This window comes from Microbacterium maritypicum (assembly GCF_041529975.1).
In the GTDB taxonomy this organism is placed as follows: Bacteria; Actinomycetota; Actinomycetes; order Actinomycetales; family Microbacteriaceae; genus Microbacterium.
The window spans coordinates 3,830,111-3,885,272 of sequence record NZ_CP168030.1; the positions used below are offsets into that span (position 1 = coordinate 3,830,111).

Here is a 55,162-nt window from a genome sequence, read left to right on the forward strand (position 1 = left end):
CGGCGGCGCTCCGACCGAAGGACTGATCGCACTCGCCGCTGCCCTGCTCCTCCTCGGCGGGGCCGGACTCTTGCGCCGTCGTCGGATGACGGCGTAGCGAAGACGCCGGCGGTGCGGTCGTCCTCGGGGGAGGAGACCCCGCATCGCCGGTGCGCACGGCGTCCATCCCCATGCCGACGAGTCCCCCGCTCGTCGCTCGACGCCGGCGCGACAAGGGCGGATGCCCCGTGGACCCCACCCCGGGGCATCCGTCGCGCCCTACCCACCGCAGTTCGCTCGGAGAACAGCGCTTCATGCCGCAAAGATGCGGAATCCCCGGCCGCCTGTCGGGAGTTCGGACGGATGTCGGGAGAACACGCCGTCCCGACTCCTCACACGGAGGAAACTCCCGACAGGTGTAGCGCCGCGAACTCAGTCGACGACGGGCAGGCCCTCGCCATCGAAGGCGACGCCCTCAGCGCTCAGGCGCTCACGGGCGGCATGATGCACCACGCCGCGCTTGCGCGGGTCGGCCTCGAGCAGGCCGAGCACGAGCTCACGGGTGGCATTGGAGTGATGGGCCACCTCGATCCGCACACCCCAGAACCGGTCGGCGGCGAAGCGGGCGAGTGCCTGCGCATCGGCATCCGGGTTGTGGGCGGCGGCGGCACGGATCGCCTGATTCGGGTCGTCGACGAGCTGTGCGAAGTCCTCCGGGGTGTGCGCGCCCCGAGCCAGCCGGTAGCGGCGTTCCTCGTCCGCGAGCTGCTCCGGCGTCTTGCGCTTCCCCATGGCGTCCCCTTCTGCCAGCGCCGCTACGCGCCGGGAGCGTCAGTCTATTCGGGGCACCCGACCTGTTCGCGGTCCGACGAGGAGGCGACGGCATCACCGACGGGCGTCGGACGTCCGGGAGAAGAGCAGCTAGGCGTGCGCCAGACTCGGTGCGCGGACGAACGCGCTCAGGCGCAGCGCGAGCTCCTCGGCCTCGGCTTCGGCCTCGGCTTCGGCTTCGGAGATCTCGGAAGAAGCAGCTCCCGGCCCGCCCCCGGCTCCGACCAGAGCGCAGGATCGGGCCGGGGTACGCAGCTGGTCGAAGGTCATCGGCAGGGTCTCGCAGCGCAAATGCCCGCAGAGCACGTGCGCGAGCTCATGGGTCACGGTGTGCAATCGGAACCATCGCGGATCGGAACCGCGGACCGGTATCCGCACGCGATCACCCTCGACGAGGACGAACGGCGCGACGGCCGTCCATTCCGATTCCTCGAGGACATCGATCTCGATGTCCATACCGGTCAGCGCCGACACGCGGTCGGCGAGGCACTCCACGCTGGTGCCGCACTCGGCCTCCAGCTCTTCGAACAGCCGCTCCACGCGACGTCTATCCTTCACGATTCACTCACCCTCCTGCAGCCCGGCCCCCTTTCGGCCGAACATTCCCTCACTGGGAGAGACGGCGGGAGGGGTGCACTCATTACGCTGAAAGGCTGAGAACCTTCGAACAGACTTGTGCGGTGTGGGTACGACCTTTGTCCAGCGGTCCCCGATGAAGGCGGCACGATGGGTACCCCCGATTCCGTCCCGCGGTGCAAGATGTCGGGAGTTCGCACACCTGTCGGGAGGAAGTGCGGCGTTTCGTCCGACATCCGTGCATCCTCCCGACATCCGCACCCCGGCCGACAGACAGACGGACGGCGACCGCGGAAGCACACGCCACACACACACACACAGAACGCCCCCTGTCCCGAAGGACAGGGGGCGTTCCGGGAAGTGCCTTACTTGGCGGCGACGACCTGCAGCGTGATGACTGCAGTGACGTCTTCGTGCAGACGCACGGTCGCCTCGTGGTCACCGGTCACCTTGATGGGCGACGGGATGTGCACCTTGCGCTTGTCGATCGAACCCAGGCCGGCGGCTGCGACAGCATCCGCGACGTGGTCGGTCTTGACGGAGCCGAAGAGACGACCCTCCTTGCCGGCCTTGACCGCGAGACGCACCTTGGTGCCCTCGAGAGCGTTCTTCAGCGCGACAGCGTCGTCACGATCGTGGATCGCGCGTGCCTGACGCGCGGCCTGGATCGAAGCGACCTGCTTTTCGCCACCGCGGGTCCACGCCGTAGCGAAGCCCTGCGGGATGAGGAAGTTCCGGGCGTACCCGTTCTTGACCTCGACAACGTCACCGGCGCTACCCAGCCCGGCGACCTCGTTCGTGAGAATCAGCTTTGCCATCTCGATACCCCTTACCGGCCGGCGCCAGCGTAGGGCAGGAGCGCCATTTCGCGCGCGTTCTTGATCGCCGTGGCGATCAGACGCTGCTCCTGCACCGAGACACCGGTGATACGACGGGCACGGATCTTGCCGCGCTCCGAGACGAACTTGCGAAGGGTGGCGACATCCTTGTAATCGATGACACCGACCCGGATGGACTTCGCGGGAGCGGTGGGCTTGCCACCCTTCCGCGGCTTGCGGCGGTCGCCGCTCGACTTTCCAGCCATTGTTTTTCCTTAGTGATGAGCGGATGCCGGTTTCCGAGACGAGCTCGGCGGCCGGATCCAGAAGTTGTTCAGAACGGGGTGTCGTCGCCGAAGCTGCCCGGAGTGCTCCAGGCGTCTGCGCTCGTCGAGGAACCGGGGGTCGACCACGGCTCTTCCGACACCTGCTGCTGCGCGGGACGAGCCTGTCCGCCGCCACCGGCACCGCCGGCACCGCCGGTCGAGGCCGCACGGGTGACCTGCGCGGTCGCGTACCGGAGCGAGGGGCCGATCTCATCGACCTCCAGCTCGATAGCGGTGCGCTGGTTGCCCTCGCGGTCCTGGTAGGAGCGCTGACGCAGACGGCCCTGCGCGATGACGCGCATGCCCTTCGTCAGCGAACCCGCCACGTGCTCGGCGAACTCGCGCCAGACGGATGCACGGAGGAACAGCGCATCGCCGTCCTTCCACTCATTCGCGGCACGGTCGAAGTTCCGAGGCGTCGAAGCGATGGTGAAGTTCGCCACCGGCAGCCCGTTCTGCGTGTAGCGCAGCTCGGGGTCGGCCGTGAGGTTTCCCACAACGGTGATGACGGTTTCGCCGGCCATGGACGTCAGGCCTTCGCAGCCTTGGCGGCCTTGCGAGCAGCCTTCTCTTCGGAGCGCTTGGCCTCCGAAGCGACCATCGCCTGAGCCTCTTCCGAGCGGAGGACCTTGGTGCGCATGATCTGCTCGTTCAGCTTCAGCTGACGGTCGAGCTCCTGCGTGGCCTCGCTGCTAGCGGTGAAGTTGACGACGGCGTAGATGCCTTCGTTCTTCTTCTGGATCTCGTAGGCCAGACGGCGCTTACCCCAGATGTCGACCTTGTCAATCGAGCCACCATCGTTGGTGATGACCTTCAGGAACTTGTCGAGCGTAGGTGCGACCTGGCGCTCGTCGATCTCGGGAGTCAGAATGACCATGAGTTCGTACTGGTGCGTCACTTACCCACCTCCTTCGGACTAGAACGGCTCTCGGGACTTTCCCGGGAGCAGGAGGGTGTGTGCACGTGCCCGCCCCAGGAATCCCGAATGGACGCCGGAAAGCAGACAACCTCGACAGTCTAGCGGAGATTCCTCCGTGTCGCCCGCACGGGTCGGCGCCCGCCCTTGGCATGCTGGAGGGCGTGCCCGGTGACGGTCATCGGGCACTCGACCAGAGGGGGGACGCCATGCGCGTCAACAAATGGGGGGTCGGCGTGATTCTCGCCGCCGCCGTGCTGCTCACCGGATGCTCGGCGGGCGGATCGGACAAGCCGGCCGAGTCGAAGCCCAGCAGCGGTGCCTCGCAGGAAGCCGAGGCTCCGGCGACGGACTGCCCTGAGCTGAAGGTGGACGCGACCGTCGACGGCAAGGCGCTGGGCGCCTGCATCGCCGACGCCATGTCGGACACCGCCGGATACGCGGCGAAGACCACCGTCATGGGCATCGAGTCGACGGCGAAGTTCAACCCGTCGGAGAAGGCCCTCGAGTCGATCTCTCCGGCCGGCTCGCTGGTCGCCATCGGCGACGACGTCTGGGTGAAGTCCGCGACGAGCGAGTGGCAGGTCGCAGATCCGAAGTCGAGCGACCCGGTCATCGCCGCGCTGAGCGTCGCCGCCGCCGACGTCACGTCGCTCGACCCGGCTGCCGCCGCCGAGGCCATGACCGGCGAGTTCACGGTGACCGGCACCGGCGAGCGCCTGGGCGAGGAGGTTTTCCTCCTGACCGGCACGATCGACCAGCAGGGCACCACGGTCGACGTCGTCTTCGAGGTCACGGCGGACTACGTCAACCTCGCGTCGACCAGCACCGCCTCGCTCGACGGCCAGTCGGTCGAGGTCGCGATGGAGATCACCGAGTGGGACGTGAAGCAGGACATCGTCGCACCGCTCTGATGCGGAGCTGAAGCTGCGGGCCGGGGCTGCTGCCTCGGCCCGCAGTGCGTTCGGGGATCTCCGCGGGACTCCGGGTCACGCGGAACTCCGGGTCACGCGGAATGAAGGAGATCGCGCGATTTGAAGGAGCTCGTGCCCGATCCGGTCCTTCAGGTCGGGAGATCTCCTTCGTGTCAGGCGTTTCAGTACAGGGCCGCTCAGTACATGACCGGCGGAATCTCGGCCCACACCGTGCGGTCATCGACCGAAGGCGCGGCGGGGATGCGGCCGGCACCGTCGGGTTCCGGGATCGCCGCCAGCAGAGCCTGCGTGTACGGATGCTGCGGCGCCGCCCAGAGCTGATCCGTCGGGCCGGACTCGAGCACGCGCCCGCCGAACATCACGAACGTGCGGTCGGCGATGCGGCGGACCACGGCGAGGTCGTGCGAGATGAACAGCATCCCGGCTCCCGACTCCGCGACCAGGTCACGCATCAGGCCTGCCACACTCGTCTGCGTCGAGGCGTCGAGTGCCGAGATCGGCTCATCGGCGACGAGGAGCGATGGCCGCGCGGCCAGCGCCCTGGCGATCGCGATGCGCTGCTTCTGCCCACCCGAGAACTGGTGCGGGAAGCGGGTGCTCACGGTCGTCGGCAGGCCGACGCGCTCGAGCCACTCATCCACGGTCGATCCCTCGGCGCCGCGCGCACGGGCGGTCGCGATGCCGTCGGCGATCTGGTCGCCCACACGGCGGCGGGGGTTCAGCGACGTCGCCGGATCCTGGAACACCATCTGGATGCCGGTCATCGCGGCGGGCCGACGGCGGATGCCGAGCGGTGCCACGGGCTCATCGCGGAAGAGCACCGTTCCGCCGGCGGTCTTCTCGATGCCGACGACGGCGCGAGCGAGGCTCGACTTGCCGCTGCCGGACTCGCCGACGAGCGCGACCGTCTCGCCGGCGGCGACACGGATCGACACCCCATTCACGGCGATCACGGGCGGGTTGCCCGGGTAGCGCACGACCACGTCCTGCGCGTCGAGGACTGCGACCTCACTCATCTGCGGCCTCCTGCTCCGGTGCCTCATCGATGCGCGAACCCGGCAGGGCCGCAAGCAGCATCCGCGTGTAGTCGTGCTGCGGGTCGAGGAACAGCGTCTCGCGGTCGGCGAGCTCGACCACCCGGCCGTCCTTCATGACGGCCACCCGGTCGGCGATCGCGCTCATCACACCCAGGTCGTGCGTCACGAGCAGCACCGCGAGGTTCCGTTCCACCGCGAGGTCGCGCAGCAGCTGCAGGATGCCGGCCTGCACCGTGACGTCGAGGGCCGTTGTCGGCTCATCGGCCAGCAGCACCTCGGGGTCGCAGGCGAGCGCGCACGCGATGGCGATGCGCTGGCGCTGTCCGCCGGAGAACTGGTGCGGGTAGCGCTTGAGGGCTTCGGCGGGGTTCGGCACCTGCACGGTCTCGAGCAGGTCGATCGCCCGCTCTCGTGCCGCCGCACCCTTGAGGCCGAGGTGCACGCGCATGTGGTCGGTGAGCTGGCGGCCGACCGGCAGCTGCGGGTGCAGCGACGCCGACGGGTCCTGGAACACCATCGCGATGCGCTTGCCGCGGACCCGGTTGAGGGAACGGCGCTTGAGCCCGACGAGTTCCTCGCCGCCGAGGAGGATCGATCCGCCGGTCTTCGCCTGCCGGGGCAGCAACCCCAGCACGGCGAGCGAGGTCAGCGTCTTGCCCGATCCGGATTCGCCGGCGAGGCCATGGATGCGACCGGCCTCGAGCTCGAGCGAGACGCCCTTCACGAGCGGACGGCCGATGTCGATGGTCAGGTCGCGGATGCTGAGCACGCTGGATCCCTGCACGGAGGTCATGCCGCCACCCCCGTCGCCGATGCCTTGTGCTCCGCGGCCTTCTCGTGCGTGATCTCGGCCGTCGGGTCGAGCACATCGCGCATCGCGTCTCCGAGGAAGTTGAACGCCAGCACGACCGTGAGGATCGCGAGGCCGGGGAAGACTCCGAGCCACCAGGCGTCGAAGTTCTGCATCGCACCCGAGATCATGGACCCCCACTCGGCGGTCGGCGGCTGTGCGCCGAGGCCGAGGAAGGAGAGTCCGGAGAGGAGCAGGATCGCCGCACCGATGTCGAGCGTCGCGAGCACCAGCACGGGCCCGGCGATGTTCGGGAGGATGTCGACGAACAGGGTGCGGGCCGGCGAGTGCCCGAGCAGCCGTCCGGCGATCACGTAGTTCTGTCCACGCAGACCCAGCACGATGCTGCGGGTGACGCGGGAGTACTGGGGCCACGACACCACGATCGCCGCGATCACCGCGTTGAACAGCGACGGGCCGAGCGAGGCCGCGACCACCATCGCGAGGATCACGGTCGGGAACGCCATGAACAGGTCGGTGATGCGCATCAGGGTCTCATCGACCCAGCCGCCGAAGTATCCGGCGACGGCGCCGATGACGGTGCCGATGATCATCGCGGCGATCACGAGCATGAGCGCGAGCGGCAGGCTCACGGTCGCACCCGTCATCAGACGCGAGAAGATGTCGCGGCCGTTGCCGTCGGTGCCCAGCAGCGTGTCGATGCCGGGCGCCTGCAGGCGAGGCAGCACCTGGGCGTTCGGCGGATACGGCACCCACCACTGCGCGGTGAAGGCCACGATCACCCAGGCGCCCGCGATGACGGTGCCGATGATGCCGAGCGGGGTTCGCCAGGCGCGGGGCCAACGGAAGCGGAAGCGGCCGGCGGGCGTGGCGGCGGCGATGCGGCTCATGCGATCCTCACTCTCGGGTCGAGCACGCCGTAGAGGATGTCGACGATGAAGTTGATGAGGAGGTAGATCATGCCGACCACGAGACCGACGCCCATGATGCCGGGCAGGTCGAGGTTGGCGGCGGAGTTGTAGGCGTAGGTGCCGAGGCCGGGCCAGGCGAACACCGACTCGACGAGCACCGTGCCCGAGAGCAGAGCCCCGAACGCGACACCCACCACGGTGAGGATCGGCAGCGAGGCTCCGCGGAGCACGTAGTCGAGGATCACGCGCATGGCGGGGAGCCCCTTGGCCCGGGCGGCGCGCACGTAGTCGCTGCCGAGGACTTCGAGCACCGAGGTGCGGATGAAGCGGGTGAGCAGTCCGATCGTCACGAGCGAGAGCACCATGATCGGCAGCGCGAGGTGCGCGAGGGCGTCGAAGAAGCCGACAGCGTCGCCGTTCAGGAGGTAGTCGACCGTGTAGAGGCCCGTCACGCGCGGCGGCGGCGTGATCGACGGCGAGATGCGGCCGGATCCCGGCGCGATGCGCAGCTCGAGGAAGAAGACGTAGAAGCTGACGAGCGCCAGCCAGAAGGTCGGCACGCTCAGCCCGACCAGGGTCACGACCCGGATGACCTGGTCGGTGACGAGGCCGCGACGGTAGGCGGCGAGGGTGCCGAGCACGATGCTGACCGCGAGGCTGACGATGATCGCGCCGATCGCGATCTCGATGGTCGCGGGCACGGCGGTGGCGAGGTCGCTGGTGACCGGGCGTCCGGTCACCAGCGACGTGCCGAGGTCCCCGCGCAGCAGGTTCCCCATGTAGATGAAGTACTGCACGAACAGTGGCTGGTCGAGTCCGTTCGCCTTGATGAACGCCTCGCGCGTCGCCGGGTTCTGCGAGGCGCCCTCACCGAGCGCCGCCGAGACCGGGTCTCCCGGCACCAGGTTGGTGAGCGCGAACGTCACGATCGTCACGCCCACCAGCAGGAGCAGGGAGGTGCCCGCCCGCCGCAGCAGGTATCCGACCAGAGGCGATCGGCGCCGCTGCGCCTGCCTCTGCACCGCCACTGTCGTCATGGGATTTCCGTTCAGCCGGCGGGCGTGATCTCGGCGATGTCCATCTCCCAGACGGAGTTGTACACCGCACCGCTCACGCTGTCGGCCGACGAGATGTTGCGACCCGGGACGATCAGCGGGACGAACGGGCCCTCGGCCTGCATCGCCTCGGCGAACTCGGTGAACGCGGCCGTGCGCTGCTCGGGGTCGGTCGCCGCGGCAGCACCGGCGGCGATTCCGGCGATCTCGGGGTTGGCCTCAGCAGCCCAACCGGCACGGAGTCCGACCTTCAGGCCGGGCGCGAAGGGCAGGAAGTTCGCGGAGTCCGCGTAGTCCGGACCCCAGAACCACAGGCCGAAGCCCTCGGTGCCGTTGACGTAGGAGTCGAGCTCGGTCGCGAAGGGCGCGGGGGCCAGCTCCACCGTGATGCCGGCATCCTCGAGCTGCGCCTGGATGCGCTCGGCGAGCGGGGTGAACTCCACGCCGCCGACCGGGTAGTCGTTCGGGAACTTCAGCTGGAGGGTCTGACCCGTGTAACCGGCCTCGGCGAGTGCCGCCTCGGCCTTGTCCAGGTCCTGATCCACGCCGGACTCCAGGGCGCCTTCGAATCCGGGCGGGATGACGCCGGTCGCCTGCACGGAGCCGGCGCCGGCCAGTTCGAGCAGCGCGTCGTAGTCGAGCGCGTAGCGGATCGCCTCGGACATCTTGACGTTCGCCAGCTCACCGGCGACGGCCTCGGACTGGTTCAGCAGCAGGAAGATGGTCTGCCCGGAGGGGACCGAGTCGACCGTGACGCCGTCGCCGAGGCCGGCGACCTGGTCGCCGTTGAGGTCCATGGCGACCATCGAGTCGCCGCCCTTGAGGTTCGCGAGCTGCGTGGCGCTCTCGGAGACGTTGCGGACGACGACGCGCGTGAACGCCGCCTCCTCGTCGCCGTTGTACTCGTCGCTCTTCGTCAGCACGACCTGCGAGCTGAGGTCGAGGGTGTCGAGGACGAAGGGACCGGAACCCGCGGACTCGCCGTCGAGGAACTTCTGCGCCGAGTCGGTGCCGTCGGTCGTGCCGCCGTTCTCGATCACCACGTCGGAGTTGACGATGCCGAGCGCCGGGTTCGCGAGGATCGCGGGCAGCTGGAGCAGCGGGGTCTCGGACGTGATCTGGATCGTCTTGTCGTCGACCTCGGTGATGGTGAGGCCGCCGAGCAGGAAGTTCGGCTTGGCGTCGGCCATGCCCTGGATGCGCTGCAGCGAGAAGACGACGTCCTTCGCCTCGATCGGCGAGCCGTCGGAGAAGACGCGGTCACCCTCGAGCGTGAACGTGAACTCGGTCGCTTCGTCGTTCTGCTCCCACGAGGCGAGTCCGGGCACCGGGGTCGAGACGTCGGACCCCTCGAAGTCGACGAGGGTCTCGTACAGCGCCTTCGCGATCATGTTGCCGGTCGGGTCGTAGGTGTGCCCCGGGTCGGCCGTCTCGATCGAGAACGCGGTGTCGATGACGAGCGAGTCGGAGCCGGCGGAGTCGCCGTTGCCGGCCGAGTTCCCTCCCGAGCATCCGGCGAGCGCGAAGATCGCGACCGCTCCGAGCGCGATGACCGGCGTGATACGGCGTGACGACATGAGGACCTCCAGGGGCGAGGAGTACATTCGGGTGAGTCGCCACCGATGTGGACGACCGGGGTTCAGATTCGCATCATATGCGACGATGTGTCCAGCGAGTGGGCGTGGTCCCCGCACGCTCTGTCCAGAACGTCGGTCGTGAGGAGCAATATGTCCAGCAAGGATGCGGATCAGTCGAAGCATTCTGGACGAAGTGCCGCCCCATTGGACGAGACGGCATACAGAATCCTCGATGTGCTGCGTGATAACGGTCGCGTCTCGATCGCCGCTCTCGCCGACAAGGTCGGCATCTCCCGCGCGAGTGCGTACACACGGGTCGAGTCGCTGGTGCACGACGGCGTCATCACGGGCTTCAGCGCCCGGGTCGATCAGGCCAAGGCCGGACTCTCGATCGGCGCACTCGTGTTCGTCACGGTGATGCCGCAGGCCTGGGCGTCGTTCCGCGAGCGCGTGCTCGAGATGCCCGATGTCGAGTGGTGCGCCATCACCACCGGAGAGCACGACGCGATGCTGCTGATCCGCGCTGTCGATGTGAGCGGTGTGCACGAGTTCTCCACGGGGGTGATCGCCCAGCTCCCCGAGGTGCGGACCGTGGTCAGCGTGGTCGTGCTCGACGAGGTGATCCGCCGCCCCTACCTGCTGCCGGCCGATCTGCCCGAGCGCAGCACCGAGATCCCGCTCGGGATGACGCGCTGGACGCCGGCCACCGCCGGACGGGACGCGCTGCCCCCGCGGTGAGCCCCGCGACCCGCGACCCGCTGAGGCGTCAGGCCGCGATCTCCTCGCACACGCTGAGCTGCGGGAGTCCGTGCATCTCGTAGTGCTCGACCAGGCGGATGCCGCCGTCGTCGGTGAGCTCGAGCTCGCTCTCGCCGTCCCCCGTCACCACGGTGCCGTCGGCCTTGAGCACGTGCACGAAAGACACCCAGATCGTGTCAGCGGTGCGCGTGCCGACGAACTTGCCGAACGTGACCGTGTCGCCCTCGTATCCGCCCCAGATCGCGCCGTCGCGCTCGAAGTACGCGAAGATGCTCGGCGATTCGGGGTCGACCGCAGAGGTCGTGGACGAGACCATCCGGAAGCGGCGGCCGTCGAGGGAAGGAAGGGTTGCTGTCGCAGTCACACCCTCGATTATGCGGGATGCACCTGGCACCATCACCCGCGCCGGGTGAGCCGGCCGCCGGGCTCCTCGCTACCGTCCTTAGGCTGTGCGGCAAGAGGCGACGTGTGCCCTGTCGCCGAGAGCCGTAGGAGTGTCATGCCCGATCTGCAGCGTTCCAGCCTTCCGATCCCCGACCTCGCCTACACCGGCACGGTCACCTACGACGCGACCGATCCGGACACCTCATTCCCGCCCATCACGCCGGTGCGCCCGCCCGAGGGAGCGCCGAACGTCCTCGTCGTGCTCATCGACGACACCGGCTTCGGCGCGTCCAGCGCGTTCGGCGGCCCCGTGCACACGCCGAACTTCGAGCGCGTCGCGGCCGCGGGCCTGAAGTACACGCGCTTCCACACGACCGCCCTGTGCTCGCCGACTCGGGCGGCCCTGCTCAGCGGCCGCAACCACCACACCGTCGGGATGGGCGGCATCACCGAGATCGCCACTTCGGCGCCGGGCTACAACTCGCTGCGGCCCAACAGCTGCGCGCCGCTGGCGGAGACGCTCAAGCTCAACGGCTACAACACCTCGCAGTTCGGCAAGTGCCACGAGGTCCCGGTCTGGCAGGCGAGCGCGATCGGACCGTTCGACGGCTGGCCGACGCCCGGCAACGGCTTCGAGTACTTCTACGGCTTCCTCGGCGGCGAGACGAACCAGTGGTACCCGGCCATCTACGAGAACACGACCCCCATCGAACCCTGGGGGACGCCGGAGGACGGCTACCACTTCATGGGCGACATGACCGACAAGGCGATCGCCTGGGTGCGGGAGCAGAAGTCGCTCGCCCCCGAGGTGCCGTTCTTCACCTACTTCGCTCCCGGCGCCACGCACGCTCCGCACCACGTGCCCGCCGAATGGGCCGACAAGTACAAGGGCCAGTTCGATCAGGGCTGGGACGAGATCCGCAAGGAGACTTTCGCCCGCCAACTCGAACTCGGCGTCATCCCGCCCGACGCGGTGCTCACCGAGCGCAGCCCCGGCATCCCCGCCTGGGACGAGATGAGCGACCTGATCAAGCCGGCCCTGGCTCGACAGATGGAGGTCTACGCCGGGTTCCTCGCCTACGCCGACCACCATGTCGGACGCCTGCTCGACGCGTACGAAGAGCTCGGCATCCTCGACGACACGCTGGTCTACGTGATCATCGGCGACAACGGCGCGAGCGCCGAGGGATCGATGCACGGCACCACGAACGAGGGCTTCACGATCAATCACATGAACGAGATCGAGACCGAGCAGTACGTCGCAGACCACATCGACGACATCGGCACGCCGAGCTCGTACAACCACTACGCGGTCGGCTGGGCGCACGCCATGGACACTCCGTATCAGTGGACGAAGCAGGTCGCCAGCCACTGGGGCGGCACCCGCAACGGCACGATCGTCAGCTGGCCGAACGGCGGCGTGGAGAAGGGCGGCATCCGCAACCAGTTCAGTCACGTGATCGACGTCGCCCCGACCGTGCTCGCCGCGGCCGGCATCCCGGAGCCGACCACCGTCAACGGAGTGACCCAGCGTCCCTACGAGGGCACGCCGATGAACTACACGTTCGCGGATGCCGACGCCGCCGAGCAGCACGAGACGCAGTACTTCGAGATGCTCGGCAACCGCGCGATCTACCACAAGGGGTGGACGGCCGTGGCGAAGCACAAGGATCCCTGGACGGGTTCCTCGCACGGCCTCGACGACGACGTGTGGGAGCTGTACAACGTCGAGGAGGACTGGACCCAGTCGAACGATCTCGCGGCAGCCGAGCCCGAGCGCCTCGCGCACCTGCAGCGTCTCTTCCTCATCCAGGCGGCCCGCTTCAACGTCCTCCCGCTCGACATCCGGTCCGCCGAGCGGATGAATCCCGACATCGCCGGGCGCCCGCAGCTCATCACCGGCGACTCGCAGAAGTTCTACCCGGGCATGAAGCGCATGAGCGAGAACTCGACGATCAACATCAAGAACAAGTCGTGGACCGTCACCGCGCAGGTCTCGGTGCCGGATGCGGGTGCCGACGGCGTGCTCATCGCCCAGGGCGGCGCCTACGGCGGCTGGTCGTTCTATGCGAAGGACGGCAATCTCGCCTTCGCGTACAACCTGCTCGGTATCGATGTCGACATCGTGCGCTCCGACTCCCCGGTCCCGACCGGCGAACAAGAGGTGCGCGCCCACTTCGCGTACGACGGCGGCGGGCTCGCCAAGGGCGGCACCGTCACCCTCTACGCCGGCGACGAGAAGATCGGTGAGGGTCGTGTCGAGAAGACGATCCCGTTCCAGTTCACGTTCGACGAGACGGTCGACGTCGGCAGCGACCTGGCCTCCCCGGTGTCGCCCGACTACGGCGCGACCGGCAATGGATTCACGGGCACGATCGAGTGGGTGCGCATCGACCTCGGGGATGACGACCATTCCCACCTGATCGACGACGAGCACAAGCTCAAGGTCGCCATGCTCAAGCAGTAGCCGAAGGCGGCCCGAGACGGCGTGCGATCACCGATCGCACGCCGTCTCGTCGTTTACCGCCGTCACGACCGCGCCATTCGTCTTCGAGGAGCGCGTAGACGAGCAGGGTCGCCCACTCGTCCTTGAACCACTCACTCTCCACGAACCGCGCTTCGCGCCGGAAGCCGAGCCGTTCGACGACCCGCGCGGATGCCGTGTTGCGGTCGTCGATCCGTGCCGCGATGCGGTGCAGGCCGAGTCCGTCGAAGCCGAGCGCGAGCAGTGCGGCGACGGCCTCGGTCGCGTAGCCGCGGCCGGCGACGCGAGGGTCGAAGATGTAGCCGACCTCGCCTGCACGGTCCTTCTCACTGCGCCAGAACAGCACCACGTCACCCACGAGTTCGCCGGTCTCACGCTCCTCGACGGCGAGACTCACGGCGTCGCCCTCGTTGTCGAAGCGCGTGTTCGACCAGATCGTGGCGATGCGCCGCTCGATGTCGACGAATTCCAGCGGTCCGTAAGGCACGTAGCGCACGGAATCCGGGTCGGACTTGTAGGTGTGCATGGCGGCGGCGTCATCGGGGGTGATCGGACGCAGGATCAGGCGTTCGGTGCGGATCGGATACTCCGGGGCGAACGCACGGGACGAAGGCGCGGCTGTCGGGGACACGGGTCTCACCTTACGGCCGGGTAGCGTGGTCGCATGGAGTGGATGTCTGATCCCTCGGCGGGAGCCTGGGTGCGCGAGCGACTCGACACGGACCTCGAGACGATGCATTCGGTGGTCCCGCGCGGTTTCGCCGCCTATGCGCGGATCCTGCATCCGGCGATCGTCCGCTCGCTCCCGGACCGTGCGGTGCCGACCTCGGACGAGTGGGACCGGCTGCCCGAAGCCGAGCAGCAGGCGCTCGTCGGACGGTTCGTGGACGAGCCGGCCACCTGGGCGCAGACGGCCGCCACCTTCGACACGACCCTGCACCCGCTGGCGCAGTGGCACCGGATCGTGCGGACCCCGACGGATGGGGACTGGCGGACTCGGATCGCTCCGGACGGTCGCGAGTTCTCGGCCCCGCTGGAGGGCGAGCTCGCCCCGGAGCACCTGGCGGCCATCGCGACGCACCTCGTGGACCACACGCAGACTCCGGATGCCGGCTACGCCGCGCTCTGGGAGGGACGCGGCGATCTGTTCGGCTTCTACGGCATCACCCCGTCCGGCGGTTCCCTGGCCTTCACGGACGACCCGAACCATCAGGCGATGCTCGATCGCAGCACGCACGATCCGTTCAACAACGTCTTCCGCAAGCCCACCTGGCAGGAGGGCATCCTCTCGCGCGAGATCTCCGAGGGGCCGCGCCTCCGGCTCCCGATGCGCGATCACGTGCTGTTCTCGGCGCCGCCGCGCGCCTTCGCCGACCCGGAGTGGGCCCGGCAGGTTCCGTGGCGCGACCGCATCGCGGAAGAGCGCGGGTTCCCCCGGCCGCCCCAGAGCCCGAGCCTGCTGTGGCCCGAGGATCACGCCTGGGTGATGGTGAGCGAGGTCGACTTCGACTCGACGATCGTGGCCGGCTCCCCCGCGCTGATCGACGCGCTCTGCGCCGACGAGCGGCTCGAGGCCTTCGCGATCCCGGAGGGCGCCGACCTCACCTGGGACGCCGACACGGTGAACCGATGACCTCGCCGCAGGCGACCTTCGACGCGCGACCGCTCACCGACCCGGTCGATGCGGCCGCCGTGCGGGCCTTCGCCGCGGAGCTGCGTTCGCGTCCGTCGTCGCGGACGTCGGCATCCACCGTCATCGGCATCGTCGCCGTGGCGATCGCCGCGGTCGTACTGATCCCGGTCATGGTCAGCGTGATCGTGAGCATCGCGTCGCTCGGCGGAAGCCCGTCGGCGATGGCGATCCCGCTGGTGCTGATCGTCCTGCTGCTGGCGGCCGCGGGCGTCATGATCTGGATGGGCGTGCGCAACGCGCAGGCCACGCGGTACCGGCTGCATCGGTTCGCGCAGGCGAACGGCATGTCGTACGAGCCGAAGGTGGCCGACCCTCCCCTGCCCGGCATGATCTTCAGCCTCGGCCGGTCGCGGCAGTCGACCGACCTGCTCCGGGGCACGAGGCCGCGCTTCGTGGAGTTCGGCAACTACCAGTACACGGTGCAGTCGGGCAAGAACTCGACCACCTACCGCTGGGGCTATGTCGCGGTGAAGCTCGACGTGCCGCTGCCGAACATCGTGCTCGACGCGAAGGGCAACAACGGATTCGGCTCGAACCTGCCCGCCTCGTTCCAGAAGGAGCAGCGCCTGTCGCTCGAGGGCGACTTCGACCAGCACTTCACCCTGTACTGCCCGGCCGGCTACGAACGCGATGCGCTCTACCTGTTCACGCCCGACATCATGGCGCGGTTCATCGACAACGCGGCGCAGCTCGACGTCGAGATCGTCGACGACTGGCTCTTCCTGTACACGCAGCGCAAGGTGTCGACGCTCGATCCCGCGACCTGGGCCTGGCTGTTCGGCACGGTCGGCGCGCTGCTGACGAAGTTCGATCAGTGGGCGCGGTGGCGCGACGAGCGCCTGGTCGCCGAGAACCCGGGCGCCACGGCATCCGCTGCGGTTCCGGGCCGGGCGCTGCCGTTCGCTGCGCCGGCGGGCCTGCTCACGCCGCCGCCGGGCGTCGCACCGCAGGGACGACGACTGAAGCGCGGCGGCACGTGGCTGCCGCTGATCATCGTGATCGTGTTCGCGGCGTTCTGGTTCATGAGTCGCATGAACTGAGGCGGAGTCCGAGTGTGGGGGTGGGTGTCGGCTGGGGACCGAACTCCCACCCCATCCCCCCTCGGGATCGAAAGAAGATCGACTCTCCCTCCGCATGGCGGCTGAGCCGCCCCGCCCACCGTCAGCTGGGGACTGACACTGCTGGGCGTATACCCGAATGGTATACCGGATGGGGTTGCAACGCGTTGCATCCATGCGCCGGAATGCGCTTTCTAGCGCGGGGTCAGCTCCGGGCGCCGCCCCGGACCCGCGCCCACCGACCCGCGAGCTCGTCGAGGGACCGGTCGAGCGACAGCCACGCGTCGGCGTCGCGCATGGCCGCCCCGATCCGCTCCGCGTTCGCGCGATACGAGGGGTCCGACCGGACGCGGTCCACAGCGCGCGCGACCTGTGTGGGCGTCGCCGTGCTGGTGCGCAGATTCACCCCGGCACCCGACCAGCCCACTCGCGCACAGACCTCGACCTTGTCCTCGGTCTGCCCGGCGACCACGAGCGGAACCCCGTGCGCGAGCGCCTGCTGCACGCCGCCGTAGCCGCCGTTGGTGACCAGCACATCGACGAGGGGCAGCAGACGGTCGTACGGAAGGTACTCGGCGACGCGCACGTTGTCGGGCAGCTTTCCGGCCAGTGCATCGACCGGGCGCCCACCCGTCGACACCACGACCAGGGCATCCGATCCGGCGAGCGCGGCGATGGTCGGCTGCACGAGCTGCCCGAAGTCGGAGTTGGCGATGGTCCCCTGCGTGACGTGCACGATCGGCCGTGAACCGTCGAGGTCGGACCACCACTCCGGCAGGACGGGGTCCGACGGCGACGGAGGCAGCGGGCCCGCGAAGTGCACGGTGGCGGGAAGGTCTGGGCGCGGGTACTCGAACTCGGGCACGGTGAACTGCACGTAGGCGTCGGCGCGGCCCGCCCAGTCGAGCACGAAGCCGCCCAGGTCGCGGCCGACCTCACGACGCGCCATCGCGTCAGCCTCCTTCTGCACTCCACCGAAGATCGCGCGCTCGGCGACCGTGCGCAGTGCGGCATTGCGCAGGCGACCGAGAGGGCCGGGCAACGGGGTGACACCGAGTCCGAACGGCGCCGTGTCGGCACTGCGCGCCCCGAGCGGGAAGATGCCGAGCACCACGACGGGCGGCCTCTCGTGTGCGGGCAGCAGCTGCAGGAGCGCCCCGCCGACGAAGAGCGGCTCGGTGAGGACGGCGTCGACGGGGCGGGCTTCGAGTTCGGCGCGGACCGCCGCCAGTTGAGCAGCGCCGGGACGGACGAAGAGGTTGCTCATGTCGAACCGCAGGGCTGCGGGACCGGTGAGCCCCCGACGCTCGGGGAACGCGCCGTCGGCGTCGTCGAGGTCGACATCGGCGTCGACGGGCAGCGGGAGGAAGCGCGCACCGGCGGCCTGCACGCGTTCGGCATAGCGGCTGCTCGTGAGGAAGCTCACGTCGTGGCCGCGGGAGAGGAGGTGGCGAGCGATCTGCAGCAAGGGCACGACATGGCCGTGCGCGGGCGTGCAGGTGATGAGGTAGCGGGACATGGCGGATTCTTTCCCTAAGATCGGATGTACCGTCGTAGTATTCATCACCCTGTTAGGAAAGTCAATGGTTGAGGCCACTCCCCGCGCCTATCGATCGGAACTGCGCGCCCGCCAGGCGCAGGAGACCCGCTCGCGCATCGTCGCCGCATCCGCCCGCCTGTTCGCGACGCAGGGGTATCAGGCGACCACGATCGCCGCGATCGCCCGCGAGGCGGGGGTGTCCGCCGAGACCGTGAAGACCACGGCCGCGAAGGCCGAGCTGCTGATCGCCGCATTCGAGACCACGTTCTCGGGATCGGAGGGCGCGGATTCCCTCGCCGACACCGAGGTCGCCGCGGGTCTCCTCGAACTTCCCGACGAGGTCTTCCTCGATGTGGCGCTGACCCAGATCACCACTGCGAACGCGCGAGGTCACGGGCTGTGGACGGTGCTGCTCGGTGCCGCGCTCTCCGACCCGGTCGTCGACGCCGCCCTGCACCGCATCCTGGAGCGACGCGGCGCGGACTACCGCATGCTGGTCTCGGAACTGCGGCGGCGCGGCATCGCCGCCCCCGGCATCGATGAGGCGACGACAGCCGACGCCCTGTCGTTCCTGCTCTCCCCCGAGAGCTACCAGCAGCTCGTCGCGCAGTCCGGGTGGACCACCGACCGCTACGCCGCCTGGCTGCGCGCGGCGGTCGATGCCGAGATCACGGCGACGAGGCTGTCTCCCGCTGACTAGAGGACCCCGACCACCCGTGACGTCTGCCTTCGCTGCCTCTCGCCCTACAACTGGCCCAACGCGGCGCTCAGCGCCATGTTGGCGACGACGAACGCGATCAGCGTGAGGGCGACGCCACCCGTCGGGATGATCCAGAACCTTCGGATTCGAGACCTGAAGTAACCGTAGGAGCCTGCGGCGACGATGAAGAGCGAGAGATCCGTCCACCAGAACGCGTGAGTGGACGAGCCTATTGCGGGATAGTCGCAGCGAGCCGTGCACCCAGCGATCTCGAGAATCCTCATGAAGATGAACAGCGCAGCCACCACCGACACGAAGACGTGGATCCACATGACGTGGTCGCCCGGCAGGCTCCGGTTGCGGCGTTGGTCGTCCATTCTCTCCTCACGGTTCGTGTCAGAGTACGAGACTCCCGTTCGCGTGAGCATCCGAGTGCGTCACTCCGGGGAACGCGACGGCCCCGTCACAGCGCGAGGGTCGCGCGTGCGTCCTTCACGAGGAGGAAGAGGGTGCGACGCGCATCCGGGAAGGCGGTGAAGCCGAACCGCTCGCAGAACGGGACGATCTCGTCGTTGATCGCGTGCACCAGGATGGCGCGGACGCCGATGGCGTCTGCGGCTTCGAGCGCCCGCATCGTCGCGTGCTGCAGAAGCGAGAAACCCAGGCCGCAGCCCGAGTACTCCTGATCCACGGCCAGTCGCCCCAACAACACGATAGGAACGGACGCTGGCATGCCGGCGGCGAGCGGTGGCGGTCCGTCTCCTCGGTCGATGGCGCTGGAGGCCAGGCAGTAGTACCCCGCAACCCTCCCCTCGCGCGTGACCGAGACCATCGTGCGCGAGGCGCCGCTCTTCTCATTCGAGCGGGCCCGGCCGCGCAGCCAGATATCGAGGCTCTCCTCGCCGCAGCGGAAGTCGGACAGCTTGTCGCCGGACGCAAGGGGCCGCGGCGTCAGGAACTCAGTCAACGAAGACGGATTCACGTCTCAGCAGCTCGCGGAGGCCCTCGACGGTGCGTGGCGGGCGTTCCATCACCTCGATGAAGGCGTCGAACCGCACGGCATCGACGAGCAATCGGCGTTCGCGCTCGATGACCTCCTGTGCTCGCTCCACGAGGACGGAAGCCGAGAAGTCGGTCACGGTACGACCTTCGATCGCGGCCGCCTCTTCGATCGTCTCCTTCTGATCCGCCGTGACGCGGAACTCCAGACGGGCGCTCTTCAGCGGAGAAGTCGAGGTGCTCATGAAGTCGAGTGTACGGCAGATCGCCGTACACATGGGAGCCTCCGTGCGGCTGAGCGACGGAACTCGTTATCCCGGGTGACGGGTTCGGCCCCGATGGGGATGCGTCGCGCAGCGCGACGCATCCCCATCGGTCCTCACATCAGACCTACCCCGGCATCTCCCGATAAAAGGCGGAGGCGCCCCCCTGTGTCGGGCGAGCCGCCTACTGGGCGGGCCCAGAGGGCGTTACGCCTGCGCTACCGCGCGACGTCGGCGAAGGATCCACATCGACATGAGAACGACAAGTCCCAAAACCAGTACGACGCCATCGATGAACAAGAAGATCCGCCATCCCTCATCGACTGCGGTAGCGGCTGCACCAAACGCCATGCACGCGGCGAGGAAAACGAAGATCCAGCCGGCCAACGCACGACCAAGCGACTGCGCCCGAATGGGCTTACGTTCTGCACTCACGGCTTCATTCCTCTCCATCGTCAGCATGTGAAGTACCCATCAGACATTCCGGATATGCATGGTGCTCTTCCGTTGTCCAGCAGACTCCAGGACAAAGAGTCATGAGCTATAACGCTACGCGATAATCCGACCGCACTGACGAACCCGTGGCTGAGCACGGACCTCGTTACCCCGAGTGACGAGCCCGGCCCCACCCCGTTCTGCATGCCGGAGAATTGAGAGTGATGTCTGAACGCGAAGAGCACACCCAGTGGCAGGCCGAGCGCCGCGCCTCCGTCACGTCTGCCACCGGCAACCTCGCCCTGGTCGAGACGCGCTGGACCGGCGAGCTCCCCGACCTGGATGCGGCGCAGCGCGCCGCGTCCCCCACCGAGACCGTGACGCCGATCCAGCGCACGAACATCGAGACCGGCCAGGCGGAGCACGGCCTGCGCGTCTGGGATGCCGATGCCCCCGCGATCCGCGCGTTCGACCGCATCGACACGTACGAGTACGACCCGGCGTGGGTGCTCGAGGGCCACTTCACCCCCGTGTCCGGAGAGCGCCGGGTCTCGTTCGAACACATCCGCGACAACGGCGGCACCCGCGACCTCGTCGTCCCGGGCGACATCCGCCTCGAGCTGAACGGCCGCGAGTACGACCTCGCCGCCTTCGACGACGGCGGCACGCTGCTGCTCGTCTTCGGCGACGAGACCAACGGCTCGGAGACCTACGGATCCGGTCGCTTCCTGTTCGTCCAGCTGCGCGACGACGAGGGCTCCGTCACCCTCGACTTCAACCGCGCGTTCGTGCCGCCCTGCGGCTTCAGCGCGCAGTACAACTGCCCGCTGCCGCCGGCATCCAACCGCTTCCCCCTGCCTATCCGAGCAGGCGAGAAGAACGTCGTCTTCCGCGACGGCTTCGACATCTACGCGGTCTGACACCGCGCACTCTCACCCTGGAGTAGTCATGAGAAGAACTCGCATCCTCGGCGCGCTCGGCGCCGTCGCCACGCTCGCCCTCGTGGCCGGCTGCGCGTCGGGCACGACCGACGACGCCTCGAGCGAAGACGCCACCGTCTTCATCGGCTCGCTGTACGAGCCCACCAACCTCAGCAACACCCAGGGTGGCGGCCAGGGCGTGACCGAGGCCCTCACCGGCAACGTCTACGAGGGCCTGTACCGGCTGACGGACGACGGTGAGGTCGAACCCTTGCTCGCCGAAGACGCCCAGGTGTCCGACGACGGTCTGACCTACACGATCACGCTGCGCGACGACGTGACCTTCCACTCGGGCGACCCACTCACCTCCGCCGACGTGAAGTCGAGCGTCGAGGCCGTCACCGCCGAAGACTCCGTGTCGGCGCGCAAGTCGAGCTTCGGCGTGATCGCCGACATCGCCACCCCCGACGACTCGACCGTCGTGTTCACGCTGTCGCAGCGGTCGATCTCGTTCCTCTACAACCTCAGCTACGTCTGGATCGTGAACGACGAGGCCGGCGACATCACCAGCGCCGAAGACGGCACCGGTCCGTACACGCTCGACGAGTGGAAGAAGGGCTCGACCCTCACCCTCGATCGCTGGGACGACTACTGGGGCGAGCCCGCCAAGAACGGCGAGGTCGTCTACACGTACTTCACCGACGCGACGGCCGAGAACAACGCGCTGCTCACGGGTGAGATCGACGTGATCACCAGCGTGCAGAGCCCCGACTCGCTCGCGCAGTTCGACAACGACGAGTACGTGATCAGCGAGGGCACTTCGACCACGAAGGAGCTGCTCGCGTTCAACGACCGCGTCGCCCCCTTCGACGACGCCCTCGTGCGCAAGGCGATCTACTCCGCGATCGACACGAAGAAGCTGCTCGAATCGATCTGGGGCGACTACGGCACCCTGATCGGCTCGATGGTTCCCCCGACCGACCCCTGGTACGAAGACCTCACCTCGGTTAACCCTTACGACGTGGAGCTCTCGAAGGACCTGCTCGCGCAGGCCGGCTACGCCGACGGCTTCACGTTCACCCTCGACACCCCGAGCTACGACCCGCACCCCGCCGTCGCGGAGTTCCTGCAGTCGCAGCTCGCCGAGGTCGGCATCACGGTCGAGATCAACACGATCAGCGCCGACGAGTGGTACACGAAGGTCTTCAAAGAGCAGGACTTCGAGGCCACCCTCCAGGAGCACGTGAACGACCGCGATGTGGTCTGGTACGGCAACCCCGACTTCTACTGGGGCTACAACGACGCCGAGGTGCAGAAGTGGGTCGCCGACGCCGAACAGGCCACCACGACCGACGAGCAGACGGCCCTGCTGAAGCAGGTCAACGAGAAGATCGCCGCGGATGCCGCGAGCGTATGGTTGTACCTGTACCCGCAGATCGTGGTCGCCTCGAGTGACCTCAGCGGGTACCCGGTCAACGGCCTGAACTCGCAGTTCTTCGCCTACGACATCGTCAAGTCCTGACGTGCGAGGGGATGCCGCGCGTCGGCATCCCCTCGTCATCCTGAGAACACATGCTCGCCTACCTGCTGCGCCGCCTCGCGTTCCTCGTGGTGTCGCTCGTCGTCGCGATGGTCGCGATCTTCGTGCTGCTGCGCCTGCTTCCCGGCGACCCGGCCAACGCGCTGCTCTCGGTGAACGCGACCCCCGAGCAGATCGCCGCGGCCCGCGAGCAGGTCGGCTCCGACCAGCCCCTGCTGCAGCAGTTCACGACGTGGGCGGGGCAGCTGCTCCGCTTCGACCTCGGTGAATCGTTCCTGAGCTCGCGTCCCGTCGGACCCGACATCGCCGACCGCCTCGCCGTGACCATTCCGCTCACGCTCATCGCCTTCACGATCGCCCTGCTGGTCTCGCTCGTGATCGGCATCACCGCGGCCGTGAAGTCCGACCGCTGGTACGGCATCGTGCTCTCGGGGTTCGCGCAGCTCGGTGTTGCCGTCCCGGTGTTCTGGGTCGGCGTCGTGCTCGTCTGGGTGTTCGCGCTCGGACTCGGCGCGCTGCCCTCCGGCGGCTTCCCCCGCGACGACTGGGAGGACCCCGCCGACGCGCTGCGATCGCTCGCCCTGCCGATCACCACGATCGTGATCGTGATGAGCGCCTCCCTCAGCCGATATGTGCGCTCAGCCACTCTCGACGTATTGGGCAGCGACTACCTGCGCACCGCTCGCGCCGGAGGCTCCGGCATGGGTGAGGCGCTGCTGCGTCATGGTGTGCGCAACGGCGCGGTGCCGGTCGTCGCGATCCTCGGCATCGAGCTGTCGACGACTCTGCTCGGCGCGGTCGTCGTCGAGAGCGTGTTCACCCTTCCCGGTCTCGGCAGCCTGCTGCTGTCGGCCATCGAGCAGCACGACTTCCAGGTCATCCAGGGCGTTCTCGTCGTCAGCACCCTCTTCGTGCTGCTCGTCGGATTCGCCGCCGACATCGTGCAGCGCCTGATCGACCCGCGCCTGCGCACCAGCGTCTCGGGGAACCGATGAGCCGCGTCGCCGAACAGCTGATCACCGGATCCGTGCCCGTGCGCCGGCGTCCGAAGGCGACCCTCGTCATCGGGATCGTGCTCACGGGCCTCATCGTGCTGATGGCGCTGGTCTCCCTGTTCTGGCTTCCGTATCCGCTCGCCGACACCAGCGGCGGCCGTCTCGAAGGACCGAGCACGCTGCACCTGCTCGGAACCGACCGACTCGGTCGCGACCTGCTCTCGCAGCTGATGTGGGGCGCGCGGATCGCCCTCATCGTCGGAACCTGCTCGGTCGCGATCGCGGCTGTCCTCGGCACGATCATCGGCCTCCTCGCCGCCTTCGCCCGACCCTGGGTCGATGACACGCTCTCGGCCGGACTCGACGTGGTGATCGCCTTCCCCGTGCTGCTGCTCGCGATGCTGGTGGTCGCCGTCCAGGGTGCGTCCCTGTGGTCGGCGGTGCTCGCGATCGGGCTCGCGATGTCGGCGGTGGTCGCGCGTCTCACCCGCATCCTCGCGCGTCGCGTGCTGCAGGAGCAGTTCGTCACGGCGGCCCGCACGAGCGGCACGAGCGTGATCGGAATCGTGTTCCAGCACGTGCTGCCGAACATCGCGCCGACGCTCGCCGTGAGCCTCGCGCTGCAGTTCGGCGCTGCCGTGCTCGCGGAGGCGAGCCTGTCGTATCTGGGCCTCGGCGCGCCGCCGCCCAACGCCTCGTGGGGGCGGATGCTGCAGGAGGCGCAGGGCACCGTGCTCACGGCTCCGGTCGGTGCGATCGCTCCCGGTGTCGCGATCATCGCGCTCGTGCTCGGTGTGAACTTCCTTGCCGACGGTCTGCGCGACCTCGCCGACCCGACCCGCAGGAGGAGCCGATGAGCCTTCTCGATGTCACCGGTCTCACGGTCCGCTCGGCGTCCGGCGTGCTCGTGCGCGACGTGTCGTTCTCGCTCGGGGCCGGCGAGCGCCTGGGGCTGATCGGCGAGTCCGGTTCGGGCAAGTCTCTGACCTCGTTGGCGGTCACCGGGCTGCTGCCGGATGCCCTCGTCGCATCGGGTTCCGTGCTGCTCGACGGGCATCAGGTCGTCGACGCTCGGGATGCCGATCTCCGGCCATTGCGCGGACCGGTGGCGCAGATCGTTTTCCAGGAGCCGCTCACCGCTCTCGATCCGCTGATGCGGGTCGGCCAGCAGGTCGCCGAACCGCTGCGCCGCCATCTCGGGCTGCGTGGCGCCGAGCTGCATGCGGCTGTCGCGGCGGCCCTCGACGAGGTCGCCCTGTCGGAACCGCGGTTCGCGCGCGCCTACCCGCACGAGCTGTCGGGTGGTCAGCGTCAGCGCGTGGCGATCGCCATCGCCCTCGCCGCCAAACCGCAGCTGCTCATCGCCGACGAGCCGACGACCGCGCTCGACGTCACGGTGCAGGACGGCGTGCTCGCGCTGCTGGAGCGGCTGGTCGCCGAGCGGGGCATGGCGCTGCTGTTCATCAGCCACGACCTGGCCGTGGTCTCGCGCATGGTCGATCGCATCGTGGTGCTGCGCGACGGAAGTGTCGTCGAGGCGGGGCCGGTGGCCCAGGTGCTGCAGGAGCCGGCGGAGCCGTACACGCGGATGCTGGTCGACAGCGCCCGCGCCCTCGACGCGTACCTCGACGCCGGGGAGGGCACGCGATGACGATCCTCGAACTGCAAGGCGCCGGATTCGCGTACGGTTCCCGCCGGGTGCTGGACGACATCTCGGTGAGCCTCTCCGAGGGCGACTCGCTCGGTCTCGTGGGCGAATCGGGTGCGGGCAAGTCCACGATCCTGCGGCTGATGCTTGGCCTCGCCGCTCCGCGCGATGGCCAGGTGCTGTTCGACGGCGCACCCCTGTCGTTGCGTGACCGCGCCCAGATGCGGCGGTTCCGCGCGAGCGTGCAGCCCGTCTTCCAGGATCCGTATTCGTCGCTCGACCCTCGCCAGCGCATCGACCGGATCATCGGCGAGCCGCTCCGGTCATTGGGCCTGGCATCGGGTGCCGACGCCCAGCGCCGCATCGCCGAGGCGCTCGATTCGGTCGGGCTTCCCGCCGACACCGCACGCCGGTACCCGCACGAGTTCTCCGGCGGTCAGCGTCAGCGCATCGCGATCGCGCGGGCCGTGGTGTCGCGCCCGCGGTTGCTGCTGGCTGACGAGCCGGTGAGTGCGCTCGACGTCACGACCCGGGTGCAGGTGCTCGAACTGCTCGACCGGCTGCGCCGCGAGAACGGCCTATCGCTCGTGATGGTGTCGCACGACCTGACCGCGATCGCGGCGGCCTGCGACCGCACGGTCGTGCTGCAGAACGGTCGCGTCGTCGAGCAGGGTGCGACGGCGACGGTGCTGCACGATCCGCAGGACCCGTACACCCGGGCGCTGGTCGACGCGGTTCCGCGACTGCCGCGCTGACGCAGTTCAGCGTCAGGTCAGACAGAGAAGTCCCCCGCAGTCAGCCGATAGGAATGAGGAATGCGGGAGCGTGTCTGACCCACTCCCGCATTCATCGTCGTCAGGGAAGTCGGATCACTCTCTACGGAAGAGAACGCTGCCGAATCCCAGGAGCGCGAGACATGCGCCGAGAAGGAACGTGAGCGCGGCTGGCGCGAGGTTACCGGTCCCGTGTGTGTCGTCGGAGACGTACCCGTCGACAACCGCCATGACGATGGCGAGAACGATGACAGCGACGCCGAGCAGGCCGATGCCGACCATCACCCGACGGAGCTTCTGCTTCACGATCACTCCTATGGGTTGCATGACCTCGCCACGACGTTGCTGTAGCTTACGTCGTGCCGCCAAATAGCCGAAATGCCGCACCGCGCCCCTCAGGTCCCCGACGCCGCCAGCCCGAAGTACTCAAGTTCCGCGTCGTTCAGCATCCGGGAGCGGATCAGGAACCGCATCCCGGTCGGGCCCTCGACCGAGAAGCCGGCACCGCGACCGGGCACGACGTCGATGGTCAGGTGCGTGTACTTCCAGTACTCGAACTGCGACTCCGACATGTAGACCTCGACAGGGGCGTCGAGCTCGACGTCGAGAGACCCCAGCAGCACGTCGCCCGGGCCCGTGATGAACATCCCGACCGGATAGCACATGGGCGATGACCCGTCGCAGCATCCGCCGGACTGATGGAACATGAGCGGCCCGTGCTGCGCGGTCAGGTCGCGGACGAGGGATGCCGCGGCGTCTGTCACGTCGACCCTCTGATAGGTGCCGATGCTGACCATGGTTTCCGCCCTTCACGGATGGGTCCGGGCGGACGCCGGAGCGCCCGCCCGGATTCGAGCTCAGAAGAAGCCCATCGGCCCTTCCGCGTAGGAGACGAGGAGGTTCTTCGTCTGCTGGTAGTGGTCGAGCATCATCTTGTGGTTCTCGCGACCCACGCCCGACTGCTTGTATCCGCCGAACGCGGCGTGCGCGGGGTACTGGTGATACGTGTTGGTCCACACGCGTCCGGCCTCGATCGCCCGCCCTGCGCGGTAGGCGGTGTCGCCGCTGCGACTCCAGACTCCCGCGCCGAGCCCGTAGAGGGTGTCGTTCGCGATCGAGATCGCGTCGTCGAAGCCGTCGAACGACGTGACCGACAGCACGGGGCCGAAGATCTCCTCCTGGAAGATGCGCATGTCGTTCGTGCCCTCGAACACGGTCGGAGCGACGTAGAAGCCCTCACTCAGATCGCCGCCGAGGTCGACCCGATCGCCGCCCGTGAGCAGCCTGGCCCCGCCCTGCTTGCCGATGTCGATGTAGCTGAGGATCTTCTCCAGCTGGTCGTTCGACGCCTGCGCGCCGATCATGGTCGCCGGGTCGAGCGGGTTTCCCTGCACGACCTTGCCGACCCGCTCCAGCCCGTCGGCGAGGAAGCCGTCGTAGATCGACCGCTGGATCAGTGCGCGCGAGGGGCAGGTGCAGACCTCGCCCTGGTTCAGAGCGAACATCGTGAAGCCCTCGAGCGCCTTGTCGTAGAACGCGTCGCTGGTCGAGCGGGCGACATCCTCGAAAAACACGTTCGGGCTCTTGCCTCCGAGCTCCAGCGTCACCGGGATCAGGTTCTGCGAGGCGTACTGCATGATGAGACGGCCGGTCGTGGTCTCTCCCGTGAAGGCCACCTTGCGGATGCGCTTGTGCTGCGCGAGCGGAGCGCCCGCCTCGATGCCGAAGCCGTTGACGATGTTCACGACACCGGCGGGCAGCAGGTCGCCGATGATGTCGAACAGGAAGAGCAGGGATGCCGGAGTCTGCTCGGCCGGCTTGATCACGACGCAGTTGCCTGCGGCGAGCGCGGGAGCCAGCTTCCACACCGCCATCAGGATCGGGAAGTTCCACGGGATGATCTGACCGACCACCCCGAGCGGCTCGTGGAAGTGGTACGCCACGGTGTTCTCGTCCAGCTGGCTGATGCCGCCCTCCTGCGCGCGGAGCACCCCGGCGAAGTAGCGGAAGTGGTCGACGGCGAGCGGGATGTCCGCGGCGAGGGTCTCGCGAACCGGCTTGCCGTTCTCCCAGGTCTCGGCGACCGCGATCTCTTCGAGATGCTGCTCGATCCGATCGGCGATGCGGTTGAGGATCACCGATCGCTCGGCCGGACTCGTCTTGCCCCAGCTCGCGAAGGCCTTCCAGGCGACGTCGACGGCCCGGTCGATGTCTTCACTCGTGCCGCGGCCGACCTCGGTGAAGGGCTTGCCGTTGACCGGGCTGATGTTCTCGAAGTACTGGCCCTTCACGGGGGCGACGAACTCGCCGCCGATGTAGTGGCCGTACTGCGGGCGATAGTTCGCGACGGCACCCGGCTGCCCGGGAGCGGCATAGGCGAGGGACACGTCTTCTTCGACGATGCTCATGGGGGTCTCCTTCGACGGAGCCGCGCTTCGGTTCGCGGCTGTGCTCCGACGGTAGGTCGCGCGACGTTGCACCCCGATGCGCAACGTTGCAATATATTGCGAGGCCTCAGTCGGCGGCGAGACGCTCGATGCGCGCGACCACTCCCGCGCGCTTCGGCGATCGCGCCGGAAGCATCTCCAGGGCGAGGCGCAGCGCCTCGGCATCCCCCTGACCCTCCGGGATCTCGGCGTAGGCGAGCAGAACGTCGAGGCTCGCCTCCGACAGCATCGCCTCGTGCAGCGCCGCGCGCACCGATTCGCGGAAGTCCTCGACCCCGGGAGACGTCGACTCCGGCAGCACGGGTCCGCGATAGGCGGTGAGCGCCACGCGGTGCGCGCCGCGGTCGAGCAGGGAGAGCACATCGTGCGCATCCGTGTCGAGGGCGACGGGCAGCCGGTACGGACGCGACTCCGGAACCAGGTCGGGGGCCGTACGCTCGAGCACCTTTCGCAGACGAACCATCTCAGGCCGCAGCGTGTCGGGCGAGACGCCGGAGCCGTAGACGAGTTCGCACAGCCGCTCGGCAGAGAGCCCCTGACGATGCACGGCGAGCATCAGCAGGATGGCGGCGTGCCGCGCGCTGAGCTCGATCATCGATTCGTCGTGCGCCGACTCCGTCTCCAGCCGCGCGCGGTCCCGTCCGAGCACATGCAGCGTCGCCCGGGCGGTCACGGGGGTGCGCGGCTTCGAGGTCGTCGGCCTGTTCCGGGGGGCCTCGCTCCGTTCCCGCAGCCGCGCGACCATCAGCTCCGATTCCACGGCACGGGCGGTCGCATCGACCAGCAGCCGCGCCTGCGGCGAGACGACATCCGGGCCGCCGGTGATGTCGATCACACCCAGCACCCGCTTCGTCTCCGGGTCGCGCACCGGTGCAGCCGTGCACGACCACGGATGCACGAGTCGGTTGTAATGCTCGGCGCCGCGGATCTGCACGGACTGGCCGAGAGCGAGGGCGGTGCCGGGCGCGCTCGTGCCGACGGCATCCTCCGACCAGTTCGCGCCGGCGACGAAACCCATGTCGTCGGTGAGCGTACGCAGCTGATCGTCGCCCTCGATCCACAGCAGGCGCCCGGCCTGGTCGCCCACCGCGATGATCACGCCGGTGTCCTCGGTCTCGCCGGGCAGAAGCAATGCGCGGATCATGTCCATGGCCGATGCCAGCGGATGCGCGAGACGGTACTCGTCGAGCTCATCGCTGACGAGTTCGAGCGGCGGAGCGGCCTCGGGCCCGACCCTTCGCCGCCACGACCGCTCCCACGACTCGCGCACGAGGGGTCGCACCGCCTGCAGCCTTCGGTCTTCGAGGTTGCCGGCCAGCAGTTCCTCGTGCGCGCGCTCGACGATCAGTCGCGATGTCGCCGGAAGCGACTCGCGGGATACCTGCCACGGCGCAGACACAGCGGTCTCCGATCGTCGAAGATGTGCGTTGACTCAGTGTATGAGCAGCACGCCCACGAGGGAACACCCGCCGTGTCAGCGGATGAGCCCCGCGACCAGGTCGTCGATCACGTCGTCGGTGGACGTCTCCGGATCGATCGGCGTGGTCAGCCTGTCGAGCAGCAGCCCATCGATGGCGTAGTGGAACAGGGCGATCTCGCGGCGTCCGCCGGGGAGGCCGGCCGCGGCGTTGAACGCGACGTCGCCGTCGAAGCCGGCCCGCTGCCAGGCGCCGAGGACCGCGGCGACCTCGGGCCGCCGCCCGCCATCGAGCCTCAGCTCGAACAGGGCGAGCGTCACGTCCCGATCCTCGGTCAGCCGTCGCACGATGTCGCGGATGTAGTCGGCGAACAGCGCGGGACCGGGCTCGGCCGTCGCGCGTCGCTCCAGATCTTCGGGCGCGGGTGCGAGGCGCTCCCCGATCCGCTCGACGAGTCCCTCGATCAGGGCATCGCGGCTGCGGAAGTAGTTCGAGGTCGTGCCCGTCGGAACCTGCGCGGCGATGTCGACCGCGCGGTGCGTGAGCCCGCGCGAGCCCTCTCGGGCGAGCACCGTGAGTCCGGCATCCGCGATCGTCCGTCGCCGGGAGTCGTTCTTCGCCATGACATGAGACTAGCGCAATCACTACGTCTGTTGTACTGTAACTGCTACATCTGTAGTGATTGGATCATCATGCGCGAACTCGTGTACTACGCCGCCGTCACCCTCGACGGCTACATCGCCGGGCCGAACGGTGAATTCGACGCCTTCCTCATCGAGGGAGACCACATGGACGGGATCAACGACCGCTTCGCCGACACACTCCCCACCGTCGCGGCCGAAGCCCTCGGCATCGCCCAGACGCGCGAGGTCTTCGACACGGTGCTGATGGGCTGGAACACCTATCAGGTGGGCGGCCTGCCCAGCCCGTACTCGCACCTCCGCCAGATCGTGTTCAGCCGCACGAAGACCGCCGAGGCCGAGAACCTGGAGGTCACGGCCGAGGATCCGGTCGAGGTGGTGCGGCGGCTGAAGCAGGAGGACGGCGCCGACATCTGGCTCTGCGGAGGCGGCGCTCTCGCCGCATCGCTCGCCGACGAGATCGACCGGCTCGTGCTGAAGCGGCAGCCCCTGCTCTTCGGATCGGGCATCCCGCTGTTCGGCGAGCGCCCGTATCGCCCCGAACGCTTCGACATCGTCGAGACGGTCGCCTACGAAAGCGGGGTCGTCTTCACCGAGCTGAAGCGTCGTCGCGAGGCGTGACGCGGCCGCGGACCGGGTGCTAGCATTCTGCTGTCAGGAGGCAGACATGGCAACCGTGACCATCCGCAATCTCAGCGATGACGTCGTCGTCGCGCTCAAAGAACGTGCCCGGCGGAACTCCCGCTCGATGGAGGCCGAGGTGCGAGATGTGCTGACGCGCTTGGCGCAGGGCGATGAGAGCGGGCTCGAGGCGCAACTCCAGCAGCGGGTGCCTCGGCCACGACGGTGGTCGGTCCCCTCGAGCGAGGTGATGGCGAGGGTCGATGCGAACCCGTCGACTCCGGAACAGGACAAGATGCGGGAGGAATGGCTGGCCGAACTGGAGGCCGACCGCAAGAACCCGTTCTTCCTCGACTCCTTCAGAGATCCGTGGGAGAAGCCGTGATCCTTCTTGACACGAACGTCCTCATCCGGCTCGATGCCGTCCGATTGCCGCCGGCTGACGTGGCGCTCAGTGCAATCGCGTACTCCGAGCTGCAACTCGGAGTCGAGCGGGCGACAGATCCGGTTCTCCGTCGCCGTCGACGCAACGAACTGATGCGGTTGTCGGCACTGCTCGAAGCCGACTGGCTTCCGTTCGATCAAGCCGCCGCCGATGGCTACGCGCGCCTCGCGTCACGGGTGATCCTGAACCGTCCCGCCCACGCCCGGAGTAAGGACATCATGCTGGCCGGTCACGCCTACGCGCTCGGCGCCGCTGTCCTCACGTTCAACCCGAAGGACTTCGAACTCGTGTCCGACGAGGTCGAGATCATCGTCCCCGAACTGCGCTGACGCCAGAAATCAGCCCCGCGCGGCCCACCACTCGCGCAGCCGCTGCTCGACGACATCGGGACCCAGCACGCCCTCGTCCAACCGCAGATCGAGCAGGAACCGGTACGCCTCGCCCACCTCACGGCCTGGCGCGATGCCGAGCACCTGCTGGATGCGGTTGCCGTCGATCTCCGGACGGATGGAGTCGAGCTCCTCCTGCTCGCGCAGCGCTGCGATGCGCGATTCGATGTCGTCGTACGCGCTGGCCAGGCGTCCGGCCTTGCGCTTGTTGCGCGTGGTCACATCGGCGCGGGTGAGGATGTGCAGGCGCTCCAGCAGGTCACCCGCGTCGCGCACGTACCGCCGCACTGCGGCATCCGTCCAGGTGCCCTCGGCGTAACCGAAGAAGCGCAGATGCAGCTCGATCAGCGTGGCGACGGCATCGGTCGTGTCGGTGTCGAACCGCAGGGACTGCAGGCGCTTGCGAGCCATGCGCGAGCCGACGACGTCGTGGTGGTGGAACGTCACCACGCCACCGGGCTCGAGCTTGCGCGTGCGCGGCTTGCCGATGTCGTGCAGCAGCGCGGCGAGGCGCAGCGGCACATCGGGGGCGGCGCCCGGATGCCGGGAGTGCTCGAGCTCGATCGCCTGGCTGAGCACGGTGAGGGAGTGCTCGTAGACGTCTTTGTGGTGGTGGTGCTCGTCGACCTCGAGGCGCAGTTCGGTGACCTCGGGGAGGAACTCGTCGATCAGGCCGGTGTCGACCAGCACCCGGATGCCGCGCACCGGATCGTCGGTCTGCATGAGGCGCACGAGTTCGGACTGGATGCGCTCCGGGCTCACGATCTTGAGGGTCTCGCGCAGTTCGGCGATCGCCTCGGCCGTGGCCTCCTCGACCCGGAATCCGAGCTGGGCGCTGAAGCGGGCCGCACGCAGCATCCGCAGCGGGTCGTCGCCGAACGAGATCCGCGGGTCGGCCGGGGTACGCAGGATGCCGGCGATGAGGTCTTCCACGCCGCCGGTCGGATCGACCAGCTTCACGGCGGGCACCTGGAGCGCCATGGAGTTGACGGTGAAGTCGCGGCGCACGAGGTCGCCGTCGATCGTGTCGCCGAACTCGACCGTGGGCTTGCGGGTCACGCCGTCGTAGCTGTCGGCACGATAGGTCGTGATCTCGACCTGCTCGCCCTGCACGCGCGCGCCGATCGTGCCGAACGCGCGCCCGATGTCCCACTGCGCGGTCGAGATCGGCGTGACGATGGCGAGGATCTCGTCGGGCGCGGCGTTCGTCGTGAAGTCGAGGTCGTGCGTCGCCCGACCCAGCAGCGCATCGCGCACCGGGCCACCGACCACAGCCAGGTCGAAGCCGGCATCCGCGAACGCCGTCGAGAGGGTGCGGACGACCGGGTTCTCGGCGAGCGCACCGAGACGGGCGAGGCCGTCAGCCATGTTGAGCATGGGTTCCAGCGTACCGGGATGGGCCGGTGGGGCTTCGGCAGGTACCGCCCACACCGTTCACCTCCCGGTCGCCCGAGGGCCAGCCTCCCGTCACCCGACACCGATGGGGTGGAGGGGCCCCGTGCGGCTGAGCACGGAAACCCACCCCCATGAAGGACTGACATGACCTCCCCCACCCCTGCGGTGCGCTGGCGGCGTCACGGACTGACGTCCGTCGCGCTCCTCGCGCTGCTCGGCGGCGCTGTCGTCGCCCCCGCGGCCCTCGCCGCCCCCGAGCCCGAAGTGCCGACCGGCTCGCTGATCACCGGCGACACCGCCTGGCACTACCTCGACGACGGATCCGACCCGTCGCCCGCACCGGCCGCGCTCCGTGACTGGACGCCCCCGGCGTTCGACGACGGCAGCTGGAAGACCGCTCCCGGCTCGTTCGGCGCGAAGAACGGCAAGCTCGGAGCGGTGGGCCCGCAGACGCCGAAGACGCTCCTGAACCACTACCTCGACGGCGTGAAGGCGCCGACCGTGCCGACGTACTTCTTCCGCACGACGTTCGAGCTCGAGGCGGGAGTCGCCGAGCAGGTCGCGGCGCTGCAGAGCACGATCACCTACGACGACGCCGTGATCGTGTGGATCAACGGTGAAGAGGTCGCCCGTTACGTCGACGGCCGCATCACCGACACGAAGAACGTCGAGTACGCCGGCGACTCCAACGGCGACCCGCTGACGACCACGTTCAGCGCCGAGGGCGACCTGCTGCACGACGGCACCAACACGATCGCCGTCTCGCTGTTCCAGGACCGCGAGACCAGCTCCGACATCTACTTCGACATGTCGTCGCTGACCCTGGTGGAGGCATCCGACCCCGGCACGCCCGTGATCGCGCCGCCGACCCGCGTCATCCTGACCCCGACCGAGCAGCCGGCCATCTCCCAGGCGTTCTCGTGGCTCGCGGGCGACGCGTCGCACACGGTCGGACACGTCGAGATCGCGCCGACCGCGGGTGGCGACGTCCGCACCGTCGACGCGTACGACGCCGGTGTCGTGAACGGCAACCCGAACAAGCACTTCTCGGCGACCGTCACCGGTCTCACCGCGGCGACCGAATACCGCTACCGCGTCGGCCTGCCCGGCAGCTGGAGCGACTGGTACGAGTTCCGCACGGCCGACCCGAAGGCGACCGACTTCCAGTTCATCTACTACGGCGACGCGCAGATCGGACTCGACACCACGTGGCCGAGCGTCGTGAAGCAGGCGGAGGCCAACGCTCCGCGCTCGATCGGCTCCGTGCACGCGGGCGACCTGATCAACAAGTCCAGCAACGAGGACGAATGGGTCAACTGGTTCAAGGGTATGAAGGACTCGGCCGTGCGCACCAACGTGATGGCCGCCCCCGGCAACCACGAGTACTCGGGCGACAAGCTGCTCACCGCGTGGAAGGCCGCTTTCGAGTACCCGCACAACAACCCGTCGATGAGCTCCATCGGCGAACTGGCCGATCTCGCCAAGGGTGACACCGAGGTCGCGGCCCAGTACCGTGCTCTCTTCGAGCACTGGAGCGCCTTCGCCGCCGAGACCGCGTACTACACCGACTACCAGGGCGTGCGCTTCATCACGCTCAACGCGACGCGCGACGCGACCTTCCTCACCCCGCCGGCGCTGCCGTCGTGCACGAGTGCCGACTGCCCGATCGCCCAGGGCGAGGAGCTGTGGATCCGCTTCCAGGGCGCCTGGCTCGACCTGCTGCTGCAGAACAGCCCGTCGAAGTGGAATGTCGTCACCTTCCACCAGCCGGTCTTCTCGGCATCCGAGGGTCGCGACGAGCCGAAGCTCCGCGCCGACTGGGTCCCCGTGTTCCAGCGCAACGACATCGACCTGGTGCTCATGGGCCACGACCACACCTACGCCCGCGGCTACGTGAACACCGATGCGACCGAGACGCCCGGCATCACCACCGGCCCGGTCTACGTGGTGTCGAACTCCGGCGCGAAGCACTACGAGCTCGAGACGCCGGAGAAGAACGTCTGGACCAACAACGGCGCCACCCAGGTGCTGCGCGGCCAGGGCGTCACCACCTACCAGGTGATCGACGTCTCGAAGAATCAGCTCGTCTACCGCTCGTACCTGGCGGAGAAGCAGCCGGATGCCACCACCGACCTCCCCGTCGGAGCCGTGTACGACACGTTCACGGTGACGAAGTCGGATGCCGGCGAGAAGTGGGTCACCGAGAAGGGCGTCACGCCTCCGGTCACGCCGGAGCCCGAGGTTCCCGCCGAGATCGAGCTGGGCGCGGCATCGGTCACGGCCGGCAGCACTCTCGCGGTCTCGGGCAGCGGCTTCGCGGAAGGAGCCGAGCTGCGACTCGAGCTGCGCTCCGACCCGGTGCAGCTGGGCACGGTGACCGCCGGTGCGGACGGCTCGTTCCAGCGCACGGTGACGATCCCGGCCAACACCCCGGCCGGGGCGCACACGCTCGCCGCGATCCTGCCCGACGGCACCGAGGTCACGGCCTCCGTCACCGTCACCGCGGTGTCCGGCGGCGGAGCGGTCACGCCAGGTGACGGCTCGGGCGGTTCGAGTGGCGCGGACGGCGACCTCGCCACCACGGGTGCCGACAGCGTCCCGTACATCGTCGCAGCGGTCGTGCTCCTCGCGGCGGGCCTCGGCCTGTTCGCGATGCGCCGCCGTCGGCAGCACGCCACGGTCGAGGTGACCGAGGCCGAGTAGTCCGCAGCATCCACGGGCGCCGTCGGGGTTTCGACCTCGGCGGCGCCCTTTTACCGCGCACAGATCTCCCATCGGTAACGATGCAGATTGCGCTCGCTGCGCGTCAGACCCCTCCCCCGCGCTCACCCTAGGCTCGTGCCATGCACCGTCGCTCCCGCCTCGTCCTCGCTTCCGCTGCCGCCGTGCTGCTGGGATTCTCGCTCACCGCCTGCACCCCCGCGAGCACGGACGGATCAGCCTCCCCGTCACCGACGTCATCGCCCGCCGATTCTCCTTCCGCCACCCCCACGCCGGCTGACCGCATCGTCGAGATCTCCGTCGACGGGCTTTCGGTCGACAGCGGACCCGTGATCGCGTACGACGACTCGGAGGGTGCTGTCGCCGCCCTCACCGATGCATTCGGATCGGCACCGATCGAAGGTCCGGTCGAGGGTCCCTATGGCAGCGTGTACGCCGGGTTCGATTGGGAAGGAACGAAAGCGACGGTCCGAGAGCCGCGTATCGATCTCGTCGTGTCGGCGGATGCCCCCGGCGTCACGTTCCGCACCCCGGAGGGCATCGGCATCGGTTCGACGCGCGCCGAGGCGATTGCCGCGGGAGCCGTGGACGGGTGGGATGAGGACGGCGACGGCACCGCCGACTATCTCAGTATCGGCGTCCGAGAGGTTCCCGGCACGTCGTCCCTCGTGAATCCCGGTGAGGTCGGTGTGGAGTACATCGACCTGAAGATCACCGACGACGCCGTCTCACGCCTCAGCACTGGCGGCAACGACTTCAGCGACATCTGATTCGAGTCCACGGGTCAGGGCTGGCGAGCAGCCGACGACCTAGGTCACCAGCCTGACAGTCGGGATGGCGAGGACGCCGGACGTCAGTCGACGACGAACAGACGCGCGCCGGTCTCGGTGCTCGAGCGATGGGCATCCATGTCCGTGCCGACCTGATAGCTCTCCCCGGCGTGCAGAGTGAAGGTCCGACCGTCTTCGAGCTCCGTCTCGAGGGTGCCCTCGACGACGAACAGCACGTGGCCGCGCGAGCACCAGTGGTCGGCGACGTAGCCCGGCGAGTATTCGACCATGCGGATGCGGGTGTCTCCGATCTGCTGTGATCGCCAGACCGCCTGCCCCGTGATTCCCGGGTGGACGGTGGGTTCGATCTCTGCCCAGGTGGTGGTGCTGAAAGCGTGTCCGGGAAGGTTCATCGGTTCAGTATGGGTCATCGGCGACGCTCCACTCTGCCGCGCCGAGGAGACCACCGACGCCTCAGCGCGTGCCCGGACTGGGATAACCTTCCACCGAGTCCGTCCCGCTGAAGGAGAGCCCGTGCCCGCGAACGATGTGATGGCCGACGAGACCGATCGGATCGTCGCCGCGGCCCTGCAGGTGAACGGCCGTGCGTCGTGGGGAGAGATCGCCCGCGTGGTCGACCTGCCCGAGCGCACCGTCGCCCGTCGGGGCCAGCGGCTGCTCGATCGCGGACTGGTCCGCGTCTCCACCTACGTCGACCCCGCCCGCGTGCTGCACGCCCGCGCGGTGCTGTTCCGCATCACGACCGAGCCGCACGCCCTGTGGCATGTGGCGCGCACCCTTGCCCGCCGCGCGGACGCCTCGTCGGTCTCGGTGCTCGAGGGCAGCAGCGACATCGCCGGCATGCTGCTCCCCCACGACGACGCCTCCATCCGCGAGCTGCTGTTCACCGACTTCCCGGAGCTCGAGGGCATCGACTCGATCAACGTCACCACTGTCCTGAAGTTCTTCCGCTCGGGGCACGACTGGCGTGCGGGCGTACTGACCGACGAACAGGCCCGCATGCTCGACGAGTCGTCCGGCTCGGAGGTCGACCCCGCCGACTCCCTCAGCGACGACGAAGAGGCTCTGATCCGACTCCTCCTGAAGGACGGGCGGATGCCGGTGGCCCAGCTCTCCCGCGCCCTGGGCCTCAACGTCACGACCACGCGCCGGCGCATGGAGTCCCTGAGCCGCCGCGGACTGATGCACCCGCGCACCGAGGTCGTGCCGAGCCTGTTCGGTCTGGGACTCGAGGCTCTCGTATGGCTGCGCGTGCCGATGGCCCGCCTCGAGAAGGTGGGCGCGGCCCTCGCCGCCGCCCCCGAGGTGAAGTTCATCGCGGCCACCACCGGCACCTCGCAGCTGCTCGCCAATGTGCTCGTGAAGGATGCCGACGAGTTCTACCGCTTCCTCACGGGCCCGGCGGTCGCGGGGCACGAGGGCCTCGAGGTCGTGGAGTCGCTCGTGGTGATCACCCCGGTGCTGCGCGGCTCGCTGATCGTCGACGAGGCCCCGGAGGCGCTGGCGAATGACATGCCGACCGGCGCCATCCGCCTGTAGGCCGATTCTGTTACTGGCATGTAACGAAATGGCGAGATCGTTCTTAATGGCTTGACCTAGTGGCGAAATAGGGCGAGTATCCTCTCCAGGGCCATCACCCCTGGAGAGGATGATCGTGTTCACGGCTACTGGAGACGACTGGGCGGATCGCGCGGCGACGCTGCCCCTGCACACGCGCATGTTCATCGACGGCGCGTGGGAGGCGGGCTCGGCCGAGCCTCTGACTCCCGTGAGCCCGCGAGACGGTCGTGCGCTCCCGCCGATCACGGCCGCCTCTGCCGGTGACGTCGACCGCGCCGTCCGCTCGGCCCGCGCCGCTTTCGACTCCGGCGTCTGGTCGCGCATCGCGCCCCGTGAGCGCGGCCAGCTGCTCATCGCCTTCGCGCAGAAGATCCACGACAACGCCGAGGAGCTCGCCCTCACGATCTCGCTCGAGATGGGCAAGCCCATCCGCGAGGCCCTGCAGACCGAGCTGCGCGCGGTCGTCAACTGCTTCCGCTGGTACGGCGAGGCCGCCGACAAGGTGCTCGACGAGATGCCGGTCACCGCGCCGAACAGCCTCGCCCTCGTGACCCGCGAGCCGGCCGGAGTGGTCGCCGCCGTCGTGCCGTGGAACTTCCCGCTGACGATGACCGCGTGGAAGCTCGCCCCCGCCCTCGCGGTCGGCAACAGCGTCGTGCTCAAGCCCGCCGAGCACACCACCTTCTCCGCGCTGCGTCTCGCCGAGCTCGCGGTCGAGGCCGGGATCCCCGCCGGCGTCCTCAACGTCACGCCCGGCACCGGCCAGGTCGCCGGCCGCGCACTCGGCGAACACCCCGACGTCGACGTGGTCACCTTCACCGGCTCGCCCGAGGTCGGCCGGAAGTTCCTCGGCTACTCGGCCGCGTCCAACGGCAAACGCGTCTGGCCCGAGCTCGGCGGCAAGACCGCGAGCCTGGTGCTGCCGGATGCCGACCTGGAACGGGCCGTGCGCGCCACCGCCGACGGCTGCTTCTACAACCAGGGGCAGATGTGCACGGCATCCTCCCGCCTGCTGGTGCCGCGGGCTCAGCGCGACCGCGCGCTGGAGATCGCGGCCGAGGTCGCGCGCACGAGTCTCCCCGCCGACCCTTTCGACGTCGGCACCTCGATGGGCGCGATCGTCAGCGAGCGGCAGCTCGCGGGCATCGCCGGATTCGTCGAGCGCGCCCAGGCCGAGGGCGCTGAGCTCGCCGCCGGCGGTGCCGAGCGCTTCCGAGCCGTCGACGGCGGCAGTTACTTCGCCCCGGTCGTGCTCGGAGTGACCCCTCAGCACGAAATCGCCCAGCGCGAGGTCTTCGGACCCGTGCTGTCGGTCATCGCATACGACGACGTGGAAGACGCGCTCGCGATCGCGAACGGCACCGAGTTCGGTCTGGCCGCCGCCCTCTGGAGCACCGACCTCAACGCCGTGCACACCCTGTCGCGGCGCCTGCGCGCCGGAGTCGTCTGGGTCAACTGCTTCGAGGAGGGCGACATGACGATCCCCTTCGGCGGCGTCAAGGGATCGGGTTTCGGCCGCGACAAGAGCCTGCACGCCCTGGAGAAGTTCACCGACCTGAAGACCACCTGGATCGAGCTCTCGTGACCCGCCCGTTCATCGGCATCACCACCTGGCGCCGGTTCATCGACACCGACCTCGGCAGCGGCCGTCCGGCGCACAGCCTGGGCACCGAGTACGCGGCACCCGTAGAGGCCGCCGGCGGCGCCGTGGTGCTGCTGCCACCGACCGCCGGCGTCGACGAGGTGCTCGACCGTCTGGACGGGCTCGTCCTCTCCGGCGGAGAAGACGTGCACCCCTCGCGCTACGGCGCCGCGCCGCAGGAGGGCAAGAACTACGACCCCTCGCGCGACGGCTACGAACTCGCGCTCGCCCGCGGAGCCCGTGAACGCGGTCTGCCGGTGCTGGCGATCTGCCGCGGCCTCCAGGTCAGCAACGTCGCCTTCGGAGGATCGCTGATCGTCGACATCCCGACGACCGCTGACCACCAGCCCGTGCGCGGCGCCGACCAGCAGCTGGCGGCACGGCATCCGATCACGCTCGCCGAAGGCAGCCGTCTCGCGGCGCTCTACGGCACGCGGAACCGCGTCGTGAACACCATCCACCACCAGTCGATCGACGTCACCGCGCCCGGCCTCCATCCGGTCGCCTGGGCTCCGGACGGCATCGTCGAAGCCGTCGAGGCCGACGACGACTGGCCCTTCTGGGCGGTGCAGTGGCACCCCGAGAAGATGATCGCCCCCGATGAGGCCGCAGAGGAGATGCCGCTGTTCGCGGCGTTCGTCTCGGCCGCCCGTGAACGCGCAGCGGAACACCCCGCTGCAGAGAAAGGAACACGATGACCAAGCAGGTCTTCCTCGAGTACGAGAACGGCGTCCGCGCCGTCGCCACCCTGTTCGAGGACCTCGCCCCTCGCACCTGCGAAGCCATGTGGGGTGCGCTGGAGAAGCCGGTCACCATGCAGGCCATGCACGCGATGTACGCCGGACCCGAGGTCATGGTCGGCCTTCCCGAAGAGGCCCAGAACTTCGACCCCGAGAAGGTTCCGTTCGAGAACCAGCAGGTCGTGCCCGCACCGGGTGACCTGCAGTGGTACTGGCAGCGTCCGATGCAGATGGGCGGCCTGCCGTTCGAGTGGTACGAGATCGGAGTCTTCTACGATCGTGGTGCCCGTACTCTCGGCCCGCTCGGATGGACACCCGTCAACATCTGGGGCGGCATCACCGAAGGACTCGCGGAATTCGCCAAGGAGAGCGCCGCGATCCGCATCGACGGAGCGAAGCAGCTCACCATCGGACGCCTGGTCTAAGGCGTTCACTCAGTGCTGGACCCATCCCGAAGGAGCAGTGCATGAATACCCGAAGAATCCTCACCACCGGGGCGCTCGTCGCCACCGGCGCCCTCGTCCTCGCCGGCTGTGCATCCGGTGACGACACCGCATCCTCCGGCGACAAGGAGTTCGCCGGCGAGACCATCGTCGTCACCTCGTTCGGCGGCGACTGGGAGAAGGCCTTCATCGAGGCCGTCGTCGATCCCTTCGAGGAGGAGACCGGTGCCAAGGTCGAGCTGATCACGCTGTACAGCGCCGACGCCCTCGCACAGGTCACCGCCCAGAAGGCGAGCCCCCAGATCGATGTCGTGCACTTCTCGGGCGGCCAGGAGTTCACGGCCGCTCAGGACGGGCTCATCGCCCCGATCGCGGCCGACGACCTGTCCGAGTCCGGTGACCTGATCGACCTCGCGACCGCAGGCCTCGAGCGGGGCGAAGGCCCCGTCATCCAGCTGGCGCCGATCGGACTCGTCTACAACACCGAGGCGGATGCTCCGGCGCCCACCTCGTGGCTCGACCTGTTCGACGACGCGTACGCCGGTCACGTCGCCCTCACGGACTTCTCGAACACGTACGGTGTGCTCTCGATGCTCCGCGTCGCCGATGCTCTCGGCGGCGGAATCGACGACCCCTCGAAGGCCATCGCCGACCTCGGGGCACTCGCCTCGGCCGGCGACGCGATCGTGGTCCCGACGTCGCCCGACCTGCAGACCGCGTTCGCCCAGCGCGACACGTGGATCGCTCCGTACGCGATGGACTACGCCGGCACCCTGCAGGACGCAGGTCTTCCGGTCGAGTTCATCGTCCCCGAGGAGGGCGCCACCGCCTCCCTCATCACGGCGAACGTCGTCGAGGGCCGGGACAACCCCGACCTCGCGAAGCTCTTCATCGACTTCGAGCTGCGCCCCGAAGCGCAGGCCGTCTTCGCGGAGAACATGCGGTACTCGCCGGTCAACACCAAGGCGGAGCTCTCGGACGACGCGGCGGATGCGGTCCTCACCGGTGACGAGCTCGACACGGTCGTGGTCTACGCGCCCGGCGACATCGCCGCCGACCGTCAGTCCTGGACCGACGAGTGGAATGCGCTGATCACCAAATGAGCGTCCGAACCCGTAGGGAGCCCTGGCTCCTGCTCCTGCCGGCGATCGCACTGCTCGCGCTCGCCTTCGTCACGCCGGTGGCCGGCATGCTCCTCATGAGCGTGCAATCGTCGGCAGGCGGGTTCACCCTCGACAACTTCACCCGGTTGTTCACGAGTGAATATCACCTCCAGGCGGCGCTCCGTTCGCTCCGCCTGGGGGTGATCCAGACGGTGATCACGCTCGTGATCGCCATCCCCCTCTCCTACGTGATGGCCCGAGCCGGCTCGAAGGTGCGCTCCTTCCTCCTGATCGTCGTGATCCTCCCTCTCATGACGAGCGTCGTGGTCCGCACGTTCGGCTGGGTCGTCCTGATGGGACCCTCCGGACTCATGATGCAGATCCCCGGCGCAGAGTTCCTCGTCGGCGGCACCCAGGGCTTCCTCGGCACCGAGACCGGCGTGGTGATCGCGATGGTGCAGGTGCTCCTCCCCTTCGCGGTGCTCAGCATCCTCGGCGTCATCTCCGGCATCACCCCGCAGCTCGAAGAGGCATCCCGCACACTCGGCGCCGGATTCTGGCGCACGCTGCGACACGTCGTCCTCCCCCTCGCGGTACCCGGCATCGTCGCCGGCGCCTCGCTCGTGTTCGTCCTGTCGGTGAGCTCGTTCATCACCCCCCGCTTCATCGGCGGAGCCCAGATCCCGGTGTTCGCGCAGACCATCTATGTCGACGCGACCACCAACCTCGACTGGTCGTTCGCGGCCGCGCAGGCCGTGCTGCTGTTCGCCGGGGTCATGCTCGTGCTCGCAGCGACGTCCCGGCTCGGGAAGCAGAAGGTGTGACCATGGTCCGTTCCGTTCCCCTCCTCGGCAGAATCCTCGCGATCGTCCTCGGCGTCGTCGTGACGCTGTACATGCTCGTGCCGCTCATGGTCGTCGCCGGTGCCTCGGTCGGCGAGAACCGCTTCCTGACGTTCCCCGGGCAGGGCTTCACGCTCGACTGGTACGTCGAGGCGCTCACCTCCGACACCTACCTCGAGCCGTTCCGCCTGAGTCTGCTCGTCGGCATCACCGTCGCGATCCTCGCTGCCGCGATCGGCACCGCAGCCGCCCTCGCTCTCACCCGCTTCAAGGTTCCCGGCGGTGCGGCGATCCAGGCGCTGTTGATGTCGCCACTGACGATCCCCACGATCATCCTCGCCATCGGCGCCCTGTCCATCGCGTCGCTCACGATCGGGTCACCCAACGTGGGTGTGCTGATCGCGATCCACATCGTCATCGCGATCCCCTACGTGATGCGCACCGTGACCGGCGTGATGACCCGCGCCGACCACTTCACCGAGGAGGCGGCGCGCACTCTCGGTGCCAGCACCTGGAATCGCTACCGGCTCGTCGTGCTCCCGATCGCCCGCCCCGGCATCGCGGCCGGCGCCTTCTTCGCCTTCAACATCTCGTTCGACGATGCGGTCATCGCCCTCTTCCTGCGCACCCCGCAGCTCGAGACGCTCCCCATCGCCATCTACGGCCAGCTGGAGTTCAGCACGTCGCCCACCGTGGCGGCCGTCTCGACTCTCATGGTCCTGCTCACCGTCGTCCTCATGATCGTGCTCGAACGCATCATCGGCCTGGGAAGGTTGTTCGTCTGATGACAACACTCACCATCACCTCACTCACCAAGGACTTCAAGGGGACGAAGGTGCTCAAGGGCATCGACCTCTCGATGCAGTCCGGAGAGTTCGTCTCCCTCCTCGGCCCCTCGGGCTGCGGAAAGACGACACTCCTGCGCTGCATCGCCGGCCTCGAATCCCCGAGCGGCGGCACGATCGAGATCGCGGGTCAGGATGTGACCAAGCTCCCGCCCGAGAAGCGGCACCTCGGCATGATGTTCCAGAGCTACGCGCTCTTCCCGCACATGAGCGTGGTCGAGAACGTGCGCTTCGGTCTGCGGATGTCGGGCGAGAAGTCGAAGGCCGAGCAGAAGGAGCTCGCTGTGCGGGCTCTGGAGCGCGTGCAGATGGGACACCTCGCCGATCGGATGCCGGCGCAGCTCTCGGGCGGTCAGCAGCAGCGTGTCGCACTCGCCCGGGCCATCGCCTTCGAGCCCCGCGTGCTCCTGCTCGACGAGCCGCTGTCGAACCTCGACGCCCGGCTGCGTGAGGACATGCAGGTCGAGCTGAAGGAACTGCACCGCACGCTCGGGCTCACCACCGTGTTCGTCACGCACGACCAGGAAGAGGCGATGAGCCTCTCCGACCGGATCGTCCTCATGAACGGCGGTGTGATCGAGCAGGAGGGTGCACCGGCCGAGCTCTACGGCGCACCGCGCACCCCGTTCGCCGCCGACTTCATCGGGGCGGCGAACCTCCTTCCGGCGACCCGCTCGGGCGCCGTCGCGACGCTCGACGGAACAGGGATCCAGATGCCGTTGACCGGTGCGGGCCCGGACGGCGGCGGAGAGGTGGTGCTCCGTCAGGAGGACCTGCACCTGTCCCCCGCCGTCGGCGCGGACGCCCCGGTGAGCGTCGACGTCATCGCCCACGTCTACCGCGGGGCCGACATCGTCTACATCGTCGAGCTCGCCGGCAAGCGGATGAGGGTCGTGCGTCCCCGGCACGAGGATCCGATCCCCGAAGGCACCGCCGGTCTCGGCTGGCGCGACGGCGCCCTGCTCTGGATCGCCGCCGCCTGAAGGCCCGGACCCTCGATCACCGACCCGACGCCTCTTCACCAGGAGTAGTTCCACGGCATCCCCCGGCGATGAGACGCCACGGCCATAGGATCGCGGCATGGCCGACGATGACGTGCAGTCCTCCCCCGCACCCGATACCTCCCGCCGAGGCTTCTTCAAGATCGGCGGGGCGGCCCTCGCCGGCGCGGTCGTCGGTGGCGCGGGTGGCGCTGCCATCGGAGCATCCGTCGCGGCGGGCGCGCGCGACGGCTTCGCCGACGATCCGGACCCGTACGCCGCGCTGACCCCGCGCAGTGAGCCGGGGTTCGACCACGTCGTGGTCGTGATGGGCGAGAACCGTTCGTTCGACAATCTCCTCGGGTATCTCTACTCGAAGGAGAACCTGCCGGCGGGTGAGAAGTTCGAGGGCCTGGCATTCGGCACGCACAGCAACAAGGCGTCCGACGGCACCGTGGTCGAGGCGCACGTCTACGAGGGCGAGACCGATCGCATCATGAGTCACCCCGATCCCGATCCGGGTGAGGAGTATCCGCACGTCAACACCCAGATCTTCGGAACGGTGGATCCGAAGTCGAATGCCGAGCTCTTCGTCGACCAGATGGAGGCGCCCTACAACGCCCCGACGAACGGCGAGAAGGCCTCGATGTCGGGGTTCCTCCAGGACTACATCATCAACTTCCGTCGGCTGCGCAAGGGCAAGGAGCCGAGCGTCGACGAGGCGAAGCACATCATGGGCTCCTTCTCTCCCGCGATGCTGCCGGTGCTGTCGACGCTCGCCGCCGAGTTCGCGGTGTTCGACCACTGGTACGCCGGCGTCCCGTCGCAGACGTTCTGCAATCGCTCCTTCTTCCACGCCTCGACGTCGCACGGCTTCGTGACGAACCAGGCCGGCGGCGGCTACGACAAGTGGATCGATGCACCGGCCGCCCCGACGGTGTTCAACCGGCTCGAGGAGAAGAAGCTCGACTGGAAGATCTACATCGACAAGCTCCAGCTCGTCTCCTTCACCGGCATGCTGCATGCCCCGGTGCTGGAGAAGTACTGGCGCACGGACCACTTCGGCACGATGGAGGACTTCTACGCCGATGTGAAGGACGGCAAGCTCCCCGCGTATGCCTTCATCGAGCCGCGGATGGTCTACGACCACAACGACTTCCACCCGCCGTTCGGCTCACCCCGGGAGGGCTTCGTCGAGGGCGAGGAGGTGTTCGACAGCGCGATCTCCGACGTGCGCGCCGGTGATCTGCTGATCCACGACATCTACGAGGCGGTGCGCATGAGCGCCTCGCCGACGGGATCGAACGCGGTCAACACCCTGCTGCTGATCACTTTCGACGAACACGGCGGATGCTATGACCACGTGCCGCCGCCCGCGGCGACGAAGCCGACGAAAGACACCGGAGCGGGCGAGATGGGGTTCACCTTCGATCGACTCGGATGCCGCGTCCCGGCCATCGCGGTGTCGGCGTACACGAAGCGCGGCACCATCGTCCACGACGAGATGCACCACGGCTCGGTCACGGCGACGCTCTCGCGTCTGCACGGTCTGAAGCCGCTCAACGACCGCGACGCCTCGGCCAACACCCTGTTCAACGTCGTGAATCTGGATCAGCCCCGGCATCCGGCCGACTGGCCGACGACGAAGCCCTCGTACACGCCGCCGAATCCGGAGGAAGCGGTGCCGCAACCTGATGTGAAGGAGCACCTCAAGCCGCTGACGCCCCCGGCACGCGGGCTGCTCGGGCTGCTTCTGGCCCGGTACGGCAAACCCGGCGAGAAGGAGCCGGAGACCTTCGCCGACGCGTACAAGCTGCTCCACGAGCACGGCGAGGAGCTGTTCGGCCCGGCGAAGGGCAGCTGACCGAGGTCGCAGTCTTCGCCCGCGGTCGCACGATTCCCGGGGGACTGTGCGACGCGGGTGCGACTCTCCGCCCGGGCTACTTCCGGGCGGAGCGCCGGCGGCCGAGGATCAGGAGCGTCGCGCCGAGCACGAGAACGGCAGCACCGCCTGCGGCCCAGGCGAGCGTCTCGGGACCGAGTCCCGTCGCGGGAAGCGGGTCGGTCCCGTTGCCCCCACTGGTCGGCGGAGTGCTCGGATCCGGCGGGTCGGTCGGGTCCGGTGGCACGACGACGGCATCGGCGGCGAGCGTGAAGTCCTGCTCGGCGATCACGTCTCCGGCGGCGGTGATCACGACCGTGCGCGTCGCCGAGCCGACGACGCTCGTGCCCGTCGGGGGAACCACCGTGAGGGTGTAGGTGCCGGGCGGCAGGGCGCCGAGCCCGAACGTGCCGTCCGCGTCGGACGTGAGCTGCTGCGGCGCGCCCGGTCCGGTGAGTGTCACCACCACGCCCGCGACGGGGGCGCCGTCGTCGTCGCGCACGGTGCCGTCGATCGCGCCGAGGCGCGCCAGCTCGAAGTCCACGTTCGCCACGTCGACCGCGGCCACCTGCTCGTTCCGCGTGACGGGAGACGTCGCGGTGAATCCTGCGGGCGTCGTCATCGTGATCGTGTAGTCACCGGCAGCGAGTCGGGGGAACGAGTACGCCCCTGACGCGTCCGTCACGCGCGTGAGGGTCGCCCCTCCAGGAGCGATCGCGGTCACGGTCACGCCGGCCACACCCGTGCCGTTGGCACGCACCGCGCCGCGCAGGTCGGCGTTCTCGGCGACCACGAAGTCCACGTCCGTGATCGGCACCTCGCTGCCCGCTGGAACGGTGACCGGCGGCGGCTGAGTGGCCACGGTGTAGCCGGTCGGGGTCGTGATCGTCACGGGATGCGTCCCGACCGAGACCTGGTCGAACAGGTAGTTCCCGTCGGCGTCCGTCGTGGTGGTCTGTCCGTCGATCGTCACGGTCGCACCGGGGATGGGGGCGCCGGTGGTATCGGTCACGGTTCCGGAGACCGCGACGGGCACGATGTCGCGCAGCCCGAAGTCGGCGACGGCGTCCCCGCCGCTGAGGTTCACGGCGACCGTGGTCGGCCCGGTCGAGATCTTGCCCGCAGGCGGGGTCACGCGCACGGTGTAACCGTCAGCGGCGACGAACCCGGGGAACGAGTACGTGCCGTCTGCCGCGGTCGTCGTGGTCCCCACGACTGTGCCGTTCGCGTCCGTCAGTGTGAGAGTGACGCCGGGCGTCGGCGCCCCCGTGTCGGTGACAGTGCCCGTGATGTCCTGCGCGATCGACGCGAACCAGGTCTGGTACACGGGAAGGCCCGAGCGACGGGTGAAGATCAGGCTGAGAGAGCTGATCGGGGTGCTCGGCTCGAACCAAGCCGCCGAGCCGCTGGTGTCCGCGGCCGCCGCGTTGCCGGTGAGGGTGAGAGTCGTCGCATCCCAACTCGGCACATCATCGGCCGCACCGGTGCACGACGGCTTGCCGACGATTCCTTCCGCGCAGTAGTTGAACCGGTCCCGCAGCCCGATCTCGGTCGCGTCGAGCACGTGTCCATCGGGGGCGACGGCCTGGATGCGCACCGAGTCCGCGTCGATGTCCCCCACTGCGAAGGCCCATCCCGAGGTCGGGGTCGGCGTCGCGAAGGAGTACGTCGTGGTCGAGGGGCTCGTGGCGTTGTCGGCCCGGGGGCGCAGGTTCAGGTACGGCTGGTCCCTGCTCGAGCCGTACTTCGCCCCGATCGCGGTGCCCTCCGAGAGCCAGGTCGAGGCACCGCTGATCACGCCGACCTGTCCGCCGCGCGAATCGCTGGTCACGGTCGCGGTGATGGCGGGCTTCGCCGCCACCTGCACCGATGTCGTGAATGCCCCGCCGACGCCGACGAGGGGCTGCCAGGTCGCCCAGGAGGCGACGGTCGCGGCCGAAGCCGGGAGGGCGCCGACGAGCACCGCGATGAGGACGATGGTTCCGGCGATGGTCGCTCTGCGAGAGGCACGCATGCGGTCAGCGTACTGATATACCGGTGCGGTCCGAAAGTGAATTCCTCGATACGGGGTGCCGGCCAGCGGGCGCGCGCCGCGTCAGACGGCGTCGCCCTGGACGGGTCCTTCCGTGTTGGGCTGCCAGCCGAGCGCCGGTGCGACGTGCGTCGCGAACGCCTCCAGCACGTGCAGGTTGTACTCCGGGCCGAGCTGGTTCGGGATGGTCAGCAGAAGGGTGTCGGCGGCCATCACGGCCTCGTCCTGCTTCAGCTGCGCGATGAGCACGTCCGGTTCGGCGGCGTAGGTCTTGCCGAAGGTCGAGCGGAAGCCGTCGATCACACCGATCTGGTCGGCGTTCTCCTCGCTGCGCAGGCCGAAGTACGCCCGGTCCATGTCGGAGACGAGCGGGAAGACGCTGCGGCTGACCGAGACCCGCGGGCGGCCGGTGTGCCCCGCCTCCTTGTATGCGGAGCGGAACAGTTCGATCTGCTCCCGCTGCAGCTCGTGGAACGGCTGACCGGTCGCCTCGGTCACGAGGGTGGAACTCATCATGTTGAGCCCCTTGCGTCCCGTCTCGTCAGCCGTGGCGCGCGAACCCGAGCCCCACCAGATGTGGTCGCGGAGGGTCGGCGATTGCGGCTCGATCGCGAGGTACCGACCGGCACCCACCATGCGCGGGTCGCCCGGAGCGAGGCCCTCTCCGTCGATCGCCCGCAGGAACAGGTCGAACTTCTCCCGCGCGAGCACGCTGCCGCGCTCCGGGTCCTCCTCGTCGACGTAGCCGAACGTCTCATAGCCGCGCAGCGCCGTCTCGGGTGAACCACGGCTCACGCCGAGCGCGATCCTGCCGTCGGCGATGAAGTCGAGGGCGGCCGCCTCTTCGGCGAACTGGAAGGGGTTCTCGTAGCGCATGTCGATCACACCCGTACCGACTTCGATGCGCTTCGTGCGCGCGGCCATCGCCGACAGCAGCGGCATCGGGGAGGCGGCCTGACGTGCCCAGTGGTGCACGCGCACCGAGGCACCGTTCACACCGATCTCGTCGGCTCCTTCGGCGATCTCGATCGTCTGCTTCAACATGTCGCCCGCGGTGCGGGTCGCCGATCCGGGCACGTCCGCGTAGTGACCGAAAGAGAGGAATCCGAAAGCCTTCATGATCTATTCCAACGCATGAATGTGAGGACTATTCCCCCGGCAGCAGGATGCCGTCGAGGATGAGGGAGCGGATGCGGGGCTCGAGGTCGGCCCACAGGTCGGCGAGCGGCACCTCGAAGAGGTCCGCCAGCGCGGCCGCGATCTGCACCACGGTGAGCTCGCCGTCACAGGCGCCGACGAAACCGGCGAGAGCCGGGTCGACAGAGATCGTGCGACCGAAGCCGCCGCCCTGACGCAGCTCGATCACGCTCGGGTCGTCGTCACCCGGCATCAGATGCCGCGCCTCGGTGACGTCGGCAGCGACCACCAGGGTGGCCGGCAGCCCTTCGGCGAGCACATCCTGCGCCGCGAGGCCAGTCGCCAAGGCGGCCCCGACGTTCGCGACGGGCTGGGCGATGCGCTCAGTGCGCCGCAGTGGTTCGCCAAGGCGGCCCCGACGCATCAGCACGTAGCCGAAGCCGATCGAGGTCACTCCACGGGCGGCGAAGTCGTCGAGCCATGCGGTCAGCAGCGGCGTGAAACCGGGGTCGCGCGGCGTGGTCCCCCCATCGCGGATCCACAGTTCCGCGTAGCCCAGAGGCGAGAGTTCCTCCCGCTCGATCACCCACAGGTCGAGCTCGGCCGGCACCCAGGCTTCGAGACGTGCGAGCCCGGTGATCGCGGCCTTCGACTCCCAGTTGCCGAGCAGCTGCGCGATGCCGTTCCGGGTCAGGTGGGCAGGGGCGCTGCGGATGAACTGCTCCACCAGCGCATCTCCCACGAGTCCGCCGTCACGGTATTCGTATGCGGGCACTCCCTCGACGCGCGGGGTGATCACGAACGGAGGATTCGAGACGATCAGGTCGAACGCCTCCCCCGCCACCGGCTCGAACATGCTGCCGTGGCGGAACTCGATGTTCGTCACCCCGTTGAGGTGGGCGTTGATTTCGGCGAACGCGAGGGCACGGGTCGAGATGTCGGTCGCGACGACCGTGCCGGCGCGTCGTGCGACGAGGAGCGCCTGGATGCCGCATCCGGTGCCCAGGTCGAGCGCGCGCTCCACTTCGATCGGGACGATGGTCTCGGCGAGCGTGCGCGATGCCCCGCCGACACCGAGCACGTGGTCGGCGGGCAACGGGGCGTCGAGGGCGACCTCATCGAGATCGCTCGCGATCCACCATTCCCCCACCCCGTCGGCGTCGACGAACGACTGCGGCCGCAGCAGGGCCGTCGGCGTCACCGTGTCGGCGTCCGCCTCGGCGAGACCGAGCGCCACGAGTCCGTCCACTCCGAGCCGCGGCAGCGCGTCGATGACGTGGGCACGCGGCTGTGGCATTCCGAGCACGAGCAGACGCCCGAGCGTGGCGAGCGTTCCGGAGTCACCGTCGATGGACCGCAGGATCGGCTCCCGCATCCCGCGGGCGAGTGCGTCATCCGCCTCCTCACCCCACAGGCGCCGCAGCGGCTCGGAGCGGAGGTCCGCAGCGTCGAGATCCGCGGCGAGCGCGGCCGTGCGGAGAGGGTCGGGGACCGGTGCGGGGGTGTCGGACACGGCCGTCACTCTACGCGTCTTCAGGGTTCTCTTTCGCAGAGCCTCCTAGAATCACTAGGTCAGTACTCACGAGCAGCCTCTTCCCGGGCGTTCGAGGAAGACCTTCATGACCGCGATCACCCCCGACATCGGCCTCCGTGCGCGCCTGCGACGGCTCGCAGGAGCGACCGCTGTTCTCGCGATCGCCGTGAGCGGCTGTGCGTTCGTCGCGCCGAGCGCCGCGGTCGCCGCCGATCAGGCGCAATCCGACGACGAAAAGAGCGTCGAGCTGCATGTCTCGGCCGGTCTTCGCGGGCTCGTCGCACCGGGGTCGTCCACGTCGGCGATCGTCACCGTGGAGAACGGCGCCGACGCCGCACTCACCACGGGTCAGGTCGAGGTCGAACTCAATCGCACCCCGCTCACCGATGCTGCGGCCGTCTCCACCTGGCTCGACGACGGCGAGGCGACAGGTGCCTTCGCCCCCATCGGCGCCGAAGACACCGACCCGATCGATGGCGGTGCGTCGGCGACGACCACGATCTTCGTGTCCGAGGCGACCCTGGGCAACCTCGCGCCCGGCGTCTACCCGCTGCGCGCGGAACTCACGGCCTCGACCGGCGATGCCGCAGACGCCGAGGCCGTGGATGCGACCGCGACGAGTGTGCTGGTGATCGCCGCCCCCCAGACCGCGCAGGTCGGGGTGCTCGTTCCCGTCACGGCGACGCCCGAAGGCGGCGCACTGCTGACGGCCGCCGAGCTCTCGGAACTCACTGCTCCCGACGGGGCCCTGACCGCACAGCTCGACGGCGTCGCCGGGACGACCGCCGTGCTGGCCATCGACCCGTCCATCCCCGCCGCGATCCGGGCGCTCGGCACCGCCGCCCCGGAGACCGCCCGCGACTGGCTGACACGACTCGACAACCTCCCGAACGCGCGTTTCGCGCTGCAGTTCGGTGATGCGGATGCGACGGCGCAGGCGCAGGCGGGTCTGCCTGAGCTGCTGCAGCCCCGGGCTCTCACCCCATTGCTCGATCCCGCGAACTTCCCGGGAGTCCCGGCAACGGCCGCACCAACCGACGCGCCTGATGCGACACCCGGTCCGACCCCGAGTGCCACGGAGTCTCCGGCACTCCCCAGCGATGACGAACTCACGGCGATCGACGGCGCTCTGCCTCACATCCTGTGGCCGCAGACCCCCACTTCCGCCGACCTGACCGCCTTCGCCGGCTACGTGGGCGCAGACACCACGACGATCGTCTCCTCGACGGCGGTCGGCGGACAGAGCACGGCTCATGCGACAGCCGGCGGCAACGACCTCCTGGTCACGGACGCCGCGACCTCCGACGTGCTCTCGCGGGTGGCGGCGGCGCGGAATCCCGCCGACCGTCAGCGACTTGTCGCCGAGGCGGCCGCCCTCCTCCAGCTGGCACAGCGTGCCGCCCCCACCGCTCCCCTGCTCATCGGCCTGGACCGGGACGAGAACCGCTCCTCCGACGCGCTGCGCGACGCGATCACCGCCGCCGACTCGGCCGGGTTCGAGCTCGCGACGCTCCGGGCAGCGGCGCCCGTTCCGGTCACGGTCACCGGGGAACCGGATGCTGCGCGATCCGCCGCCGTGACGACACTCCTCGCCGATGAGTCTCGGCTCACCGCGTTCTCGTCGATCCTCGCCGACCCCCAGGTGCTGCTCAGCCCCGAACGCATCCGGATCCTGCGCACGCTGTCGGTCGGAACATCGGCCGCCGCGTTCGCCGAGGGTTTCGCGGATCATCAAGCACAGACGAGCGCCACGCTCGACGCGGTCAACATCCCCCCGTCCAGCACGATCCAGCTGCTCACGGCGAACGCCGATCTGCCGATCGCGGTGCGCAACGACCTTCCGTGGCCTGTGACGGTCCAGCTCTTCGTCTCGCCGACGGATCCGCGTCTCGAGGTCAGGTCCCCGGACGAGACGATCGTGCAGGCTCAGTCCACGACCCGCATCAAGGTGCCCGTGTCGGCTCGAGTGGGCAGCGGCGAGGTCGACCTCCGACTCAGTCTCTACAGCCCCACGGGCGTGCAGATCCAGGGCGATCAGACGCTCAGGGTCGCTGTACGTGCGGAGTGGGAGACGATCGGACTCGTCGTCCTCGGCGGCATCATCGTGCTGCTGATCGCGCTCGGTGTGATCCGCACCGTGCGTCGCAAGCGCCGTGAGGCAGCCGAGGAGTCCGCCGTCGAAGCGCAGATCGAAGCCCTGGAGGAAGAGGAAGCCGTGGAAGCCCGACCGGATGCCGCCACGACAGAAGACACGCGTGAGTAGCCTCGGCCGCGCGAGCGCCGTCATCGGCGCCGGCACCCTCGTCTCCCGCCTCACCGGGCTCCTGCGCAGTATCGTCCTCGTCGGCGTCATCGGCTCGTACAAGTCGGGTCCCGCCGACGCGTTCACGTACGCCAATCAGCTGCCCAACAGCGTCTTCTCCTTGATCTCTGTCGGAATCCTGACGGCCGTCATCGTGCCCCAGATCGTGAAGGCGACAGCGGATGCCGATGGCGGCAACGCCTTCATCTCGAAGCTCTTCACGCTGGGAACCGTGGTCCTGGTCGTGGTGACCGGAATCGCCACCGTCTGCGCGCCCTGGCTCGTGCACCTAGTCGCGGGTAAGGCGAGCCCGGACATCGTGGCGCTCGCCACCGCTCTCGCCTACTGGTGTCTGCCCCAGATCCTGCTCTACGGCCTCTATGCGCTCCTCGGAGAGGCATTGAACGCCCGTCGCATCTTCGGACCGTTCACCTGGGCCCCCGTCGTGAACAACGTCGTCTCGATCATCGGCTTCCTGATCCTGGGAGCGGTCTTCGCGCCCGTGTCGACCGACGCGGCGTACTGGACACCCGCGATGATCAACACCCTCGGCGGAACCGCGACGCTGGGCATCGCCCTGCAGGCCGTGGTGCTGCTCGTGTTCTGGCGTCGCACCGGTCTCGCACTCAAGCCCGACTTCCGCTGGCGGGGCGTGGGCCTCGGTGCCGTGGGGCGCCTCGCCGGGTGGACGTTCCTCATGGCTTTCGCCAGTCTCGCCGCAGGATTCCTGCAGGGGTTCATCGTCAGCGAGGCGGCAGGAGCCGGAGCGTCGGCGACCGTCACGGCGAACGCCTGGTTGATCTTCATGCTCCCGTACTCGGTGATCGTGCTGTCGATCGGCACGCCTTACTTCACCCAGATCAGCGAGCATGCCGCGGCCGGCCGCGACGGGGAAGTACGCGAGGACATCGCCCGCAGCATCCGCACGCTCCTGTTCTTTATCGTGGCCGCCACCGCCGCCGTCGCCGCTGCGGCGGTCCCCGCCTCGCGCGTGTTCACGAAGAATGCCGAAGGCGTCACCGCAGAGAGCGCCGCCCAGTCGGCGGCCGTCGTCCTGCTCTGCTACCTCGTCGGTCTGATCCCGCTCACGATCCTCTTCATCGTCCAGCGAACGTTCTATGCGTATGACGACACCCGCACGCCGTTCTGGTTCACGATCTTCCAGTGCGTCCTGATCGTCCTCACCACACTGGCAGCATGGGCGCTCTATGAGGGTGGCGCGATCCCGCTCACGTCCCTTGCTGCCGCCGTCGCGCTCGGTCAGTCGGTGGCAAGCATCCTGCAGACC

Annotated in this window: 57 protein-coding genes (2 of these 57 cut by a window edge); 29 read left to right on the forward strand and 28 right to left on the reverse strand. The window is 68.7% G+C overall.

Annotated elements, in window-relative coordinates:
- Positions 1-97: the end of a chaplin family protein gene (locus ACCO44_RS18580; protein ID WP_372467729.1), read on the forward strand. Its footprint begins 1,463 nt before the window's first position; 97 of the gene's 1,560 nt are visible here — the last part of the coding sequence; its start codon lies beyond the left edge, outside the window; the stop codon is at positions 95-97.
- Positions 98-411: 314 nt separating this feature from the next.
- Here the strand turns inward: ACCO44_RS18580 and ACCO44_RS18585 are convergent, their stop codons facing one another.
- The 6 genes from ACCO44_RS18585 to rpsF form a co-directional block, all read right to left on the reverse strand.
- On the reverse strand, positions 412-771 hold the full coding sequence (locus ACCO44_RS18585) for a hypothetical protein (protein ID WP_091027801.1): 360 nt from the start codon (positions 769-771) through the stop codon (positions 412-414).
- Positions 772-900: 129 nt separating this feature from the next.
- Entirely contained in the window at positions 901-1,368 is a 468-nt protein-coding gene (locus ACCO44_RS18590; protein WP_262002384.1) for a hypothetical protein, read from the reverse strand.
- 383 nt (positions 1,369-1,751) lie between these two features.
- Complete coding sequence (gene rplI / locus ACCO44_RS18595; RefSeq protein WP_029264267.1) at positions 1,752-2,204, reverse strand: 50S ribosomal protein L9; 453 nt, start codon at positions 2,202-2,204, stop codon at positions 1,752-1,754.
- 11 nt (positions 2,205-2,215) lie between these two features.
- Positions 2,216-2,470 carry a 30S ribosomal protein S18 gene (rpsR, locus tag ACCO44_RS18600; RefSeq protein ID WP_017829850.1) on the reverse strand — a complete coding sequence of 85 codons (255 nt, stop codon included), beginning with the start codon at positions 2,468-2,470 and terminating at the stop codon, positions 2,216-2,218.
- 68 nt (positions 2,471-2,538) lie between these two features.
- Positions 2,539-3,054, reverse strand: a complete 516-nt coding sequence (locus ACCO44_RS18605) for a single-stranded DNA-binding protein (protein ID WP_029264266.1) — start codon at positions 3,052-3,054, stop codon at positions 2,539-2,541.
- A gap of 5 nt (positions 3,055-3,059) precedes the next feature.
- Positions 3,060-3,428 (reverse strand): 30S ribosomal protein S6, encoded by a 369-nt coding sequence (rpsF, locus tag ACCO44_RS18610; RefSeq protein ID WP_372467730.1) that lies wholly within the window; start codon positions 3,426-3,428, stop codon positions 3,060-3,062.
- A 227-nt stretch (positions 3,429-3,655) separates the two neighbouring features.
- Here rpsF and ACCO44_RS18615 point away from each other — a divergent pair, with 227 nt between their 5' ends.
- On the forward strand, positions 3,656-4,360 hold the full coding sequence (locus tag ACCO44_RS18615) for a hypothetical protein (protein WP_372467731.1): 705 nt from the start codon (positions 3,656-3,658) through the stop codon (positions 4,358-4,360).
- Between the two features lie 197 nt (positions 4,361-4,557).
- On the opposite strand, the gene ACCO44_RS18620 is transcribed toward ACCO44_RS18615, so the two are convergent.
- The 5 genes from ACCO44_RS18620 to ACCO44_RS18640 are packed head-to-tail and all read right to left on the reverse strand — an operon-like array spanning position 4,558 to position 9,772.
- Positions 4,558-5,397: an ABC transporter ATP-binding protein gene (locus ACCO44_RS18620; RefSeq protein WP_372467732.1), complete on the reverse strand. Its 840-nt coding sequence runs from the start codon at positions 5,395-5,397 to the stop codon at positions 4,558-4,560.
- On the reverse strand, positions 5,390-6,211 hold the full coding sequence (locus ACCO44_RS18625) for an ABC transporter ATP-binding protein (RefSeq protein ID WP_372467733.1): 822 nt from the start codon (positions 6,209-6,211) through the stop codon (positions 5,390-5,392). Before ACCO44_RS18625 ends, ACCO44_RS18620 begins: the two co-directional genes overlap by 8 nt.
- Positions 6,208-7,119, reverse strand: a complete 912-nt coding sequence (locus ACCO44_RS18630) for an ABC transporter permease (RefSeq protein WP_105712017.1) — start codon at positions 7,117-7,119, stop codon at positions 6,208-6,210. The genes ACCO44_RS18625 and ACCO44_RS18630 overlap by 4 nt, the downstream gene beginning before the upstream one ends.
- Complete coding sequence (locus ACCO44_RS18635; protein WP_372467734.1) at positions 7,116-8,177, reverse strand: ABC transporter permease; 1,062 nt, start codon at positions 8,175-8,177, stop codon at positions 7,116-7,118. The genes ACCO44_RS18630 and ACCO44_RS18635 overlap by 4 nt, the downstream gene beginning before the upstream one ends.
- An 11-nt stretch (positions 8,178-8,188) precedes the next feature.
- On the reverse strand, positions 8,189-9,772 hold the full coding sequence (locus ACCO44_RS18640) for an ABC transporter substrate-binding protein (RefSeq protein WP_372467735.1): 1,584 nt from the start codon (positions 9,770-9,772) through the stop codon (positions 8,189-8,191).
- 150 nt (positions 9,773-9,922) lie between these two features.
- Between ACCO44_RS18640 and ACCO44_RS18645 the strand changes: the two genes are divergently transcribed.
- On the forward strand, positions 9,923-10,510 hold the full coding sequence (locus ACCO44_RS18645) for an Lrp/AsnC family transcriptional regulator (RefSeq protein ID WP_237682566.1): 588 nt from the start codon (positions 9,923-9,925) through the stop codon (positions 10,508-10,510).
- A gap of 28 nt (positions 10,511-10,538) precedes the next feature.
- On the opposite strand, the gene ACCO44_RS18650 is transcribed toward ACCO44_RS18645, so the two are convergent.
- Positions 10,539-10,895: a hypothetical protein gene (locus ACCO44_RS18650; protein ID WP_372467736.1), complete on the reverse strand. Its 357-nt coding sequence runs from the start codon at positions 10,893-10,895 to the stop codon at positions 10,539-10,541.
- A 135-nt stretch (positions 10,896-11,030) separates the two neighbouring features.
- On the opposite strand from ACCO44_RS18650, the gene ACCO44_RS18655 reads away from it, so the two are divergent.
- A complete protein-coding gene (locus tag ACCO44_RS18655) occupies positions 11,031-13,382 on the forward strand; it encodes a sulfatase-like hydrolase/transferase (RefSeq protein ID WP_372467737.1) in 2,352 nt (783 codons plus the stop codon).
- Here ACCO44_RS18655 and ACCO44_RS18660 read toward each other — a convergent pair.
- Positions 13,372-14,031: a GNAT family N-acetyltransferase gene (locus ACCO44_RS18660; protein ID WP_372467738.1), complete on the reverse strand. Its 660-nt coding sequence runs from the start codon at positions 14,029-14,031 to the stop codon at positions 13,372-13,374. The genes ACCO44_RS18655 and ACCO44_RS18660 overlap by 11 nt on opposite strands.
- Before the next feature lie 33 nt (positions 14,032-14,064).
- Here ACCO44_RS18660 and ACCO44_RS18665 point away from each other — a divergent pair, with 33 nt between their 5' ends.
- Positions 14,065-15,033: a hypothetical protein gene (locus tag ACCO44_RS18665; protein ID WP_372467739.1), complete on the forward strand. Its 969-nt coding sequence runs from the start codon at positions 14,065-14,067 to the stop codon at positions 15,031-15,033.
- Positions 15,030-16,133 (forward strand): hypothetical protein, encoded by a 1,104-nt coding sequence (locus ACCO44_RS18670; RefSeq protein WP_105712010.1) that lies wholly within the window; start codon positions 15,030-15,032, stop codon positions 16,131-16,133. The genes ACCO44_RS18665 and ACCO44_RS18670 overlap by 4 nt, the downstream gene beginning before the upstream one ends.
- Before the next feature lie 223 nt (positions 16,134-16,356).
- Here ACCO44_RS18670 and ACCO44_RS18675 read toward each other — a convergent pair whose 3' ends face one another.
- Positions 16,357-17,670: a glycosyltransferase gene (locus tag ACCO44_RS18675; RefSeq protein ID WP_372467740.1), complete on the reverse strand. Its 1,314-nt coding sequence runs from the start codon at positions 17,668-17,670 to the stop codon at positions 16,357-16,359.
- A 64-nt stretch (positions 17,671-17,734) separates the two neighbouring features.
- Between ACCO44_RS18675 and ACCO44_RS18680 the strand changes: the two genes are divergently transcribed.
- The gene (locus tag ACCO44_RS18680) at positions 17,735-18,391 is read left to right on the forward strand and encodes a TetR/AcrR family transcriptional regulator (protein ID WP_372467741.1); all 657 of its coding nucleotides are present in this window, start codon (positions 17,735-17,737) and stop codon (positions 18,389-18,391) included.
- 44 nt (positions 18,392-18,435) lie between these two features.
- On the opposite strand, the gene ACCO44_RS18685 is transcribed toward ACCO44_RS18680, so the two are convergent.
- From ACCO44_RS18685 to ACCO44_RS18700, 4 genes are all read right to left on the reverse strand, one after another.
- The gene (locus ACCO44_RS18685) at positions 18,436-18,768 is read right to left on the reverse strand and encodes a hypothetical protein (RefSeq protein WP_372467742.1); all 333 of its coding nucleotides are present in this window, start codon (positions 18,766-18,768) and stop codon (positions 18,436-18,438) included.
- Between the two features lie 86 nt (positions 18,769-18,854).
- Positions 18,855-19,358: a GNAT family N-acetyltransferase gene (locus ACCO44_RS18690; protein WP_372467743.1), complete on the reverse strand. Its 504-nt coding sequence runs from the start codon at positions 19,356-19,358 to the stop codon at positions 18,855-18,857.
- Positions 19,351-19,635, reverse strand: a complete 285-nt coding sequence (locus ACCO44_RS18695) for a DUF1778 domain-containing protein (protein WP_105712038.1) — start codon at positions 19,633-19,635, stop codon at positions 19,351-19,353. Before ACCO44_RS18695 ends, ACCO44_RS18690 begins: the two co-directional genes overlap by 8 nt.
- A 225-nt stretch (positions 19,636-19,860) precedes the next feature.
- On the reverse strand, positions 19,861-20,088 hold the full coding sequence (locus ACCO44_RS18700; RefSeq protein WP_372467744.1) for a hypothetical protein: 228 nt from the start codon (positions 20,086-20,088) through the stop codon (positions 19,861-19,863).
- A gap of 224 nt (positions 20,089-20,312) precedes the next feature.
- Here ACCO44_RS18700 and ACCO44_RS18705 point away from each other — a divergent pair, with 224 nt between their 5' ends.
- The 6 genes from ACCO44_RS18705 to ACCO44_RS18730 are packed head-to-tail and all read left to right on the forward strand — an operon-like array spanning position 20,313 to position 25,946.
- Positions 20,313-21,008 (forward strand): DUF1684 domain-containing protein, encoded by a 696-nt coding sequence (locus ACCO44_RS18705; RefSeq protein ID WP_372467745.1) that lies wholly within the window; start codon positions 20,313-20,315, stop codon positions 21,006-21,008.
- A gap of 28 nt (positions 21,009-21,036) precedes the next feature.
- The gene (locus ACCO44_RS18710; RefSeq protein ID WP_167635196.1) at positions 21,037-22,530 is read left to right on the forward strand and encodes an ABC transporter substrate-binding protein; all 1,494 of its coding nucleotides are present in this window, start codon (positions 21,037-21,039) and stop codon (positions 22,528-22,530) included.
- Between the two features lie 50 nt (positions 22,531-22,580).
- Complete coding sequence (locus tag ACCO44_RS18715) at positions 22,581-23,543, forward strand: ABC transporter permease (protein ID WP_105712003.1); 963 nt, start codon at positions 22,581-22,583, stop codon at positions 23,541-23,543.
- On the forward strand, positions 23,540-24,400 hold the full coding sequence (locus ACCO44_RS18720; protein ID WP_181156362.1) for an ABC transporter permease: 861 nt from the start codon (positions 23,540-23,542) through the stop codon (positions 24,398-24,400). Before ACCO44_RS18715 ends, ACCO44_RS18720 begins: the two co-directional genes overlap by 4 nt.
- Positions 24,397-25,194, forward strand: a complete 798-nt coding sequence (locus ACCO44_RS18725) for an ABC transporter ATP-binding protein (protein ID WP_372467746.1) — start codon at positions 24,397-24,399, stop codon at positions 25,192-25,194. The genes ACCO44_RS18720 and ACCO44_RS18725 overlap by 4 nt, the downstream gene beginning before the upstream one ends.
- Entirely contained in the window at positions 25,191-25,946 is a 756-nt protein-coding gene (locus ACCO44_RS18730; RefSeq protein ID WP_372467747.1) for an ABC transporter ATP-binding protein, read from the forward strand. The genes ACCO44_RS18725 and ACCO44_RS18730 overlap by 4 nt, the downstream gene beginning before the upstream one ends.
- A gap of 114 nt (positions 25,947-26,060) precedes the next feature.
- On the opposite strand, the gene ACCO44_RS18735 is transcribed toward ACCO44_RS18730, so the two are convergent.
- The 5 genes from ACCO44_RS18735 to ACCO44_RS18755 form a co-directional block, all read right to left on the reverse strand.
- The gene (locus ACCO44_RS18735; protein WP_372467748.1) at positions 26,061-26,270 is read right to left on the reverse strand and encodes a hypothetical protein; all 210 of its coding nucleotides are present in this window, start codon (positions 26,268-26,270) and stop codon (positions 26,061-26,063) included.
- A gap of 89 nt (positions 26,271-26,359) precedes the next feature.
- Entirely contained in the window at positions 26,360-26,761 is a 402-nt protein-coding gene (locus tag ACCO44_RS18740; RefSeq protein WP_372467749.1) for a DUF779 domain-containing protein, read from the reverse strand.
- Positions 26,762-26,821: 60 nt separating this feature from the next.
- Positions 26,822-28,372, reverse strand: a complete 1,551-nt coding sequence (locus ACCO44_RS18745) for an aldehyde dehydrogenase family protein (RefSeq protein WP_372467750.1) — start codon at positions 28,370-28,372, stop codon at positions 26,822-26,824.
- Positions 28,373-28,478: 106 nt separating this feature from the next.
- Positions 28,479-29,810 (reverse strand): GAF domain-containing protein, encoded by a 1,332-nt coding sequence (locus tag ACCO44_RS18750; protein ID WP_029264240.1) that lies wholly within the window; start codon positions 29,808-29,810, stop codon positions 28,479-28,481.
- 75 nt (positions 29,811-29,885) lie between these two features.
- Positions 29,886-30,452 (reverse strand): TetR/AcrR family transcriptional regulator, encoded by a 567-nt coding sequence (locus ACCO44_RS18755; RefSeq protein ID WP_372467751.1) that lies wholly within the window; start codon positions 30,450-30,452, stop codon positions 29,886-29,888.
- Between the two features lie 69 nt (positions 30,453-30,521).
- Between ACCO44_RS18755 and ACCO44_RS18760 the strand changes: the two genes are divergently transcribed.
- The 3 genes from ACCO44_RS18760 to ACCO44_RS18770 are packed head-to-tail and all read left to right on the forward strand — an operon-like array spanning position 30,522 to position 31,865.
- A complete protein-coding gene (locus ACCO44_RS18760; RefSeq protein ID WP_372467752.1) occupies positions 30,522-31,091 on the forward strand; it encodes a dihydrofolate reductase family protein in 570 nt (189 codons plus the stop codon).
- A 46-nt stretch (positions 31,092-31,137) separates the two neighbouring features.
- Positions 31,138-31,476, forward strand: a complete 339-nt coding sequence (locus ACCO44_RS18765; RefSeq protein ID WP_262002404.1) for a hypothetical protein — start codon at positions 31,138-31,140, stop codon at positions 31,474-31,476.
- Positions 31,473-31,865, forward strand: coding sequence for a type II toxin-antitoxin system VapC family toxin (locus ACCO44_RS18770; protein WP_262002405.1), 393 nt, complete (start codon positions 31,473-31,475; stop codon positions 31,863-31,865). Before ACCO44_RS18765 ends, ACCO44_RS18770 begins: the two co-directional genes overlap by 4 nt.
- 9 nt (positions 31,866-31,874) lie before the next feature.
- On the opposite strand, the gene ACCO44_RS18775 is transcribed toward ACCO44_RS18770, so the two are convergent.
- Positions 31,875-33,302, reverse strand: coding sequence for a CCA tRNA nucleotidyltransferase (locus tag ACCO44_RS18775; protein WP_372467753.1), 1,428 nt, complete (start codon positions 33,300-33,302; stop codon positions 31,875-31,877).
- 162 nt (positions 33,303-33,464) lie between these two features.
- On the opposite strand from ACCO44_RS18775, the gene ACCO44_RS18780 reads away from it, so the two are divergent.
- Positions 33,465-36,023 (forward strand): fibronectin type III domain-containing protein, encoded by a 2,559-nt coding sequence (locus ACCO44_RS18780; RefSeq protein WP_372467754.1) that lies wholly within the window; start codon positions 33,465-33,467, stop codon positions 36,021-36,023.
- Between the two features lie 140 nt (positions 36,024-36,163).
- Positions 36,164-36,811, forward strand: coding sequence for a hypothetical protein (locus tag ACCO44_RS18785; RefSeq protein WP_029264231.1), 648 nt, complete (start codon positions 36,164-36,166; stop codon positions 36,809-36,811).
- Between the two features lie 83 nt (positions 36,812-36,894).
- Here the strand turns inward: ACCO44_RS18785 and ACCO44_RS18790 are convergent, their stop codons facing one another.
- Positions 36,895-37,224, reverse strand: coding sequence for a DHCW motif cupin fold protein (locus ACCO44_RS18790; RefSeq protein WP_372467755.1), 330 nt, complete (start codon positions 37,222-37,224; stop codon positions 36,895-36,897).
- 121 nt (positions 37,225-37,345) lie between these two features.
- On the opposite strand from ACCO44_RS18790, the gene ACCO44_RS18795 reads away from it, so the two are divergent.
- The 9 genes from ACCO44_RS18795 to ACCO44_RS18835 all read left to right on the forward strand — a co-directional run bounded on the left by ACCO44_RS18795 (position 37,346) and on the right by ACCO44_RS18835 (position 46,851).
- The gene (locus ACCO44_RS18795; protein WP_029264229.1) at positions 37,346-38,371 is read left to right on the forward strand and encodes an Lrp/AsnC family transcriptional regulator; all 1,026 of its coding nucleotides are present in this window, start codon (positions 37,346-37,348) and stop codon (positions 38,369-38,371) included.
- 109 nt (positions 38,372-38,480) lie between these two features.
- Positions 38,481-39,977 (forward strand): aldehyde dehydrogenase family protein, encoded by a 1,497-nt coding sequence (locus ACCO44_RS18800; protein WP_372467756.1) that lies wholly within the window; start codon positions 38,481-38,483, stop codon positions 39,975-39,977.
- Positions 39,974-40,732, forward strand: coding sequence for a gamma-glutamyl-gamma-aminobutyrate hydrolase family protein (locus ACCO44_RS18805; protein ID WP_181156360.1), 759 nt, complete (start codon positions 39,974-39,976; stop codon positions 40,730-40,732). The genes ACCO44_RS18800 and ACCO44_RS18805 overlap by 4 nt, the downstream gene beginning before the upstream one ends.
- Positions 40,729-41,199, forward strand: coding sequence for a DUF3830 family protein (locus tag ACCO44_RS18810; protein WP_017829890.1), 471 nt, complete (start codon positions 40,729-40,731; stop codon positions 41,197-41,199). The genes ACCO44_RS18805 and ACCO44_RS18810 overlap by 4 nt, the downstream gene beginning before the upstream one ends.
- A 41-nt stretch (positions 41,200-41,240) precedes the next feature.
- Positions 41,241-42,320 (forward strand): polyamine ABC transporter substrate-binding protein, encoded by a 1,080-nt coding sequence (locus tag ACCO44_RS18815; protein WP_029264226.1) that lies wholly within the window; start codon positions 41,241-41,243, stop codon positions 42,318-42,320.
- Complete coding sequence (locus ACCO44_RS18820; RefSeq protein ID WP_029264225.1) at positions 42,317-43,144, forward strand: ABC transporter permease; 828 nt, start codon at positions 42,317-42,319, stop codon at positions 43,142-43,144. The genes ACCO44_RS18815 and ACCO44_RS18820 overlap by 4 nt, the downstream gene beginning before the upstream one ends.
- A 2-nt stretch (positions 43,145-43,146) precedes the next feature.
- Positions 43,147-43,947: an ABC transporter permease gene (locus ACCO44_RS18825; RefSeq protein WP_262002409.1), complete on the forward strand. Its 801-nt coding sequence runs from the start codon at positions 43,147-43,149 to the stop codon at positions 43,945-43,947.
- Entirely contained in the window at positions 43,947-44,990 is a 1,044-nt protein-coding gene (locus ACCO44_RS18830) for an ABC transporter ATP-binding protein (protein WP_372467757.1), read from the forward strand. The genes ACCO44_RS18825 and ACCO44_RS18830 overlap by 1 nt, the downstream gene beginning before the upstream one ends.
- Positions 44,991-45,087: 97 nt before the next feature.
- Positions 45,088-46,851 (forward strand): alkaline phosphatase family protein, encoded by a 1,764-nt coding sequence (locus tag ACCO44_RS18835; RefSeq protein ID WP_372467758.1) that lies wholly within the window; start codon positions 45,088-45,090, stop codon positions 46,849-46,851.
- Between the two features lie 76 nt (positions 46,852-46,927).
- Here the strand turns inward: ACCO44_RS18835 and ACCO44_RS18840 are convergent, their stop codons facing one another.
- From ACCO44_RS18840 to ACCO44_RS18850, 3 genes are all read right to left on the reverse strand, one after another.
- Positions 46,928-48,883 (reverse strand): collagen binding domain-containing protein, encoded by a 1,956-nt coding sequence (locus ACCO44_RS18840; protein WP_372467759.1) that lies wholly within the window; start codon positions 48,881-48,883, stop codon positions 46,928-46,930.
- An 81-nt stretch (positions 48,884-48,964) separates the two neighbouring features.
- A complete protein-coding gene (locus ACCO44_RS18845; protein ID WP_372467760.1) occupies positions 48,965-50,020 on the reverse strand; it encodes an LLM class flavin-dependent oxidoreductase in 1,056 nt (351 codons plus the stop codon).
- 28 nt (positions 50,021-50,048) lie between these two features.
- Entirely contained in the window at positions 50,049-51,560 is a 1,512-nt protein-coding gene (locus ACCO44_RS18850; protein ID WP_372467761.1) for a class I SAM-dependent methyltransferase, read from the reverse strand.
- A 97-nt stretch (positions 51,561-51,657) separates the two neighbouring features.
- Between ACCO44_RS18850 and ACCO44_RS18855 the strand changes: the two genes are divergently transcribed.
- Entirely contained in the window at positions 51,658-53,835 is a 2,178-nt protein-coding gene (locus ACCO44_RS18855; RefSeq protein WP_372467762.1) for a DUF6049 family protein, read from the forward strand.
- Positions 53,828-55,162, forward strand: partial view of a murein biosynthesis integral membrane protein MurJ gene (gene murJ / locus ACCO44_RS18860; RefSeq protein WP_372467763.1) — the 5' portion only. 300 nt of this gene lie beyond the right edge of the window; only the first 1,335 of its 1,635 coding nucleotides appear in the window; the start codon lies at positions 53,828-53,830; the stop codon falls past the right edge of the window. The genes ACCO44_RS18855 and murJ overlap by 8 nt, the downstream gene beginning before the upstream one ends.

Coding starts and splice junctions, on each gene's coding strand:
- ACCO44_RS18730 (WP_372467747.1), top strand. CDS start 25,191: ATGACGATCCTCGAACTGCAAGGCGCCGGATTCGCGTACGGTTCCCGC.
- ACCO44_RS18785 (WP_029264231.1), top strand. CDS start 36,164: ATGCACCGTCGCTCCCGCCTCGTCCTCGCTTCCGCTGCCGCCGTGCTG.
- ACCO44_RS18705 (WP_372467745.1), top strand. CDS start 20,313: ATGTCTGAACGCGAAGAGCACACCCAGTGGCAGGCCGAGCGCCGCGCC.
- ACCO44_RS18800 (WP_372467756.1), top strand. CDS start 38,481: ATGATCGTGTTCACGGCTACTGGAGACGACTGGGCGGATCGCGCGGCG.
- ACCO44_RS18775 (WP_372467753.1), bottom strand. CDS start 33,302: ATGCTCAACATGGCTGACGGCCTCGCCCGTCTCGGTGCGCTCGCCGAG.
- rplI (WP_029264267.1), bottom strand. CDS start 2,204: ATGGCAAAGCTGATTCTCACGAACGAGGTCGCCGGGCTGGGTAGCGCC.
- ACCO44_RS18815 (WP_029264226.1), top strand. CDS start 41,241: ATGAATACCCGAAGAATCCTCACCACCGGGGCGCTCGTCGCCACCGGC.
- ACCO44_RS18680 (WP_372467741.1), top strand. CDS start 17,735: ATGGTTGAGGCCACTCCCCGCGCCTATCGATCGGAACTGCGCGCCCGC.
- ACCO44_RS18745 (WP_372467750.1), bottom strand. CDS start 28,372: ATGAGCATCGTCGAAGAAGACGTGTCCCTCGCCTATGCCGCTCCCGGG.
- ACCO44_RS18625 (WP_372467733.1), bottom strand. CDS start 6,211: ATGACCTCCGTGCAGGGATCCAGCGTGCTCAGCATCCGCGACCTGACC.
- ACCO44_RS18645 (WP_237682566.1), top strand. CDS start 9,923: ATGTCCAGCAAGGATGCGGATCAGTCGAAGCATTCTGGACGAAGTGCC.
- ACCO44_RS18715 (WP_105712003.1), top strand. CDS start 22,581: ATGCTCGCCTACCTGCTGCGCCGCCTCGCGTTCCTCGTGGTGTCGCTC.
- ACCO44_RS18740 (WP_372467749.1), bottom strand. CDS start 26,761: ATGGTCAGCATCGGCACCTATCAGAGGGTCGACGTGACAGACGCCGCG.
- ACCO44_RS18720 (WP_181156362.1), top strand. CDS start 23,540: ATGAGCCGCGTCGCCGAACAGCTGATCACCGGATCCGTGCCCGTGCGC.
- ACCO44_RS18760 (WP_372467752.1), top strand. CDS start 30,522: ATGCGCGAACTCGTGTACTACGCCGCCGTCACCCTCGACGGCTACATC.
- ACCO44_RS18755 (WP_372467751.1), bottom strand. CDS start 30,452: ATGGCGAAGAACGACTCCCGGCGACGGACGATCGCGGATGCCGGACTC.
- ACCO44_RS18820 (WP_029264225.1), top strand. CDS start 42,317: ATGAGCGTCCGAACCCGTAGGGAGCCCTGGCTCCTGCTCCTGCCGGCG.
- ACCO44_RS18585 (WP_091027801.1), bottom strand. CDS start 771: ATGGGGAAGCGCAAGACGCCGGAGCAGCTCGCGGACGAGGAACGCCGC.
- ACCO44_RS18665 (WP_372467739.1), top strand. CDS start 14,065: ATGGAGTGGATGTCTGATCCCTCGGCGGGAGCCTGGGTGCGCGAGCGA.
- ACCO44_RS18790 (WP_372467755.1), bottom strand. CDS start 37,224: ATGAACCTTCCCGGACACGCTTTCAGCACCACCACCTGGGCAGAGATC.
- ACCO44_RS18615 (WP_372467731.1), top strand. CDS start 3,656: ATGCGCGTCAACAAATGGGGGGTCGGCGTGATTCTCGCCGCCGCCGTG.
- ACCO44_RS18725 (WP_372467746.1), top strand. CDS start 24,397: ATGAGCCTTCTCGATGTCACCGGTCTCACGGTCCGCTCGGCGTCCGGC.
- ACCO44_RS18685 (WP_372467742.1), bottom strand. CDS start 18,768: ATGGACGACCAACGCCGCAACCGGAGCCTGCCGGGCGACCACGTCATG.
- ACCO44_RS18695 (WP_105712038.1), bottom strand. CDS start 19,635: ATGAGCACCTCGACTTCTCCGCTGAAGAGCGCCCGTCTGGAGTTCCGC.
- ACCO44_RS18830 (WP_372467757.1), top strand. CDS start 43,947: ATGACAACACTCACCATCACCTCACTCACCAAGGACTTCAAGGGGACG.
- ACCO44_RS18605 (WP_029264266.1), bottom strand. CDS start 3,054: ATGGCCGGCGAAACCGTCATCACCGTTGTGGGAAACCTCACGGCCGAC.
- ACCO44_RS18635 (WP_372467734.1), bottom strand. CDS start 8,177: ATGACGACAGTGGCGGTGCAGAGGCAGGCGCAGCGGCGCCGATCGCCT.
- ACCO44_RS18845 (WP_372467760.1), bottom strand. CDS start 50,020: ATGAAGGCTTTCGGATTCCTCTCTTTCGGTCACTACGCGGACGTGCCC.
- ACCO44_RS18640 (WP_372467735.1), bottom strand. CDS start 9,772: ATGTCGTCACGCCGTATCACGCCGGTCATCGCGCTCGGAGCGGTCGCG.
- ACCO44_RS18630 (WP_105712017.1), bottom strand. CDS start 7,119: ATGAGCCGCATCGCCGCCGCCACGCCCGCCGGCCGCTTCCGCTTCCGT.
- ACCO44_RS18855 (WP_372467762.1), top strand. CDS start 51,658: ATGACCGCGATCACCCCCGACATCGGCCTCCGTGCGCGCCTGCGACGG.
- ACCO44_RS18825 (WP_262002409.1), top strand. CDS start 43,147: ATGGTCCGTTCCGTTCCCCTCCTCGGCAGAATCCTCGCGATCGTCCTC.
- ACCO44_RS18780 (WP_372467754.1), top strand. CDS start 33,465: ATGACCTCCCCCACCCCTGCGGTGCGCTGGCGGCGTCACGGACTGACG.
- ACCO44_RS18670 (WP_105712010.1), top strand. CDS start 15,030: ATGACCTCGCCGCAGGCGACCTTCGACGCGCGACCGCTCACCGACCCG.
- ACCO44_RS18655 (WP_372467737.1), top strand. CDS start 11,031: ATGCCCGATCTGCAGCGTTCCAGCCTTCCGATCCCCGACCTCGCCTAC.
- ACCO44_RS18765 (WP_262002404.1), top strand. CDS start 31,138: ATGGCAACCGTGACCATCCGCAATCTCAGCGATGACGTCGTCGTCGCG.
- ACCO44_RS18840 (WP_372467759.1), bottom strand. CDS start 48,883: ATGCGTGCCTCTCGCAGAGCGACCATCGCCGGAACCATCGTCCTCATC.
- ACCO44_RS18810 (WP_017829890.1), top strand. CDS start 40,729: ATGACCAAGCAGGTCTTCCTCGAGTACGAGAACGGCGTCCGCGCCGTC.
- ACCO44_RS18710 (WP_167635196.1), top strand. CDS start 21,037: ATGAGAAGAACTCGCATCCTCGGCGCGCTCGGCGCCGTCGCCACGCTC.
- ACCO44_RS18620 (WP_372467732.1), bottom strand. CDS start 5,397: ATGAGTGAGGTCGCAGTCCTCGACGCGCAGGACGTGGTCGTGCGCTAC.
- rpsR (WP_017829850.1), bottom strand. CDS start 2,470: ATGGCTGGAAAGTCGAGCGGCGACCGCCGCAAGCCGCGGAAGGGTGGC.
- ACCO44_RS18835 (WP_372467758.1), top strand. CDS start 45,088: ATGGCCGACGATGACGTGCAGTCCTCCCCCGCACCCGATACCTCCCGC.
- ACCO44_RS18675 (WP_372467740.1), bottom strand. CDS start 17,670: ATGTCCCGCTACCTCATCACCTGCACGCCCGCGCACGGCCATGTCGTG.